At 46.3% G+C, this 57,671-nt stretch carries 52 protein-coding genes and 1 other annotated feature (1 of these 53 only partly in view); of the genes, 8 read left to right on the top strand and 44 right to left on the bottom strand.

Features of this window, described 5'->3' with window-relative positions; genetic code table 11:
• Positions 1-171: 171 nt before the first annotated feature.
• From KSZ58_RS07250 to hemA, 9 genes are all read right to left on the bottom strand, one after another.
• On the bottom strand, positions 172-336 hold the full coding sequence (locus tag KSZ58_RS07250; RefSeq protein WP_009589093.1) for a hypothetical protein: 165 nt from the start codon (positions 334-336) through the stop codon (positions 172-174).
• Between the two features lie 74 nt (positions 337-410).
• Positions 411-1,598 carry a D-alanyl-D-alanine carboxypeptidase family protein gene (locus KSZ58_RS07245; RefSeq protein ID WP_008817387.1) on the bottom strand — a complete coding sequence of 396 codons (1,188 nt, stop codon included), beginning with the start codon at positions 1,596-1,598 and terminating at the stop codon, positions 411-413.
• Positions 1,599-1,812: 214 nt separating this feature from the next.
• A complete protein-coding gene (locus KSZ58_RS07240; protein WP_008817388.1) occupies positions 1,813-3,246 on the bottom strand; it encodes an aspartate ammonia-lyase in 1,434 nt (477 codons plus the stop codon).
• A 301-nt stretch (positions 3,247-3,547) separates the two neighbouring features.
• Positions 3,548-4,792 (bottom strand): bifunctional precorrin-2 dehydrogenase/sirohydrochlorin ferrochelatase, encoded by a 1,245-nt coding sequence (locus KSZ58_RS07235; protein WP_008817389.1) that lies wholly within the window; start codon positions 4,790-4,792, stop codon positions 3,548-3,550.
• Complete coding sequence (gene hemL, locus KSZ58_RS07230) at positions 4,789-6,078, bottom strand: glutamate-1-semialdehyde 2,1-aminomutase (RefSeq protein WP_009269185.1); 1,290 nt, start codon at positions 6,076-6,078, stop codon at positions 4,789-4,791. Before hemL ends, KSZ58_RS07235 begins: the two co-directional genes overlap by 4 nt.
• Position 6,079: 1 nt before the next feature.
• On the bottom strand, positions 6,080-7,051 hold the full coding sequence (gene hemB / locus KSZ58_RS07225) for a porphobilinogen synthase (RefSeq protein WP_008817391.1): 972 nt from the start codon (positions 7,049-7,051) through the stop codon (positions 6,080-6,082).
• Positions 7,044-8,504: a uroporphyrinogen-III C-methyltransferase gene (gene cobA / locus KSZ58_RS07220; protein ID WP_008817392.1), complete on the bottom strand. Its 1,461-nt coding sequence runs from the start codon at positions 8,502-8,504 to the stop codon at positions 7,044-7,046. Before cobA ends, hemB begins: the two co-directional genes overlap by 8 nt.
• Positions 8,501-9,400 (bottom strand): hydroxymethylbilane synthase, encoded by a 900-nt coding sequence (hemC, locus tag KSZ58_RS07215; protein ID WP_008817393.1) that lies wholly within the window; start codon positions 9,398-9,400, stop codon positions 8,501-8,503. Before hemC ends, cobA begins: the two co-directional genes overlap by 4 nt.
• A 2-nt stretch (positions 9,401-9,402) precedes the next feature.
• Positions 9,403-10,614 carry a glutamyl-tRNA reductase gene (gene hemA / locus KSZ58_RS07210; RefSeq protein WP_009269186.1) on the bottom strand — a complete coding sequence of 404 codons (1,212 nt, stop codon included), beginning with the start codon at positions 10,612-10,614 and terminating at the stop codon, positions 9,403-9,405.
• A 182-nt stretch (positions 10,615-10,796) separates the two neighbouring features.
• Between hemA and KSZ58_RS07205 the strand changes: the two genes are divergently transcribed.
• Positions 10,797-12,338, top strand: a complete 1,542-nt coding sequence (locus KSZ58_RS07205; protein ID WP_008817395.1) for a nitrite/sulfite reductase — start codon at positions 10,797-10,799, stop codon at positions 12,336-12,338.
• A gap of 135 nt (positions 12,339-12,473) precedes the next feature.
• Here KSZ58_RS07205 and KSZ58_RS07200 read toward each other — a convergent pair whose 3' ends face one another.
• From KSZ58_RS07200 to sufC, 12 genes are all read right to left on the bottom strand, one after another.
• A complete protein-coding gene (locus tag KSZ58_RS07200; protein WP_008817396.1) occupies positions 12,474-13,100 on the bottom strand; it encodes a GDSL-type esterase/lipase family protein in 627 nt (208 codons plus the stop codon).
• 556 nt (positions 13,101-13,656) lie between these two features.
• Positions 13,657-15,060, bottom strand: coding sequence for a GntR family transcriptional regulator (locus KSZ58_RS07195; protein ID WP_008817397.1), 1,404 nt, complete (start codon positions 15,058-15,060; stop codon positions 13,657-13,659).
• A gap of 58 nt (positions 15,061-15,118) precedes the next feature.
• Entirely contained in the window at positions 15,119-16,261 is a 1,143-nt protein-coding gene (locus KSZ58_RS07190; RefSeq protein WP_009589094.1) for a DHHW family protein, read from the bottom strand.
• Positions 16,262-16,273: 12 nt separating this feature from the next.
• Positions 16,274-17,656 (bottom strand): MBOAT family protein, encoded by a 1,383-nt coding sequence (locus KSZ58_RS07185; protein WP_008817399.1) that lies wholly within the window; start codon positions 17,654-17,656, stop codon positions 16,274-16,276.
• A gap of 7 nt (positions 17,657-17,663) precedes the next feature.
• Positions 17,664-18,122, bottom strand: a complete 459-nt coding sequence (locus tag KSZ58_RS07180) for a DUF4358 domain-containing protein (RefSeq protein WP_009269188.1) — start codon at positions 18,120-18,122, stop codon at positions 17,664-17,666.
• On the bottom strand, positions 18,119-18,862 hold the full coding sequence (locus KSZ58_RS07175; RefSeq protein WP_009269189.1) for a GDSL-type esterase/lipase family protein: 744 nt from the start codon (positions 18,860-18,862) through the stop codon (positions 18,119-18,121). Before KSZ58_RS07175 ends, KSZ58_RS07180 begins: the two co-directional genes overlap by 4 nt.
• 228 nt (positions 18,863-19,090) lie before the next feature.
• On the bottom strand, positions 19,091-19,618 hold the full coding sequence (locus KSZ58_RS07170; protein WP_008817402.1) for a 5-formyltetrahydrofolate cyclo-ligase: 528 nt from the start codon (positions 19,616-19,618) through the stop codon (positions 19,091-19,093).
• The gene (gene sufB, locus KSZ58_RS07165; protein WP_002608832.1) at positions 19,602-21,002 is read right to left on the bottom strand and encodes a Fe-S cluster assembly protein SufB; all 1,401 of its coding nucleotides are present in this window, start codon (positions 21,000-21,002) and stop codon (positions 19,602-19,604) included. The genes KSZ58_RS07170 and sufB overlap by 17 nt, the downstream gene beginning before the upstream one ends.
• Positions 20,995-21,444 (bottom strand): Fe-S cluster assembly sulfur transfer protein SufU, encoded by a 450-nt coding sequence (sufU, locus tag KSZ58_RS07160; protein WP_002608831.1) that lies wholly within the window; start codon positions 21,442-21,444, stop codon positions 20,995-20,997. The genes sufB and sufU overlap by 8 nt, the downstream gene beginning before the upstream one ends.
• 12 nt (positions 21,445-21,456) lie before the next feature.
• Positions 21,457-22,689, bottom strand: a complete 1,233-nt coding sequence (locus KSZ58_RS07155) for an aminotransferase class V-fold PLP-dependent enzyme (protein ID WP_002608830.1) — start codon at positions 22,687-22,689, stop codon at positions 21,457-21,459.
• Positions 22,682-23,470, bottom strand: coding sequence for a SufD family Fe-S cluster assembly protein (locus KSZ58_RS07150; protein ID WP_008817403.1), 789 nt, complete (start codon positions 23,468-23,470; stop codon positions 22,682-22,684). The genes KSZ58_RS07155 and KSZ58_RS07150 overlap by 8 nt, the downstream gene beginning before the upstream one ends.
• Position 23,471: 1 nt before the next feature.
• Complete coding sequence (gene sufC / locus KSZ58_RS07145; protein ID WP_009589108.1) at positions 23,472-24,287, bottom strand: Fe-S cluster assembly ATPase SufC; 816 nt, start codon at positions 24,285-24,287, stop codon at positions 23,472-23,474.
• A 280-nt stretch (positions 24,288-24,567) separates the two neighbouring features.
• Between sufC and KSZ58_RS07140 the strand changes: the two genes are divergently transcribed.
• The 3 genes from KSZ58_RS07140 (at position 24,568) to KSZ58_RS07130 (ending at position 26,919) form a co-directional block, all read left to right on the top strand.
• The gene (locus KSZ58_RS07140; RefSeq protein ID WP_008817404.1) at positions 24,568-25,566 is read left to right on the top strand and encodes a peptidylprolyl isomerase; all 999 of its coding nucleotides are present in this window, start codon (positions 24,568-24,570) and stop codon (positions 25,564-25,566) included.
• 13 nt (positions 25,567-25,579) lie between these two features.
• Complete coding sequence (locus tag KSZ58_RS07135; protein WP_008817405.1) at positions 25,580-26,458, top strand: peptidyl-prolyl cis-trans isomerase; 879 nt, start codon at positions 25,580-25,582, stop codon at positions 26,456-26,458.
• Between the two features lie 68 nt (positions 26,459-26,526).
• Positions 26,527-26,919: an HIT family protein gene (locus KSZ58_RS07130; RefSeq protein WP_002608825.1), complete on the top strand. Its 393-nt coding sequence runs from the start codon at positions 26,527-26,529 to the stop codon at positions 26,917-26,919.
• Between the two features lie 102 nt (positions 26,920-27,021).
• Here KSZ58_RS07130 and KSZ58_RS07125 read toward each other — a convergent pair whose 3' ends face one another.
• Positions 27,022-27,897 (bottom strand): hypothetical protein, encoded by an 876-nt coding sequence (locus tag KSZ58_RS07125; RefSeq protein WP_008817406.1) that lies wholly within the window; start codon positions 27,895-27,897, stop codon positions 27,022-27,024.
• 324 nt (positions 27,898-28,221) lie between these two features.
• Between KSZ58_RS07125 and KSZ58_RS07120 the strand changes: the two genes are divergently transcribed.
• The gene (locus KSZ58_RS07120) at positions 28,222-29,880 is read left to right on the top strand and encodes a hypothetical protein (protein ID WP_217752645.1); all 1,659 of its coding nucleotides are present in this window, start codon (positions 28,222-28,224) and stop codon (positions 29,878-29,880) included.
• A gap of 401 nt (positions 29,881-30,281) precedes the next feature.
• On the opposite strand, the gene coaD is transcribed toward KSZ58_RS07120, so the two are convergent.
• The 3 genes from coaD to KSZ58_RS07105 form a co-directional block, all read right to left on the bottom strand.
• A complete protein-coding gene (gene coaD, locus KSZ58_RS07115; RefSeq protein WP_008817408.1) occupies positions 30,282-30,752 on the bottom strand; it encodes a pantetheine-phosphate adenylyltransferase in 471 nt (156 codons plus the stop codon).
• Entirely contained in the window at positions 30,749-31,318 is a 570-nt protein-coding gene (gene rsmD / locus KSZ58_RS07110) for a 16S rRNA (guanine(966)-N(2))-methyltransferase RsmD (protein ID WP_227761503.1), read from the bottom strand. The genes coaD and rsmD overlap by 4 nt, the downstream gene beginning before the upstream one ends.
• 128 nt (positions 31,319-31,446) lie before the next feature.
• Positions 31,447-32,679, bottom strand: coding sequence for an FtsW/RodA/SpoVE family cell cycle protein (locus KSZ58_RS07105; RefSeq protein ID WP_008817410.1), 1,233 nt, complete (start codon positions 32,677-32,679; stop codon positions 31,447-31,449).
• Between the two features lie 140 nt (positions 32,680-32,819).
• On the opposite strand from KSZ58_RS07105, the gene def reads away from it, so the two are divergent.
• The 3 genes from def (at position 32,820) to KSZ58_RS07090 (ending at position 36,336) form a co-directional block, all read left to right on the top strand.
• Positions 32,820-33,374 (top strand): peptide deformylase, encoded by a 555-nt coding sequence (gene def, locus KSZ58_RS07100; protein ID WP_008817411.1) that lies wholly within the window; start codon positions 32,820-32,822, stop codon positions 33,372-33,374.
• Between the two features lie 169 nt (positions 33,375-33,543).
• The gene (gene rnjA, locus KSZ58_RS07095; RefSeq protein ID WP_002608816.1) at positions 33,544-35,382 is read left to right on the top strand and encodes a ribonuclease J1; all 1,839 of its coding nucleotides are present in this window, start codon (positions 33,544-33,546) and stop codon (positions 35,380-35,382) included.
• A 78-nt stretch (positions 35,383-35,460) separates the two neighbouring features.
• Positions 35,461-36,336 carry a metallophosphoesterase gene (locus KSZ58_RS07090; protein ID WP_009269191.1) on the top strand — a complete coding sequence of 292 codons (876 nt, stop codon included), beginning with the start codon at positions 35,461-35,463 and terminating at the stop codon, positions 36,334-36,336.
• A gap of 365 nt (positions 36,337-36,701) precedes the next feature.
• On the opposite strand, the gene pheT is transcribed toward KSZ58_RS07090, so the two are convergent.
• The 19 genes from pheT to KSZ58_RS06995 form a co-directional block, all read right to left on the bottom strand.
• On the bottom strand, positions 36,702-39,104 hold the full coding sequence (gene pheT, locus KSZ58_RS07085) for a phenylalanine--tRNA ligase subunit beta (RefSeq protein WP_009269192.1): 2,403 nt from the start codon (positions 39,102-39,104) through the stop codon (positions 36,702-36,704).
• Positions 39,105-39,116: 12 nt separating this feature from the next.
• On the bottom strand, positions 39,117-40,157 hold the full coding sequence (pheS, locus tag KSZ58_RS07080; protein WP_008817413.1) for a phenylalanine--tRNA ligase subunit alpha: 1,041 nt from the start codon (positions 40,155-40,157) through the stop codon (positions 39,117-39,119).
• 314 nt (positions 40,158-40,471) lie between these two features.
• Entirely contained in the window at positions 40,472-41,527 is a 1,056-nt protein-coding gene (locus KSZ58_RS07075) for a type IV pilus twitching motility protein PilT (RefSeq protein WP_009269193.1), read from the bottom strand.
• Between the two features lie 11 nt (positions 41,528-41,538).
• Positions 41,539-43,212 (bottom strand): GspE/PulE family protein, encoded by a 1,674-nt coding sequence (locus KSZ58_RS07070; RefSeq protein ID WP_009269194.1) that lies wholly within the window; start codon positions 43,210-43,212, stop codon positions 41,539-41,541.
• Positions 43,213-43,235: 23 nt separating this feature from the next.
• Positions 43,236-44,726 (bottom strand): type II secretion system protein, encoded by a 1,491-nt coding sequence (locus KSZ58_RS07065; protein WP_009269195.1) that lies wholly within the window; start codon positions 44,724-44,726, stop codon positions 43,236-43,238.
• 21 nt (positions 44,727-44,747) lie between these two features.
• The gene (locus KSZ58_RS07060; protein WP_008817417.1) at positions 44,748-45,677 is read right to left on the bottom strand and encodes a type II secretion system protein; all 930 of its coding nucleotides are present in this window, start codon (positions 45,675-45,677) and stop codon (positions 44,748-44,750) included.
• A gap of 17 nt (positions 45,678-45,694) precedes the next feature.
• Positions 45,695-46,738 carry a hypothetical protein gene (locus KSZ58_RS07055; RefSeq protein ID WP_009269196.1) on the bottom strand — a complete coding sequence of 348 codons (1,044 nt, stop codon included), beginning with the start codon at positions 46,736-46,738 and terminating at the stop codon, positions 45,695-45,697.
• Positions 46,739-46,756: 18 nt separating this feature from the next.
• Positions 46,757-47,263 carry a hypothetical protein gene (locus KSZ58_RS07050; RefSeq protein WP_009269197.1) on the bottom strand — a complete coding sequence of 169 codons (507 nt, stop codon included), beginning with the start codon at positions 47,261-47,263 and terminating at the stop codon, positions 46,757-46,759.
• 88 nt (positions 47,264-47,351) lie between these two features.
• Positions 47,352-48,074: a hypothetical protein gene (locus KSZ58_RS07045; protein ID WP_224727207.1), complete on the bottom strand. Its 723-nt coding sequence runs from the start codon at positions 48,072-48,074 to the stop codon at positions 47,352-47,354.
• A 25-nt stretch (positions 48,075-48,099) separates the two neighbouring features.
• Positions 48,100-49,011 (bottom strand): type IV pilus biogenesis protein PilM, encoded by a 912-nt coding sequence (pilM, locus tag KSZ58_RS07040; RefSeq protein ID WP_009269198.1) that lies wholly within the window; start codon positions 49,009-49,011, stop codon positions 48,100-48,102.
• 12 nt (positions 49,012-49,023) lie between these two features.
• The gene (locus tag KSZ58_RS07035; protein ID WP_002608803.1) at positions 49,024-50,220 is read right to left on the bottom strand and encodes a type II secretion system F family protein; all 1,197 of its coding nucleotides are present in this window, start codon (positions 50,218-50,220) and stop codon (positions 49,024-49,026) included.
• A gap of 24 nt (positions 50,221-50,244) precedes the next feature.
• Positions 50,245-51,012 carry an A24 family peptidase gene (locus KSZ58_RS07030; RefSeq protein ID WP_008817422.1) on the bottom strand — a complete coding sequence of 256 codons (768 nt, stop codon included), beginning with the start codon at positions 51,010-51,012 and terminating at the stop codon, positions 50,245-50,247.
• A gap of 72 nt (positions 51,013-51,084) precedes the next feature.
• The gene (locus tag KSZ58_RS07025) at positions 51,085-51,531 is read right to left on the bottom strand and encodes a prepilin-type N-terminal cleavage/methylation domain-containing protein (protein WP_009269199.1); all 447 of its coding nucleotides are present in this window, start codon (positions 51,529-51,531) and stop codon (positions 51,085-51,087) included.
• A gap of 384 nt (positions 51,532-51,915) precedes the next feature.
• Positions 51,916-52,647 carry an RNA methyltransferase gene (locus KSZ58_RS07020; RefSeq protein ID WP_009269200.1) on the bottom strand — a complete coding sequence of 244 codons (732 nt, stop codon included), beginning with the start codon at positions 52,645-52,647 and terminating at the stop codon, positions 51,916-51,918.
• Positions 52,648-52,844: 197 nt separating this feature from the next.
• The gene (gene ileS / locus KSZ58_RS07015; protein ID WP_009269201.1) at positions 52,845-55,571 is read right to left on the bottom strand and encodes an isoleucine--tRNA ligase; all 2,727 of its coding nucleotides are present in this window, start codon (positions 55,569-55,571) and stop codon (positions 52,845-52,847) included.
• A gap of 37 nt (positions 55,572-55,608) precedes the next feature.
• Positions 55,609-55,817, bottom strand: a binding site (T-box leader).
• The gene (locus KSZ58_RS07010) at positions 55,814-56,278 is read right to left on the bottom strand and encodes a DivIVA domain-containing protein (RefSeq protein ID WP_008817426.1); all 465 of its coding nucleotides are present in this window, start codon (positions 56,276-56,278) and stop codon (positions 55,814-55,816) included. (Overlaps the previous feature by 4 nt.)
• 14 nt (positions 56,279-56,292) lie before the next feature.
• On the bottom strand, positions 56,293-57,045 hold the full coding sequence (locus KSZ58_RS07005) for an RNA-binding protein (protein WP_002608796.1): 753 nt from the start codon (positions 57,043-57,045) through the stop codon (positions 56,293-56,295).
• A 3-nt stretch (positions 57,046-57,048) separates the two neighbouring features.
• Positions 57,049-57,450 (bottom strand): cell division protein SepF, encoded by a 402-nt coding sequence (locus KSZ58_RS07000; RefSeq protein WP_002608795.1) that lies wholly within the window; start codon positions 57,448-57,450, stop codon positions 57,049-57,051.
• Positions 57,451-57,576: 126 nt separating this feature from the next.
• Positions 57,577-57,671: the 3' portion of a PRC-barrel domain-containing protein gene (locus tag KSZ58_RS06995; protein WP_224720950.1), read on the bottom strand. 160 nt of this gene lie beyond the right edge of the window; 95 of the gene's 255 nt are visible here — the last part of the coding sequence; its start codon lies off the right edge, out of view; its stop codon occupies positions 57,577-57,579.

The following is a 57,671-nucleotide window of genomic DNA, read 5'->3' as shown; positions in this document are numbered from 1 at the left end:
GGAGCGCACGATGATTCAAATTTTGTCAATCCTGAGGAAAAAAAGACATTTATACTTTTTGGATTCTTACTTAAGCTTGCAAATTTTCAACTTCTAATTTACGAACAATCAATTAAGAACCACTTTTTGTATAAATGCATCTTTTTTATTCCTTTAACTTAATGACATTGGCTAAAACTCTTCCTCATCAAATCCTTCATCCAGATCACTGCTGTATTCTTCCATATAGCCTGCCTGTTCATCGGCGTCTGCACTGACTCTGCACAAGGCATACAGCAGAACGAACAGGAAGAAGACAGCTGCAATACCTACGATCCATAGTACACTTGTCATCATATCCCTCTTTTCTGCTTCTATTGTATGTGTCTATGCAGAAGTCATGCGTTCGTTTACACGCCAAGTTCTGGCAATCAGGCAAGTGTATCGCTAAACGCCTTCATAAAGATATCCAGATAATTCAGCTGCTCCACGTCCTGATCAACACCGACTGGAGCCTCCATCGTATAGCCGTCACTCATCGTGATTTTCACCGTTCCGATAGCTTCCATAGCCTTATAGGGAGGCGTGTCTTTGGTAATCGTGATCTCCTTCTTTTGCTCTTTTGGTTCGCTTCCCTTTTCAAATACATAGACAAGATCCTTCAGGGTGACCAGATTGACACTGGAGGGCTTGCCGTTTTCCATCGTATAAGTCTTCAGCTTTGTTCCCTTCGGATACAGCAGTCCCTGTGCATACTGAGAAAAGCCATAGTCCAGCATCTGCTTGATTTCCGCATTGCGCTGCTTGCTGCTGGGTTCACCCATGGCTACAGCCACCAGACGCAGGTCCTTTTTCTTTGCCGTTACGGTTATACAGGACATAGCCTCTGTCGTAAAGCCTGTTTTCAGCCCGTCCACACCCTCATACTGCTTCAGCAGCTTATTGGTATTGACCAGCCAGAATTTCTTGTCCGTATTCTCGCGGATGTAGGCATCATAGGTGGAGGTGATACGCAACAGCTCCTCCCCGCCCTCGGCAATCAGAGCACGGGCGATAATCGACATATCCTTTGCACAGGTATAATGCTCGGGATCGTGCAATCCTGTCGCATTCATGAAGTGTGAATTGCTCAGCTTCAGCTCCTTTGCCTTGTCATTCATCATCGCCACGAAATGATCATTGCTGCCGCCTACTTTTTCCGCCATTGCCACCATGGCATCGTTTGCACTGGCGATACAGATGGATTTCACCATATCGCGCACACTCATGGATTCTCCAGGCTCCAGAAACACCTGACTGCCTCCCATACTTGCAGCATACTCGCTTGCCGATACAGATTCATCCCAGCTGATTTTCTTGTCATGGAGTGCTTCAAAGATAAGCAGCAGACCCATCATCTTCGTCATGCTGGCCGGATACAGCTTATCCGTTTCATGCTTGGCATAGATCACTTTGCCGGTTGTGTTCTCGACCAGATATGCCGCTTTGGCACTCGGTGCGAGATCCTGCGCATTCTGAGCAGGCTCCTGTTTTGTTTTGTCATCCTGTGCGTGAATCTGCTGGGGAAGCAGACCCATGCAAAGACATATACTCAGACACAGTACAATAAGTTTTTTCATTTGCATCTACCTCACTAAAGTATATGGGGAAAGTGATGGCTTATGTCAAAAGAACAGGAAAAAAGGAAGGATCTGCTTTCTATAACAGTGACAGCACGCATATTTCATTTTGATGACAGCACAACCAGACAAAAAAAGACGCATCGCCATCCTTTTCAGAATATACGGATACGATTCACGTCTTTTCTTGTGAATGATGTTTCGCAGCTATATGCTAACGCCCGGTCTGCTTCTTGCTTTTTTTATGCATGCCCGGTATACCGGCACGCGTCATTTCCCGAATATTAAGCACTTCCTCCAGCTTATCCTTACTCATCAGACCATTTTCCAGAATCAGCTCCTTCAGCTTCCGATTTTCCTTCAGGGCCAGCTTTGCCATTCTGCTTGCCTGTGCGTACCCAATATGAGGAGCCAGTGCTGTTGCTGTACCGAGGGAGTTCTCCATGACCTCTTTGCAATGTTCCGTATTGGCCTGTATGCCCATAACGGCATGTATACGCAGAGTATGACAGGCATTGCGCAGCAGGTCTATGGATTGAAACAGATTGAAAAACAGAACCGGTTCGAAAACATTCAGCTCCATCTGTCCGGCCTCCGCAGCCTTCGTAATTGTTACATCGTTACCGAATACCTGAAAGCAGACCTGATTGCATACCTCAGGAATGACGGGATTTACCTTACCCGGCATAATGCTGCTTCCCGGCTGCCTTGCCGGCAGAACGATTTCCGCAAGTCCCGTTTTGGGACCGCTGGCCATCAGACGAAGATCATTGCACATCTTTGATAAGGAAACACAGAGCGTTTTCAGGGAAGCATGCGCAAAAACAAAGGGGTCTACATTTCTGGTGCCATCGATAAGATCACGTGCACTCGTCAGCTCAATCTGCGTAATATCACACAGATGCTTTACACAGATGCGTTTGTAGCGTTCATCCGTATTGATGCCTGTACCGACAGCAGTTGCTCCCATATTTACGGATTTCAAATTGGAAAAAGCCACTTTGATCCTTCGGATGTCACGCACAATTGCCGTCGCAAAGGCATGAAACTCCTGTCCCATGCGTATCGGTACCGCATCCTGCAGATGTGTACGTCCCAGCTTGATGACATCATTAAATTCAATACTTTTGTCCAGCAGTGCCTCCTGCAGCAGCATCAGCTCCTCCAACAGGTCTTCAACCAGAAATAAGGCTGTCAGCTTTCCGGCAGTCGGAAATACATCATTGGTAGACTGACCGAAATTCACATGATCATTGGGATGTATGTAATCATAGACACCCAGCGCCTTCCCTGCCAGCTGAGCGGCACGGTTTGCCACAACCTCGTTGGCATTCATGTTGGTGCTTGTTCCTGCACCACCCTGTATGACATCCGTGATAAACCAGCAATCGAGCTTTCCCTGAATGATTTCATCACAGGCCGCTATGATATACCCTGTCCTCTCATCATCCAGATGCCCGCATTCGTGATTGGCCATGGCACAGGCCTTTTTGATCATGCCCAGCGAACGAATCATCGCCGGATGTGTCCGCAGGTGTGTGATGGGGAAATTCTGTGTTGCACGCACCGTCTGTACTCCATATAATGCATCACAGGGTACCTGCACCTCCCCCAAGGAATCTTTTTCAATCCGAAATTGTGTCGTCATATTCTCCATCTCCATTGTATTTTCTTTATCTTTATTATACTACGAAAGCGCTTTATTTTCCTGTGCTACCCGTATAAAATTTTCTAATTTCTAAAATAAGCCGCTTTATACATGCTTCAAAGTTCCAAATTTCTGATTCACTGCTTATACACAGATTCGAATCCCCCTATAATCATTAAAATAGGCCGGTACCTCCTGCATGCTTCGGTATATGCCGTTTCTTTAATGAACGCCCTGCTCCTGTTTTCTATGCTTTTCCTTTCTATGTTATCAAAAGATACAAAAAAATGAAATGCCTGTATCATTCCATTTTTTGTATGATAAACTCCTGAAAAGCTCTCAGCTCAATGCAGGATGCCTGCAACACATGCACACTGCAATTTTGTTTCTGAAGGCTCTGTACCAAAGCAGAGCCGCCATCACTATCCTTACGGTAATGACTTCCCCGCAGCATGTACATGGGAAGAATTGCCACGCTTTCCTCTCTCCAAGGCAGTATGCAATCCATTGTCTGCTTTTCATGAACGGCATGGAAATGGACATCCTCTTTCATAAGTCCCTGCAGCAGTTCACTGAATGCTCCGTCTACACACGAATGATAGATAACAAGCAGATTGGCACAGCCGCTTTCCCTGCGTACCTCCTGCAGACATTGCCAAACCTCTGAGCGCTCTTGAAACATAAGCGGCTTTACCCGTACATTCTCACTCTTTATGGAAAGAAGACGGCTGTAATAGCGGCCGTTTTGAAACAGCATCGGCACCAGGGTGACCGGAATATGCAGGGACTTAACGATTTGCAGCCATTGCGCAACCGGCTGTGCCGATGTATCACTGACACCTTCGAAGAGAAATGCCGCTGCAGCTACAAGATTTGTTTTCCTGTGCTCTATGGCGGCACAAAAGTTCTCCAGTTCCTGAGACACATCCTCCTTCACTCCATGAAAGCATACCAGCTGCAGGCCTTTCCCCTGCAGGGCCTGCTCTATACAATACAGATCACGCTGAGACAGTCTTACCAGACGGGAAAGCAGCTGCGGGCGTTCCTCCTTCTGGATATGCTGCAGGATATATTGACGCAGCTTGCGCAGCATGGCGATACGGGAAGCATAGTTCTTTTTCACAACAGCATTCATTTCCTTCAGCATCTGACGGGCAAGCAGCGGACTTGCCCCTTTTGTCCCTGCCGCAAGCACATACTCCGCTGTTTCCTCCACAGCCAGGGCATGCATGCTGGCACCGCAATTCTGCCGGACACTCATTGCAAAGATACCTGCCTGCTTGGCATCCTCGCATATCTGCCTATTGCTGATCAAATCATCACAGCAGGCAAGGACCAGCATCTTCCCCTGCAGCTGCTGCGGGCGATAGGAATCGGTTATGCACGGATAAGCAGCCCCTTGAAAGCATGCATCAAACTGCTTTGCGATAACGACAAGCTCTGCCCCCTCCTGCTCCAGCTGACAGCACTTGCGATAGGCGATGCGACCTCCTCCGATGACCAGAACCGCTACACCCTGCAGCGACAGCTGTACACACAGACTCATATAAGCTGTTTTAATGCTTCTCGCATAATCTGCAGGGTATGATCCAGTTCTTCATACGTATGGGCAGTAGAAAGAAACATTGCTTCATATGGCGATGGTGCAATCAAAATGCCATGATCATAGAGATAGCGGAAATAGCGCTCGAACAATGTCACATCGCAGGTCTGCACATCCGTAAAGCTGTGAATGCTCTGTCGGGTAAAAAACAGGGTCAGCAAACTTCCCGCCTGATGAAGCTGATACGGCAGCTTCATCTCCTGTAGAATTGTCTGCATACCTTCCTTCAAATACGCCCCCTTCTCCTCAAGCTCAGTATAAGTTTCGGGATGCTCCTTCAGATATCGCAAAAGACGGCAGCCCAGGTGCATCGCCAGCGGATTACCGGATAGCGTACCTGCCTGATACACCGGTCCGCTGGGACTTACCGATTGCATAATGTCCGCTCTGCCGCCATACGCACCAACCGGAAGTCCGGCTCCGATGATTTTTCCGAAGCAGGCCATATCCGGTACGATTCCATACAGCTCTGCAGCTCCGCCATACCGTACACGAAAGCCGCTGATCACCTCATCAAAAATCAATACGATGCCATGTACGTCACATAGTCTGCGCAATCCCTGAAGAAATTGAGGTTCTGCTTTCACCACACCCATATTTCCTGCAATCGGCTCCAGTATAACTGCGGCAATCTGCTGTTCATTCGCTTTGATTACTGCCTCCACATTCTCCAGATCATTGTAGCTGCATACAAGGGTATGCTTTACAACATCCGCCGGAACACCGGGGCTGGTAGGCGTTGCGAATGTCAATGCTCCGGAACCGCTTTTCACCAGCAGGCCATCACTGTGTCCGTGATAACAGCCTTCAAATTTGATTATTTTATCTCTTCCTGTAAAGCCGCGGGCAGTCCGTATGGCAGACATGGTTGCTTCTGTGCCGGAATTCACCATACGTACCATGGCAAGACCGGGATAGGCATCCGTGATCAGCCGGGCAAGCTCCACCTCCTGCGCTGTGCAAAGGCCGAAGCTGATGCCCTTTTGAATAACCTCCTCCAGATGCCCGCTAAGCAGCGGATGGGCATGTCCCAGAATCATCGGTCCCCAGGAACCGATATAATCCAGATAGGTGTTGCCATCCACATCCACGATATGGGATCCATAGGCATGATCCGCAAACAGACAATCCGCATGGGCGCTGGAAAAGGAGCGTACCGGTGAATTCACACCCCCGGGCATCAGCGCACAGGCCTCATGAAACAGGGCAAGACTCGATGTATGCTTCATATCACTGCACCCCCTCATCAATTTTACGGGCGAGATACAAAGCAAAATAGGTGATGATCAAATCGGCACCTGCGCGCTTCATTGCCAGAATGCTTTCAAAGATTGCTTCCTCGCGAACCAGGCCCTGATCCACCGCCATTTTCAGCATGGCATATTCTCCGCTGACATTATAAACTGCCAGCGGCAGGGAGAACTGCTCCTTCGCTTCTCTGACAATATCCAGATAGGCAAGCGCCGGCTTCACCATCAAAACATCAGCGCCCTCATCCACATCCGCCTGCAGCTCCCGCAATGCCTCTTCCCTGTTTGCATAATCCATCTGATAGCCCTTTCGATCCCCAAAGCTCGGTGCAGAATTGGCAGCAGCTCGAAACGGTCCGTAGAAGCTGGAGGCATACTTTGCGCTATAGCCCATAATGGCAACATTCTGAAAGCCTGCACTGTCCAGTGTCTGTCGAATGGATGCTATATGACCATCCATCATATCACTTGGCGCAACCATATCGATGCCTGCCTGTGCATAGCTGAGTGCAATGCGGTTCAGATAGGACAGCGTTTCATCATTCATCACATCTCCCTCGGCATTGAGAATGCCGCAATGACCGTGGTCGGTATATTCACACATGCACACATCCCCAATCACATAGATTTCCGGTGCATACGACTTGATAAAGCGAATCGCCCTCTGTACGATACCATCCTGTGCATACGCCTGAGTGCCACAGGCATCCTTATGATTCGGAATACCGAACAGGATACAGGACAGAACCTGCGCTCCTCTCATTTCATCCAGAGCCTCACACAGACGATCAATGGAATAATGATAAACCCCGGGCAGTGTTTCAATTTCCCGGCATATATTTTCGCCTTCCACAACAAACAGTGGATATATCAAATCTCTTTTCGTCAGTACCGTTTCCTTCATCATGGAACGGATAACCTGGTTTTTTCGCAGTCTTCTTCCTCTATACATGTGCTTCCTCCTCTATGATACAGGTGCCGAACAGCCCTTTATCCGCTTTCGGCAGCTCGATAATATGTTGACAGCCATAGCTGCGTAATGCTCTTGTAGTATGTGCTCCCATGGAATAGACCTTCAGCTCAGTAACATCCTGACACTCCATGAGCCTTCCAAGACAGGCATGCACATGGAAGCTGCATGTGAACAGCGCTCCGTCATAAACGTGCTGCGGCAGGTCAAAGGGCAGCTCTTGCACCGTATAGGCCTTGCAAAGTGATACATGTGCATGCTCCTGCAGCTGCTCAAACAGCACACGATTATCATTGTCCGCCTTCACAAGCACGAGACGGTCATTTTTTGAAATATGCTTTTGCAGCTCCAGTGCCAGATGCTCGCTGTCCTCCTGCTGCGGCTGTATGTCCGCCTGTATGCCATAGCGGGCCAGCACCTGCCTGCTTTTCTCACCCACCACGGCGATTTTAACAGTAGAAAGCTGACGTACATCCTGTCTGCGCTGCACCAGCTGTGTAAAGAAAATCTCAATGGCATTGCGGCTTGAAAATACAAGAATATCTGTTTCCTGCAGATTGACATCATCCAAAAGAGCTGGGTTTGCACAAATCCTTCCTGTTGTTATGCAATCAACGGCAGCACCCAAATCCTGCAGCTCAAGCTGCAGCTCTCGCTTCGCATCGGCAAACTGAGGAAGCAGGTAGCGTTTTTGAAACAAGGGACGCCGTTTCATGAAATTCAATTCCTCCTGCAAATTGATTACCCCGCCTATAACAATCAGTGCGGGAGAAACAATTGCGGAAAGATCTCTGTCTTCGATATCCTTTAGCGTTGCCGTCACCATCGTCTGTGTCGCACGGCCGGCATTGCTGACAAGTGCAATCGGTGTATTTGGATTACGCCCTGCCTGCATAAGTCCGGATACGATTGCGGACAGCTGTTGCAGCCCCATATAGAAAATCAGCGTATCCCGGGTATGTGCCATGCCTGCGTAATCAAGGTCGCTCATGGTGCCCGCTTTGCCATGTGCACTCATCAGGCGGGCACCACTGGCATAATCGCGATGCGTAATCGGAATACCGGCAAATGCCAGACCGCCGATTCCGCTGGATATTCCGGGTATGATTTCAAACGGTACATGGGCCTGCGCCAATGCCTGTGCTTCTTCCCCGACACGACCGAACACACAGGGGTCCCCTCCCTTGAGCCGTACAACCGTATCAAACCGGGCCGCCTTCTCAATCATCAGACGCTGAATCTCCTCCTGTGCCATGGCATGCTTCCCTGCCTTTTTGCCAACATAAATGCAGTCACAGTGCTTTGGTGCAAATGTCAGGATTTCAGGATCCAGCAGACGATCATACAAAATGCAGTCCGCTTTTTGAATCATCCGCATCGCACGCAGTGTCAGCAGCTCCCAAGTGCCGCAGCCGGCTCCGGTAAGATAAATCATAGACCTTCCTCCACTTTTTTCCGTAGGCGCTGCGCCGCTTCAATGGCCATCGCCTGTGCCTGTGCTCTTGGTCCGCTCACATGCAGATCAAACAGCCTGGCTCCATCCTCACTGCCATAGACCGCAAACAGCTCTGCATCAGCCTCATGTAGTATGCATCTGGCGCCCAGCGGTGTATGACAGCCACCGTTGAGCTCCTGTAGAAAGGCACGCTCGGCACAGACCTCCTCATCCACACGCTTTGTACACAGTGCATTGACAAGCTCCACAAGGTCATTCCTCTTTTTGTGCACCTCTATGGCAATCGCCCCCTGTGCAACCGCCGGTACCATGATATGCTCTGGCAGGGTTTGAGTTATATACTGTGCAAGCTGCAGCCGCTTTAATCCGGCAGCTGCCAGAACGATACCATCCAGCTGCTGATCCTCCAGCTTTTTCAGCCGTGTTTCGATATTTCCGCGTATGCCGACGATTTCCAAATCCTCACGCTGCCGCAAAAGCTGAAACCTGCGTCGCTTGCTTCCTGTTGCGATGCGGGCATGCAGGGGCAGTGACTCCAGAGATGTTGCATTACGCAGTACGAGGACATCGCGTGCATCCTCTCGTAAAAGCGTTTCGGTAAAGCACAGACGCTCATCCAGCACCGAAGGCATATCCTTCATGCTGTGTACAGCAAGATCAATCGTATGCTCCAGCAGCTGCTGCTCTATTTCCTTTACAAAGATTCCCTTATCCTTCATCTGGTCCAATGCCACATGCTGGATACGGTCCCCCTTTGTGGTAATCACACAGATTTCAAAGCTATGCTGGGGATACGCCTTTTCCAGCAGTGCCTTTACCTCGTTGCATTGAGCCAGCGCCAGCGCACTTCCTCTGGTTCCCATTCGTATATGCATGATCAGTCTCCTTTCAGCATCGTTTCCAGCAGCCGCGCATACAGCTGCTGATCCTGCCCCTTCGCTTTTTTCAAGGCCAGCATCGGCTCCTTGACCATTCGCAGAAAGGAGGTGTGCAAAACCTTTTTCAGCACCTGCTGCTCATGCGGGCTGAGCTGCAGCCTTGTTTGGAGCAGGGCATAGGTATCAGCAGCCATCTGCTCACTACGCTGCTGCAGAGACTGAATCAGATGATCCACCTCCTGTGAATGCAGGCTGGCATACGCTTCCTGTGCCGCAGTCTCCAGCATGGCGTGAGCCTTCTGCAGCAGGGCTCTTCGCTGCTCCAGCTGCTCATCGGCCTCCCGCTGTAAATGATCGATATCAATCACCACACGCCCCCTTTGTGCCAGCTGCGGATCGATATCTCTTGGCATCGCCAAGTCCACATACAGCTGTTTTCGATCAATCGGCGGCATGTCCTCCCTGCGCAGAATCCGATGCGGGGAGGCTGTCATGGAACAGATCACATCACAGTATGGAAGAACCTCATAGCGCTTCGAAAAGGGAATGTATTCCATAGCAGCTGACATCACCTGCCGGGCCTTGTATCGGCTGCGGCTGCACACATACAATGCGGACAGCTCCTCTTCCTGCAGGTACTGCAGCATCAGTGCAGCCATTTCTCCACTCCCGATAACCAGAACACTCGCATTGCGCAAAGACATGGCATTGCGGATATTTTTCACAGCCAGATAGGCAATTGATATCGGATGCTCACTGATTTTATATGCTGTTTTCAGCTGTTTAACCGCCGCAAAGCAGCTTTGAAACATGCGATGCAGCTGTTTTCCACACGCCTGACACTGATTGGCCATTTGATAGCAGCTCTGTACCTGCCCCAGAATCTGATCCTCGCCAAGCACCATGGAATGATATCCGGCAGCAACCTCAAACAGATAACAGGCAGCAGTCACGCCTGTTTTCAAAAACAGCGGAACAGCCTTTCCGGCAGCCGCCAGAAACAGCTTCCTTATCTGATCCAGCTGTTCCTCCTTTTCATATATGAAATACAGCTCGCTGCGGTTGCAGGTGGATAGAATCACAGCCTGTGTGATATCCACATCCAGCAATTGATTATACAGCTCCATTTTCTGTGTATCGGAAAATGCAGTACAATCTCTCACATCCGCATCGGCTTCCTTATAAGACACACCGTATATCCCGAACTCCATGCCTTCACCTCTTCCTAAAAATCCAACCAGATATATTATAAAGGCTGTAGGATGCAGATACAAGCAGGCAGGATAGAAACCGTATAAGAATTCCTTATACCCCTATAACACAGAACAATTTGTCGATGTGCCAAATTCGTGCTACTATGATACATGAGTGCAATTTTAACAAGGAGGAATTTATGAACGACGATCTGAGAGAAGAGCTGCGTTCGGAAATCGAGGATTTCCGTACACAGACCAAACGGTTTCTGGACAAGGAACTGAATGTAAAGGAATTTAAAGGCTATTCCGGAGGCTTTGGAAGCTATGCCCAGCGGGGTGCCACCAGCTTCATGCTGCGGCTTCGTATGAATCAGGGGGTCATGACAAAGGACAAGCTGAAATTCATATGTGATACCTGTAAGGAGCATGGGGTAAGCAGAGCGCATTTTACGACCTGCCAGACGATCCAGCTGCATGATTTAAGCGGTATGGAGATTCCCAGTATCATGTCAAATGCTCTGGATCACGGCATTGTCTGCCGTGGGGGCGGCGGTGATTTCCCGCGTAATGTCATGTGTTCCCCACTGAGCGGTGTGGATCCGCAGGAGGCTTTCGATGTCCTTCCCTATGCGGCGCGTGTCGGCGAATACCTGCTGTCCATCGTAAACAAGTACACCCTGCCACGCAAGCTGAAGGTTGCGTTTACAAACTCTTCGCGCAACGAGGCACATGCGACCTTCCGTGATCTGGGCTTTGTTGCCAATCCGGATCATACCTTTGATGTATATTGTGCAGGAGGACTTGGTAACAATCCGCGCATGGGTGTACGTGTGGGTGAGCATGTCGCACCGGAAACAATTCTATATTATGTATCCACGATGGTATTGATGTTCATGGAATTTGGGAATTATGAAAACCGCGCCAAGGCAAGAACCCGTTATATGCAGGAAACGCTTGGCAGTGAGGGCTTTGTGGATGCTTATCGTGAGCGTCTAAAACGCGCTTTGCAGGGACAAAGCCTTACCATAGCTGTCCGTGAGGAGGCAATCACGAAAACAGGTGATGCACAAGTGCTGAGCGATCGCAGAGTCTTTGCCCAGAAGCAGCATGGGCTGTATGCTGTCTATTATCACCCGATCGGCGGCAGTCTGACACCGCAGAAGCTGCAGGAAATCTATGACTGCATTCGGGATATGGAAGCTGTAGAGCTGCGTCTGACTCCCCAGCAGGGTGTTTACATCATCAACTGTACCGCTGCCGAGGCCAAATGTGTACTGGCTGTCACAGGGGATGGTGCCCGCAATACCTTTGAAGAAAGTACGGCGTGTATCGGAGCCTCCACATGTCAGGTGGGGCTGCGCGATTCCCAGGGTGTGCTGAAGGATGTCATCCTCTATCTCAGAGAAAAAAATTATGCAGATCATGTATTGCCGAAAATATTTATTTCCGGATGTCCAAGCTCCTGCGGAACCAATCAGATTGGACAGCTGGGCTTTCAGGGAACGGTAAAGGTCATTGACCGCAAGCCGTATCCGGCCTTCACCCTCAGTGTATCCGGCAGTGATTCTTTGTATCACGAACGCTTTGGAAATGTTGCCGGTGTTGTTCTGGAAGAGGACATGTGTCTGTTTTTAGCGGCCATTGCCGATGCCGTAACCGCAGCCGGTATGGATTTCAACACCTGGCTGGAAAAAGAAAAAGAACAGCTGGATGCCATTCTGAATACATATTTAAAATAAGAATCCGACAGTATGGAAATGCTTAGCTTCATCCTGAGTATTTCTGTCACCACTGTCTGTAGGGTGCAGGTTCATCTGCACCTTTTCTTTTTCGCTTCCGCACTCTCTTTGATATATGATGCATAGAAGCCCCTGTCAATCCGATTCTTTCGGTAACAGACCCGCACAGGCAGCCATATACCGGAGCCATTTCGGATAATAGGGATACTTCGGGTGTATGCCATCATACTCATAGACCTCATCCTCCCATTCCATCAGCGAGCTGTTATCGATAAAGGTGAGCTGAAGCGCATCGCACATGTCCTTAAGCGCCCGGTTATAGCTATGATACCTGTGCTCCCCGCCATTGCGCTGCATGACATCTCTTCTCAACGGAAGAATGGAATTTATATAAACTGCCGTCTGTGGCAAAGCACTCTGCAGCATCTGTATCTGTCTTCGGTAGCAGGCAATAAAGGCATTGAGATCTTTCCCGGAACGGAGCATATCATTTTTTCCATATTCCATGAAAATCACCGAGGGCTGCATGGAAATAGCAAACAGCAAATCGCCCTGAATACTGTCGATGCAGCGGTTCCGCTTTGCCACAACATTATGTTTTCGAAGCAGGCGGAAATCCAGTATGGATTCTGCCAGTGAATCCCCCAGAATCACTGCTTCCTCATAGCAGGGCACCATCTCGTAAATCGGCTGTGTCTGCTTCTTTTTTGAAATCCGGTAGCGGCTTGTGTTTTGTCCATCTGCATCTGATTTTGTCATCATTCTATCCACCTCGGATTTCCATAATCCTTTATACACGATCCTTGCCCGTAGTAGTACCACTTATCATTATATGATGCATGTGTGATAATTTCAACAGTAAGAGCAACGAATTTCATCAGATGTATATGCGATGCGAACTCAGCCGGTGCTATATTTTTTCTATGTCTGTCATTATGAAAGCAAGGGCTGCCACAGCTAACCCGCAAAGCCTTTTCGCCTGCATATCAGGATGATATTTGTCCTATCGGCTGCTTTTCTGCTTGTTATATCGCACATGCTTTAACTGCAAAAATACCGCATTCATATCTTCTGCTTTTGCTTACTTCCGCTATCTGCAAAAAGGCAATGAGAAAAGGCAGTTACACGAAGCTCTGCTTCGATTGCCCCAGATTTCCTACAGATAAAAGAGGTATGCTTATGAGCTTTCTTTTATTTTTATCCGGTATACAGGCCTGCCCAAATAAAAAAACTTACCAGGCAATATCTTTCCTGATAAGTAGTAGTATGCTGCATTTCTCATGTATGCAAAGACCGTGACCGCAATATGACAGCGCCTTTAGCACCTCTTCATTTTCCAGCTGCCCGTTTCATTATGCAGCAGGGACTGCATAAGCTGTATCGCCCTGCGTCGTTCTCTGTTGCGCAGTGTTTGGCACAGACTTTTCATATCCTGCTGTGTCTGTTCATCGGCTTCATGTCCAAACAGCGTTCGGATCAGCATACTGCCGCTTACCGCTTCCTCGAGCTGCTCTGCGATATTGCAGATACACGGATTCTCATGATGCTTTATAATGAACAGAACCGATTCCGGTGACAACCTCTTTTTCTCCTGTATCTCCTTTGCAAGACCTTCCAGCTCCTTCCATGTACAGCGCTCCATACATACGGAAAGGGTTGCCTTGGCGAGGAGCTCTGTCAGCTCCAGCATACAGATGTAATAATCCAGCAGGGGATGCAGCTGTTCCTGCTGCTGAGAGGATATCTTCTGCTGTGAAGAATATACAATGCGGCTGCCCAGTCCGTTGCGTGTTTCCACAAGCTGCAGATCATTCAGAAACTTTATTGTCCTGCGTATCGTGCGCAGGGATACCGCATAACGCTCGCTTAGCTGCTCCAGGTTCAGCAGATGACCATCCGGATAGCGGTTTTCCGCAATATCCTTTACGATGCTTCCCGCCGTCTTCATATACAGAAAGGACACCTCACGCCCCGTATACCATTCAAATTCAATTCCCTCTTGCGGATGGATTCCCTTACAGATCCGCTCCAGATAACGCATGCTGTCCTTTTTTGTAGTCTCGCAGAAATAGCGTATCGTCTTTTTCATCATGAATGGATTATTCTGCATGACAACGAGCAGAATCTTGGCAAGTGTTTCACTGAGCTTCACCTTATTATCCGCAAGCGCTTCCTCGGAATTCTCCTTCTTCGCATAGGGCAGATACAGAAAATCAAGAAGCTGCTTTGTCAAATCCAGAAGATAGGCGTTTCCAAGAAAGCCTAAAACCTTCAGATACAGCTGCTGCAGAGCCTCGTTCAGCTCATACAGGGTATGCTCCTTCTGCGTCAGCTGACGAATCCCGAACTGCAGCTCCTCCAAATGCTGTGCATCGGCGTGCTGTAAGGCTGCATGGATTGCTGTCGGCATTAACATCCCCAGAGCATCATACACATGAGCAACTCCATCCCGTGAACAGGCCATGCGATACAGAAAATACCGATTCTTCTCGAGATGATGTATATCCAGACTTACCCGGGCACAGCTCCCCTTTTCCCGCTGCAGTGCCCCATCCTTCTCCAGCAGTGCTAGAGCTGCGCGAATCGTATTTCTTCCGACTCCGAACTGCTCACACAGTGCCTGCAAAGAAGGCAGCTTTGTACCATAGGGGTAGGTTCCTTTATAAATATCCTGCAGAAGCTGACGACTGATCTGCCGATATAATGTTGCTTCCTGTTCCATGCGATCACCCTCCAACAGCTACAGTATACCGCACCTGCCGCTGTTTGGGTACTCTTTTTTACTTCACTTCTTTTTTCAGTATCTCATTGAGGGAATCATCACTGAAAAAGGTATTTGCATTATATAGAAACAGAATTTCCTGTATTCCCTGCTCTTCGATCAGCTTGTCCAGATCATCATAGTAATAACGCGGATCAACAACGGTGATGCTTTTGTAATACGGTATCAGAAACGGCAGAAAGCAGTTGGCGTAGGAATCCTTGATAACGAGCAGCCGTTTGCCACTCTGCGCTGTATCCAGCTGCATCAGACCATGATTGCCGCCAAAGAATACATCATACGGATTTGCGGATGCCGCCTTGTCCCGTTCAAATACAGTCGCAGTCCTTCGCTGCTCCTGTACATAGGTGACCACAAGCTCCTGTGATTTCTCTGGCACATAAATATCCACATGATCTTTTTTACCGCGATAATAGCCGCTGGCATTTGCCAGTGTACCGTAAAACTGATCGTTTACCGTATATACCTCATAGTCTGTTTTTCTCTTCTTCTTTTCCGCTGCACACCATGCATCAAAGGCAACGGCTGCCCCCCGCGTCGTCCAGTGATGATCACTGGCATAATACAGCACCTCACCCCGGTGCTGCCAAAGCGGTGCTGCTGCATCGATCCAGGTAATGGCAGCCGGCAGCTTTTTATGAAAATCCTTTAACGTTTCCAGCTGGTCCTCCCCCTGCTCGTACATTGGCAGCTTCTCTTTCCAGATTGCCGACTTATTGGGGATAAGCAGCATGGACAGCTTCTTATCCCCATGCCGCTTTGCGAATGACCGCAGCTGCCCTGCTTTGGTCTGAAGCCGTTCTTGATTTGGTTTTTCCTGCTTTTGAAACAGAATACCGTCCTGGCCGATAATAACATCCTGCAGCTCTCGCTTCCCAAGTATATAATTCAGGTTGGCGTGAAGCTGTACAAGTGCAAAGCGCTGATCAAACTGATCCCGGAGCCATGCTTCACTCTCCTTCTGAAAGCTGCCATGGAATACGGCTGCCATATCCGCAGCGGGGCGCTGCTGTAAAACACGGTTTTCCTTTTCTGAAAAGGCAAGGTCCCGATGTCCAAGATGCAGCAGGATAAAGCCGATCATACAAAGCAGCATCGTCGAGATGACACCATAGCTGCGAAGAGCATTCCTGATTTTCATAGCGATACCTCCTTAAAACTGCACATACAGAAATGACTGGTATCCTGCAGACATCAGACAGGACAGCAGAATGACAAGCACGACAATGGTCAGCACCGGCTTCAAAAACCACTGCTGCTCACGCAGGGCATACATGAGATTACTGCTTACTACAAGCGGAGCACGGGTGGAGAACACCGCTGCCGCACACAGCCAGAAGCCGTAATTCACAAGCAGGGAAAGTGTCTGCCTATCGACGACTCCATGGGTTGTCGTAAACAGCTGTCTGTAGTACACGACCGCCTGGGACAGTCCGTCACTGGCAAAGAGCACCCAGCCCAGCATCACCATAGCGAAGGTAAGCATCATGCGAGCAGCCGACGGCAGCCGCTTCAGGTAGGGATGAAGCACGAATTTTTCCAGTATGAGCAATATGCCGTAATACAGTCCCCAGAGCAGAAAGGTCCAGCTTGCACCGTGCCAGAATCCGGTAAGCCCCCATACAAGCATCAGATTTCGCAGGGTCCGCCACAAGCCCTTTCGATTGCCTCCCAGTGGAATGTACACATAATCGCGAAACCAGCTTCCCAGAGTCCTATGCCAGCGGCGCCAGAAGTCCGTGATGCTGGTCGATGTATAGGGATGATCAAAGTTTTCCTGCAGACGAATACCGAACATCCTTCCCAGTCCGATTGCCATATTCATATAGCCCTGAAAATCAAAATAGATCTGAAAGGTGTATGCAAGCAGGCCCAGCCAGGCGCTGGCCATGGATACGCTGTGCGTGCTTGTATAGGACCAAAGCGGTGCCAGTGCATCTGCCAGCAGCAGCTTTTGAGAAAGCCCCATCAGAAAGCGGATGGCCCCTTCCTCCAGCATGGCAGGCTGCCAGGTGTTTTTCAGCTGCCCTGCCCATACATCATAGCGTTCAATCGGTCCCATGATCAGCTTTGGAAAAAATGTCAGATAGACCGCAACCTGTAAAAAGGAGGCAGGCCGTATGACTTCGCGACGGATATCGATGAGATATGCCATTGCTGTAAAGGTGATAAAGGATATCCCGGGCGGCATAGGCAGCACCTCATAGGATATGGGTACGGATAAGACCGCAAACAGAGTATCCAGAAAAAAGCCGTAATATTTATAATAAAACAGAAGCACTACCAGCAGCAGTATGCTTTCTGTTAACCGTCGTGCACGCCGCTTTTTCTCAACCGCTCCGATATAGCGGCCAAGAGCGTAAACCATGCAAACAAACAGCAGTAATAAGCAGGCATTGCCAATCCCGCCCCATGCATAAAAAAACAGGCTGAACAGCAGTAGCAATACCTTCCTGACCTTCGGCTTCACCACGATGTACAGTCCCAGTGCACAGGGTAGAAACAGAAACAGGAATATCAGGGATGGAAATGTCATAGCACGGTTACCAGGCCTTCTTCAACAGCTGCCGCAGCCGGGACTGCTGCGGATGAATCAGGACAACGACATAACGCCCATCCTCGTAAACGGCGGCTTTTTCCAATAGTGCACTCTGTCTGGGCGCATAACCCTGAAAGCTTTTCAGCTGCCGGTTTGTACGCTCCTGACAAAGCTTTTGAAGCGCTTCCCGCTTCGTCTTGTCCGCTTGCTTAAATACTGCGATTTCATTGACCTCCATCGCAGAGGCTGCACCGTAAACCAGCGCCTGCTCATATGCGGCACTATCCAGATGGTACTGCTTGCGTAACCATGCGGCATCCTTCTTCTCCATATCTGTCACATAGGGGGCAAGCGGCTTCTTCAATGTATCCAGATCGATTTCCCTGCTGCCTCTGGCAAAGGGCAGTGCAAATGCGAAAGCAGCCAGCAGCATGCAGAGTACGTATATCATATTGCGTTTCATATTCCGGCCTCATTTGCCATATGTGCCAGCCAGATCGGATAGTAGGAATATTTGGGATGCACACCGTCGATTTCATACACGGCAGGTGACCAGTCCATCAAAGCCGTGTTATCGATATAGGTGATCTGTTCTTCCTCACACATCTGTTTTAAGGCCTCGTTAAACTCCTTATACCTGGCATATACGGGTACTTGGGCAATTGCTGCCGCATCCATCGGTATGAGTGAATTGATAAAAATTTTCGTATCTGGCAAGGCCTCTTTCAGCTTATGGATCTGTTTCTTATATTGTCGGATAAACCGCTGTGCATTTCCCCGGCAGTATTCCAGATCGTTCATGCCGTAGGACAGAAAGATCGTACGCGGTGCCAGTGATATCGCAGTTGCTATTTCCTGATCGATATTATCCGTACGCCGCCCCCGTGTGGCAAGAAGATTACTGCTGCTAACAAGCTGATAATCACCAAATGCCTCAGCCAGAGAATCTCCCATGATCAATGCATTTTGAAACCGGAGCGACAGCGGCTGCGAGGAAAGCTTCTGCAGACGCTCCTTCTGCTCCTGGGCAGCTATCTTCTTATCCACAGAAGCCACGCTCTGCTTGGCGAGCTTTTCCATGACCGCATGTCCCTTCTTGACCTGTGTGCTTTGTCCATCAGCTGCCACCGAGGGCAGCACAGCGCCCAGCATAAGCAAGGCCGAGGCCGCAAGCACAAGGGAAACTGGTGTTTTGTACTTCATATAATCTCTCCCATCTTCAACAAGCTTTTGTGTATTCCGTTAGAATTATACAGGATATCAAAAGGCTTCCGCCAAAAAAGCAGCGTGTTTGAAGAAATCCTGAATTCTTACATTCTTTAGACGAAGGTCAGTCTAAAAAAGTTTATCATATGCCCAAACTTATTTTCTTATAATGTTACCATTTGTATAATCGAAAGAAAAACCGAATGTGCAGGACACACATTCGGTTCACGTTCTACGATACATCTGCTGTTCACTCACAATCATATCCAGAGGCACGTCATGCGCATGAAGCTGCAGGATGTCCTTCTGACATTCAAAGGCGATACCGATTGTTGTTGCTCTGCACACCGGCAGATAGCGGTCATAATAGCCACAGCCATGTCCCATGCGGTTACAGGCTTCATCAAAGGCTACCAGCGGCACCAGAACAATGTCCAGTTGCGATGCTTCGGCAGGCAGTGCATGGACCGGCTCCCAGATACCAAACCTGCTCTTCCGATATTCAGTTGATTCATCAATGTGATAAAAGCGCATATCCGCATTGCTGCATGCCGGAAGACAAAGATGCAGACCGCTTTTATTCAGATAGGAAAGATCAACCTCACTGCCCACAGCACGATACAGTGCAACGATACCGTGCAGCAATGGCTGTACACGTTCACAGATTCTGCGGCTGTATTGTATGCGTTCTTCCCTGCTCAGTGCATTCCTGCGCTTCAGCGCACGCGCTCTGACATCATCCAATGGAGTCACTCATATCCAGCTTCAGAAGCTGGTTCAGCTCCACCGCATATTCCATCGGCAGTTCTCTGGTAAAGGGCTCCAGAAAGCCCATTACAATCATCTCGGTCGCAGCACTGCGGCTTAATCCCCTGCTCATCAGATAAAACAGCTGTTCCTCACTGATATTGGAAACGGTTGCCTCATGTTCGATCTGCGATGTCATATTTTTGGAAATATTGGTCGGTATGGTGTCGCTGCGGGACTGCTTGTCCAAAATCAGCGTATCACACTCCACCTTGCTTTTCGCGAAGGCGGCATTGGGACCATGCAGCACCAGACCGCGGTAATTGACCTCGCCTCCGTTTCGGGAAACGGATTTGGATACGATATTGCTGTAGGTATGGTCTGCCAGATGAATCATCTTGGCTCCGGCATCCTGTATCTGATGCTTCCCTGCAACGGCAATGGAAATGCACGTTCCCTTTGCATACGGCTCTGCCAGAATACAGGCCGGATATTTCATATTCGTCTGAGAACCGATGTTTCCATCGATCCACTCCATACTTCCGTTTTCAAACACCTTGGCGCGCTTGGTCACCAGATTGATGATGTTATCGCTCCAGTTCTGTACGGTGGAATAGCGGCAGCGTGCATTTTTATGCACGAAGATTTCCACGACAGCCGCATGCAGCGAATCCTTGGAATAGGTCGGTGCCGTACAGCCCTCGACATAATGCACATCCGCGCCTTCATCCACGATAATCAGCGTACGCTCAAACTGCCCCATCCGCTCCGTGTTGATACGGAAATAGGATTGCAGCGGTTTTTCCAGCTTTACCCCTTTTGGTACATAGATAAAGCTTCCCCCGCTCCACACACAGCTGTTTAAGGCTGCGAATTTATTGTCAGTATACGGTACCAGCCTGCCGAAATATTTCTGAAACAGATCCGGATGCTGCTTTAAGGCTGTATCAGTATCCAGAAAAATGACGCCCTTGGATTCCACCTCCTCCAGCATATTGTGATACACCGCCTCGGAATCATACTGCGTGGTTACGCCGGCCAGAAACTCCTTTTCCGCTTCGGGTATCCCCAGCTTGTCAAAGGTATCCTTGATCGTATCCGGAACATCCTCCCAGCTTTTCTCCGTTTTATCACTTGGCTTGATGTAGTATGTATAATCATCAAAATCCAGATTGGTCACATCCGGACCCCAGGTCTGGATATCCATGCTTTCAAACTGTTCAAAGGCACGCAGACGGAAATCCAGCATCCACTGCGGCTCCTTTTTTTTATGAGAGATTGCCAGAATCGTATCTCTGGTCAGTCCCTTTCCCGTATTGTAAATACTGACATCCTCGTCATGGAAGCCGTATTTATATTCTTCATTTACCGGAATTCTGGTTTCACTCATGACGCTCCTCGCTTTCCTCGATCATTTCCTCCATCGCCTTCCAGCCGATGGTGGCGCATTTGATCCGGTTGGCCTGACTTCCCACATTGTGGAATGCCACCGCCTCCTCCAGCTTCTCCTCATCATAGTCCCGCTGATCGATCATGTGAAAATAATTGGCGATGATGTCCTTTGCCTCTTCCACGCGTTTTCCCTTCAGCAGCTCACTCATGATGGAGGTGGAGGCAGTGGAGATCGTGCATGCCACACCGTCAAAGCGCACGTCCTCCACAACACCGTCCCGTATTCTGCTTTGTACATAAATATCATCAATGCAGGATTCACTGGCCATATGCTTCTGCACATAGCCGTCCTCCTTTGTCAGCTCATGATTTCTTGGGTATTCATAATGATCCATGATGATGGAACGCAAAATCATCGGATCCTTCATTAAGTCACTCATTTTTACTACCTCCTAAAAAAAGACATCCAGACAGGCTTCCATGGTTGCTCTGCGGCATACATCCAGAAACCGATCGACATCCGCATAGGATGTATACAGATAAAAGCTTGCCCGGATGGTTGCGGACGTATCCAGCATGTTGTTTAACAGCTTGGCACAGTGCTGTCCGCTGCGCACGGCAATCCCGTTCGCATTGAAGAAGGTCGCCGCATCCTGTGCAAATACATTTTTTACATTAAAGGTAATGATGCCCGTGTCTGCATCCGGATTGTATACCTCAATATTATCCAGCCTGCGCAGCTCACGGATCGCATAGTCATGCAGCTCCATTTCCCATGCGTGGATATTCTTTCGTCCGATGCTTTGGATATACTGTAAGGCTGCATGCAGACCGAAGATGCCTTCAATCGGCTGTGTGCCGCTCTCAAATTTATAGGGTGCGTTTTTCAGCTGAATATTTCCGCACATGTCAAAGCGTGCATTGCTGTCCCCGCCCAGATACAGCGGATCCATGGCATCTAACAGCTCCAGCTTGCCATAGAGTATTCCGATTCCGGTCGGTCCGCACATCTTGTGCGCAGAGAACGCCAGAAAATCACAGTCCATAGCGACAACATCCAGCGGGATATGCGGCACACTCTGCGCACCGTCCACGACAACCACGGCTCCATAGCGGTGTGCAAGCTCGCATATTTCACGCATCGGTGCCAGATAGCCAAGCACATTGCTGATGTGTGCAAGTGCAACCACACGCACACGCTCATTCATCATGGAAGCAACTGCCTCCAGGGTGATGCGTCCCTGCGCATCCAGCGGCACATACTGAACAACAGCTCCGCATTCCTGTGCAACACGCATCCACGGCAGCACGCACGAAGCATGCTCCGCCACACTGGTCAAAATGATATCGCCCCGTTGCAGAAACTTGCGGCCATAGCCGTATGCCACCAGATTCAAAGCAGAGCTGGCTCCGCTTGTATAAACGATTTCCCGTGCATCCGCCGCATGCAGAAAGGCTGCGACATCCTTGCGGGTCTGTTCATATTCCTGATCCACAAAATAGCTCAGATCATAATCTCCGCGGTGCGCATTGGCACCGTAATTCTCATAATAGTTGACGACCGCATCGATTACCTGCCGGGGCTTTAAGGTCGTTGCCCCGCTATCCAGATAAACGAGCGGATGTGACTGCATGGTTTTCTGCAGCATAGGAAAATCTTTTCTGATATTTGCATTGTCAAGCATGTAGACCCACCTTCATTTCGATTTCGTCCTTCAATGCAGTACGTACTTCTTCCTGATCAAACAGCTCCGTGATCGGCATGATATAGCCGACGGTCAGCAGACCGAGAGCCTGCCGGCGGGAAAGCCCGCGTGTCTGCAGGTAATACAGCTGATTTTCATCCGGCTGTCCAAGCGTTGTCGCATGGCTTGCCTTCACATCATTTTCATCAATCAGCAGCACAGGCACCACTTCACTGCTGTGCCGCTCACTCATCGTCAGCACTCTTGTCTTCTGATGGGAATTGCTTTCCCTGGCACCCTTGATGATTTTTCCGGTGGCCTCCATGCGATACTGTCCGCCTTCTTCCACGACGGCATAGTTTTCCATGAGACCCTCCGTATGTGCCTGCAAATGATTGCACTGCATGTGAAACTGCTTGCGGCTTGCGGCAATGCATGCGCTGCGCAGCATGGCAAAAGCCCCCTCTTCACATAAATCAAGGGTAACCCTGGCCTGGGTATTGCCTGCATTCAGCTCACACAGAGCCAGTGTCAGGGAGGCGTCACGGTGGACACTGCCGCTTACCTGCAGCACCACATCCTCACTGCCATCGTTTTTCAGCATGAGCGTTAATGAGCTGTATGGAGAAGCGATAACCTCCACCTGTAAAGACTCCCACGTTCCACTGTATGTCACAAGCAGAGAAGCGTTTATGCGTTCGTCCACCACAAGCTTCAGCTTTTCCGTATTCCGGGGTGAAAGAGCCAGCGTTTCAAAGCCGCTGTGTACGCTATATTCCATATTATGCACCCCTGCTTGCGCCGCAGGAGCCAAGCAGCTCGACTTTCTTTTCTTCCTCTCTGACAACCTGCACATCGTATTCCTGTTCAATCCAGTCATAGCCCTGCTGATCAATTTTCTCCACCAGCTCGCTTCCGCCGCTGACAACGATGCGTCCATCCACGAGAACATGCGCATGGGTCGGCTTCAGCAATTCATAAAAGCGGGCATAATGGGATACGATCACAAGCCCCATATTCTGTTCCCTCTGCATAGCCGCAACAGCCTCGGCTACGATTTTCAAAGCATCCACGTCCAGTCCGGAATCAATTTCATCCAGCATGGCGATTGACGGCTTCAACAGCTTCATCTGGACGATTTCATTGCGCTTCTTTTCTCCACCGGAGAAGCCCTCATTGAGGAAGCGGTGCGCAAGATCCTCCTTCATCTGTAAATCCCTGATCGTCTTTTCCATTTCACGAATGAAGGAAAACAGTGGAATCGGCCGCTCCCTGCGGGCATTGATGGCAGCGCGCAGGAAATCAGAATTGGTAACACCGCTGACCTCGCTTGGGTATTGCATTCCCAGAAACAGACCGGCCTTGCTGCGCTCATCTACCTCCATGGCTAAAACATCCTGATCATCCAGTGTAATGCTTCCACCGGTCACCTGAAACTTGGGATTGCCCATAATGGCCGCAAGCAGGGTGGATTTTCCATTTCCGTTGGGTCCCATCAGTGCATGGGTTTCTCCGCTATGTATATCAAGGGACAGCCCCTTTAAAATTTCTTTTCCATCTACACTGACGTGCAGATCCTTAATACGTAAACAACTCATCATTATCATCCTTTCGTCCGGTTATTATCATACCAAATTTTCCTGCAATTCACAATTCAAACGATTGATTTCGCTGTATTTCATACAAAAGAAATAGGAATTGTATAAAAAACAGCCGCAAAACCCCGATTTTACAAAACTCAACCTTTCTGTGACATATACCGAATGCCATGTGATTTCTTTCTGAACTTTTGTGTGAAATTACAGGAAAGACTTCCAAAAAATTGCATTTGAAAGGCAAATACACTATAATATTACGGTATTCATTTAGGAGGACATTATGATCAAGATACTGAAAAAGCAATGGTTTGTCGTACTGATTGCGCTGATTTTTATCGGCTTTGCGATATTCAGCGTCTATGACACCAACAAGGGAAAGCTTCCCGGAAAAAGTGTCGATGGCAAAGATGTGGTTGCAGGACTGAAGGGTGATGTCAATATCACTGCCGATGAACTGTATAAAAATCTGAGTAAAACGTATGGAAAAAGTATGCTGTTCATGAAATTTCAGGCAGAGGTTATCAACAGCAGCATCAAGACTACGGATGAGTTGAAAAAGACGGCGGAGGAGTATGAATCCAATATCAAGCAGAGTGCGGAAAGTCAGGCAGCCAGCAGCGGTACCGATGCAGAGGCTCTGATTTCGCAGAACATCGCACAATACGGATTTACCTCCGACCAGCTGTATGACTACTGCATGACCGTGGCAAAAATGGAAAAAATGCAGAATGACTACATTTCCAAGCATCTGGATGAGCTGTTTACACCAATCTACAAGGAAAAGAAATCCCGTACGGTTTCCCATATCCTGATTAAGATGGAGGATGCAAACAAGCCGACCAAGAAGGAACTGGAAAAGGTGCAGAAGGTTGAGGACGCATTAAAGAAGGGTGACAGCTTTGCGGATGTCGCTAAAAAATACAGTGATGACGGAAGTGCGAGTGATGGCGGATATCTGGGCTATATGGATTCCGACACCTCTTATGTGGACAGCTTCAAGAATGCCGCCTTTAAGCTGAAGGCCAAAGAAACCAGTGACTGGGTCAAGGAAAGCAATGACAGCTACAACGGCTGGCACTTGATCAAGGTGGAAGAAACGGATAAAGCGAAATTGGAAAAAGACAAGAAGGCAAAGGATTCCCTGTACAAGGCGATTGCCAACGGTACGGAAAACCTGTCCAACACGTATTTGTGGGAAGCTGCAAAGAAGCTGGATATCAAATATGCGAATGATGATGTCAAAAAACAGATCATGGACATCCTGGACGTAAAGGAATAGGAGGACGAGAGATATGAAAAAGCTTTGTACACTGCTCGCCGCTATGATGCTGTTCACTCTGGCAGGCTGTAAGGATGCCACGGCAGGAATTTCAAATGGAAGCGAAGCACTGATCACCATCGAAGGCAACAAAATAACCAACGAGGATATTTACGGTCTGATCAAAACCAGCGCAGGAGCAAACGAAACGCTGAGCCTGATCAAGACACAGATCTACAAGAAGGAAAATATCAAAGTCTCAGACGCCATGAAAAAGGAAGCAGAGGAGTCTGTAAAATCCTTGAAGAGCATGTATGGTGACAGTTTGCAGGACACACTAAAGCAGTACGGCTTTGATAATCTGGAGCAGTATAAGGAAAAAAGCATCTATCCTGGACTGCAGCAGAAGGAATTAAACAAGAAGTATGTAAAAGCTAAGGAAAAAGCCATGTTTGACAGCTATTATCCTGTTAAGGCACAGATTCTGGAGGCTGATTCCAAAAAGAAAGCGGAAAATGCATTGAAGGCGCTCAAGGACGGCAAGGATTTCAAGGCTGTTGTGAAGGAATACGGATCAACAACCACCTACAAGGGAACAGAGGAAATCTATAACTCCAAAAGCGGATTGCCGACAACGGTGTTTGACAAGATCAAATCCACTAATAAAAAGGGTCTGATTGAAAGTGTGATGGAGGATACATCCAGCAAGAAATACTATGTTGTGAAGGTCACAAACGCAACACCGAAGGATTTTGAAGAGGATGCCATCAACAGCATCGTTGAGAAAGCATCTACCGATATCGAGCCGGCCGCAACCGCTTATTATCTGAAAAAATATGATTTCACAGTTTACGATAAGGATATATATGACGGTATCAAATCCACCAATGAATCCTATATCGTTCAGGATTAAGAGCTTCGTGCTCTTTTTCTTTTTGCCTGTTTCTGCTATAATACGTAAAAAGGAAAGGAAGGATTTTTATGTGTATATTCTGCAGTATCGTAAAAGGTGAAATTCCCGCAACCCGCATCTATGAGGATGATACCGTGCTTGCCATTCTTGATATTTCACAGGTGACAAAGGGACATACGCTCGTAATCCCCAAGCAGCATACAGAGAATTTCATGAGCTGTGAGCCGGAGCTGATGAAGCATGTCATGGAGGTTGCACAGATGCTCGCAAAACGCATTATGGAGCGTACCCATGCCGAGGGAATGAATGTATTAAGCAATATCCATGAGGTGGCAGGACAAAGCGTCATGCATTTTCATGTACACCTGATTCCCCGCTACAGCGAGCAGGATGCCTGCGTGATCCGCTTTGACAAGAGTGACCCGCAGGATCTGGATGCGATTGGCACCTTGCTGAAATAGCCCCGCTTTTCACACAATGAAAGGCTGTCTAACAGTGCAGACAGCCTTTCGTTGTGTGTGTTTAAAGAACTATACTTCCTTATGTAATCCATATCCGGTATATCAGCTGTTTGCTTCGGATTTCATGATCTGAACCTCATATGCGCTCTTGTACTTGCTCTTCATAAAGCTGGTAAACTGCGTTTCCTTCGTCAAATCGTTAGATTCGGAGATAATCAGCTTTTCTCCATACACGTTCTCATCCAGTATACGTAAGGATGTATTGATTTCATTATATGTAATCATATAATAAATGGTATCCTCCTTCATCTCCAGTGTCTCCTTCTTGCTGGAGGTGTTGACCTCACCCTTTGCCGTTATTGCATAAATATCGATGATTTTATCCTTTGCACTGGATTTCTTTCCATCCAGAAAGACACGGTACATCTGCTTCTGATTGACCAGCTCCGGCTGGGAACGGATGAAGAATGAGGTGAAATCCTCATTTAATATCTGTTCCATATTTTTATTGAGATAGCTCCTGGTTCGATCATCCAGCGTAGAAAGAAACGAAGCAGGGATTTCATTTACATCCGCAAACCGCTCCGGAAGATCTTTCACCTTCACTCTGCGAACAGTCTGAATCGGATTTACATGGTAACGGCTGGCAAGCGTTTCATCATATCGGGCGGTTATGGTCAGCTCATCACCGTTTTTCAGCTTTTTCGCCGGCTTCACCTCATAGGTGATGGAATCCATAAACTCCTGTATACGCTGATTGTAATTCTGGTTTCGATTGATTACCCGCACACTGGCGGAACCATCCTCTCCCCTGTATTCGATACCTGCATCCTTTGTCACATCCACCTCTACGGTGCGAAAGAACAGCATATAGCAGGTAACATAAAGACTAACAACAATGAGCAGCATGCTCATGGACGTAATAAATTTATTTTTAACCGCATCCTGACTCGGCGGCTGAAAATGCATCGAACTCATACGGTTCATCCTTTCTGCAATATCCTTGTAATTATACCATGCTTTGACCTGAAATGCTATGTGCCCAATCTGAATATTTACTTACAAAATAAAGAAGGCCCTGCGGATCTTGAAAGAGCGATAACAAAAGCTGTACAGCATCGCATATTTCGGGGTATGTAAAATATCATCCTATAAGGTGCATGTATGTCCAGGAATCATGCTTCTCTTCCTGAATACCGTATAGCTTCTTTTTCAGTTTATCGAATTTTCCACATAACCATCAGGCATCGTTGGCTCTTTCTCAAATGTATGATAAACTTTAAAAGAAATGGAGTGTTTCACATGTACGATCCTATTACTTCCTATGTAAAACAGCATATCACCGTTACCAAAAGCAGCCAGGCTGCAAATGCGATTCTGCTGCTGGCAGCCGTATGCACCGCAATGTCCACTTTTTTTGTTGTTACAAACCTTTCATGGTTTCTTGCCACACTGCAATATATTGCAGCTGAGCAAAGAACCTCCTATCTGTCCACCCTGTTCATGTATGGCTGCTGCACACTGGCCGCTTTGATATCCATTGTAGTCATGATACAGTATTACCTTCTGCAATGGCATACGCATACAGCGCTCATACAAAGGAGTTTATATTGGGGCATCCTTTTTCTGACGATGATACCCGGGTATATGATATTGATGTATGTGGCATCGTCCGCAGACCTCATGGATATCTGTATGCTCGTGCTGCTTGCCTGTATTCCCTGCTATGCATGCATGCGATGCTTTCTTATGAATCGAATAAAAAAGGAAAGCTATCACCCGGCGAACCTTCTGCAGAAAACATTCTTACGCGCTCTGGGCATCTTTGTTCTGTGCATGCTCCTCCTCCAGCTGCTGTTACCCGAGCGACTGCAGCCATTGCTGTATATGGTGCTGCTTGCTGTTCCGGCATTCACCCTTACCGGTTTGGGATGTCGCTTTCTAACCGCTTACCGACTGTTTTATCGCAGAAGGGAAGAATTTGTAGAATTCGAGCAAATGGTCTATGACGAGGATGCCTTTACGGATGATGCGGATATCAAAGAGCGGCTTACCATACGGAATACAGCAGCCACGATGACTGCCGCAGACATCCTGGAGGAATTCGGCTTTGATCGAAAAGAGGTACTCGATGCAATTCTGGCGAACAGAAGCATCGCCACCTTCTCTGCGGGACGTCATCAAGACCCTACGCTGCTGCATATTCTTCTGCAGCGCCTGAAGTTTGAAGCTGTTCCCTTTCAGGTAGAACGGTTTCGCCGAGGCAGCTGGGAGCCGTATTCGCAGGAAGACTATGCAGGCATTCCACCGGCAGATATCCATAGACGCGCAATCGTGTATGAAAGTGCAGCGCAGCGTAGACGTCTGTCGGATTTCTCCATTTTAGGTCTTATCCTTTGTATGCTGTTTCCGGCTAATCTGTATCGGCCAATCAACTGGATGTCCAAAAACAGCATGGTGATTACCTATCATGCCTTCACCTTTTTGAATATACAAACACTTCTGCACATGCTTTTCATTACCGCCTCTTCGATTTTCGTGTTATGCTCTTCCAGTCTGCAGACAGCTGTCGCACAGCTCATGCAGCAAAGCATCTCCACTCTGTGGCTGATCAGCGCCTTGTTTTTCTTTATTGAGCTGTTTCACTTCCCTGTCTATATGCGAAAGCTGGAAGCTGCAATTCAAGAAGCCGAGCATAAAACACACAATTATTTTGTTGCTGCATTTCTGCTTTACCTGATTTCAACACTGATAAAAATGATAAGAAGAGGCTTTCTGACTGCCCTGTGTCAGCTGTTGATCCTGATCTTATCAGTGGAAGCCGCAAGAGTGATTCTTCTATGCTATCGTTTTATAAAATATCGAAGGCTAACGCAATCACAGATACTGGAACAATATGAATACTATCTGCCGGACACTGTTGAAGAGGATGCACAGGCGGTACCGGGCACAAGCCAATGATGTCTCAAAGCTCATATAGAAGCCCTGCAGCTATCAAAGAACTACGTGACATGGGTGTGGCAGCGTTACGAGACAGGGATTTCTTTCTCTTACGGCAGAGATCATTCGATTATGCAGACGCTGTTAAGCTCCAGCAGATACTGAGATTCATGTTGCCATAAAAAAAGAGCCACACGCAGGTTGCGGAGCTGATTGAGAAGCATGAAAAGGAAGATGATCAGGCATTTAGGCCGCGTCATCTTCCTTTTCTTCATTCATTTTCAATATTTCCCGTTACTGTTAAACGTCTCTCTCTGATATCGGTATATTAGGAATTTCATTCTTTAATTTAAAACAGCTTATACCGGTATTCAAGCGTTAGGAATGATACACTTATCCGCTGCTTTTCCCTTCCCTGCTTTTTATCTATTCACAAAGGCCTCCATTACATCCTTCGGTACATAAGCAGAAATATCCTGTCCGTATTTCACCAGCTCCCGTATGATAGAGCTGGACACATAGGAAAATTCCGGGGATGCGTACAACAGTACAGTTTCCACCTCAGGCGCAATATGCTGATTCACACTGGCGATATCCAGCTCATATTCATAATCCTTCACACTCCGCACACCGCGCACGATAGCAACCGCCTCCTGCTTTCTGGCAAAATCAACCGTCAGGCCGTGATCAGCGGCTACCTCGACATTGGAAAGATGCGCTGTGTTGCTGCGCAGGAATGTCAAACGCTCCTCCATGGAAAAGGTGGCATGTTTTTCTGAATTTTCCAGAATAACGACAATCAGGCGATCAAACAATCTGCTGGCGCGCTCAATGATATCCAGATGCCCCAGTGTAACAGGATCGAAGCTTCCGGGAAAGATTGCTGCTTTCATTCCATGCACTCCTTTCGATAATACGTTATGCGGGTAATTCCATAGGTGACATCCTTTACCTTATGCAAAGCACCTACCTGATCAGGAAATTCATCCTCCTTCAGACTCTCACAGACGATATCTCCCAGCTCATTCACCAGATCATGCGTATCGAGATACTGCAAAATATGCAAAATCTGCTGCTTCTTGTACGGGGGATCCAGATAGACCAGATCAAAGGTTCTTTGTTCCTGTGAAGCCTTGGCAAGCACCTGACGATAATCCATTTTCCAGATGGTCACCCGTGAGGCAACATCCAGCGTCTTCACGTTTTTATGAATAGTTGATACAGCTGCATGACTGACATCACAAACAAGCGCATGCTCCATACCGCGGGAAATCGCCTCCAAAGACATATTCCCGCTGCCGCCAAATAGATCGAGCATGTTTCCTCCGTCAAAATAGGGCCCGATACGGGAGAAAACAGCTTCCTTGATTTTATCCGTTGTAGGCCGTGTCGTATTGCCTTCGACCGCTGAAATCACACGGGATCGAAATTCACCTGCAACAATTCTCATTTTTTTCAACTCCTCATGTATAAAGCAAATGCATAGGGGAAGTATAATAGTGCAGCCGGTAAAACGGCTGTTACCCCCCAATCTTTGTTTCTCCTCTTCCCTTTCTTAAAGAGCCCTTTACCCCTTAGGGCTCTTTTTTATGTATGCGGCAGCTGCTTGGCTGCCGCACTGACTGCCACACTGCCCTGTCTTCGTATTCTGGAAATGACAGACTGGGAAATACCGATTGCCGTCATGATGGACATCAGGGAGGACCCTCCGCTGGAAATAAACAGCAGCGGTACCCCGGTCAGCGGAATCAGGCCGCTCACTCCGCCGACATTCAGTGCAAAGTGAATGAAAATATACATGGCGGTTCCTACCAGTATGACCTTATAGCCCTCACTCTTCGTGTGAAAGGCATAATAGAACAGCCGCTGCAAAATGACCACATAGCCAAGCACAACGACCATAAGTCCGAAAATCCCCAGCTCCTCAACGATGATCGACAGGATAAAGTCATTGTCCGACTGTGTCAGATAACCGTATTTCTGAATGGAATTTCCCAGTCCGACTCCCGTAAAGCCGCTGCGGGCAAAGCCATACAGACCGTTGATTAGCTGATACCCGTTGTTATGCGGGTCCGTAAACGGATTCAGCGCATTTTCGATACGGACGGCAACATGCTGCAAAGGTCCGATGCCGTTCAGGAAATCAATAACAGGCTCACTCATGATAAATACAATGCTGATACATCCGATGATCAATCCAAGACGCACCCATCGCTGCTGCTTGCGCAAGCTGATATGCGAGGGTATCAGAAAACAGATGGCACACAGCAGAACCAGAACAAAAAGAGTTCCCAAATCCTTCTGCAGCAGGATAGCGGCTACGATTACCATGAAAAAATATACCGGAATACGGACAATCGTCCAAAACTTAAACTTGCGCCTTCGGGCCGTCAGCTCTACAAATACCGCCATCACGACAACCATATAAACCTTTGCGAACTCTGACGGCTGAATCGTCATTTCGCCAAGACCGGGTATCGGAATACGAATCCATGCCTTACTTCCCAGCACACCTTCAAACAGCTGTGTGGAAAACAGTGCGATGATAATACCGATACCAAAGACAGGAAACAGCTTCTGTGCACGCTTCATTGTGAAGTTGTTCGCAAAAAAGGTCATCAGCACATAGGATACAATGATAAAAAACAGCTGCTTTGCCAGAACCTTTGGTATGATATAGGGATCCTTCGTCGTATTGCCGACATTGGTGGATACGATCATCAGGGTACCGAACAGGATCAGAATCAGCACGGCAAACTGCATTAGAAAATCAAATTTTTTCGGCATCTTCAACGTTAAGACTACATTTTTTATTCGCATGCGTATTCCTCTCCTTTTTCATTTCTCATGTATCTTTTATAATATCATAGATTCCATGTTTTTTCACAATAATTTCGCAAAACACTTCCATTCTCAGAGAAAAGCGTTTAAAATAGTATCGTAAGAAAAGGAGTTTGCATATGAGTTTGAACTATGATGATATTGTAAAAGATACAGATGCAATCGTTCGTACGAAAAGTGAGCCTGTTACGCTTCCCCTCGGTGCTGAGGACGAAGCACTGCTGCAGGACATGCTGACCTATGTCCGCAGCTCACAGGATGCAGAAATCGCTGAGAAAGAGAATCTTCGTCCTGCGGTGGGTATCGCTGCCATACAGCTTGGTGTTCCAAAAAGAATGCTGGCTGTGGTTGTGCCCAATGAGGAAGGAATTGACGAATATGCGCTTGTCAACCCGCGGATCGTATCCGAGTCCGTACAGCGCGCTTATCTGAAAAACGGAGAGGGCTGTCTGTCTGTTGAAAATGAGCATGAGGGTATCGTACCCAGAGCAGCGCGTATCACCGTAAGGGGATATGACCTTCTGCAAAAGCAGGAAATAACGATAAAGGCTAAGAATTATCTGGCCATTGTCCTTCAGCATGAAATCGATCATTTTTCAGGAACGTTGTTTTATGACCGCATAAACAAACAGGATCCATGGCGGGAGGATCCAACAGCAATCGTCATTGAATAATGCTCAGAAATGAGCATTTTCTTATGACTGAAAAGGTGCTATATGAAAAAGACATGCGCTTACATGGGAAAATTAGCAGCAAAACACGTTTATTTTTTTCAAAGTATGCTATAATAGTAAAAGATATCAGGTGCAGATTCAAATTTGGTATGTAAGAAAGGAGTTATTTATGAATAACAATCATCGAAATAATCGAAACACTGCACCGAGAAACAATCAGGAGAATACAAAGAACAGTTATAATAAAATCAATACGGAACGCGGAGATACTCTCATCTATGCTATGGGAGGACTGGGCGAAGTCGGTAAAAATATGTACTGCTTTGAACACGAGAATGAGATACTGATTATCGATTCTGGTGTTCGTTTTCCTGAGGAAAACCTTCTCGGTGTTGACTATGTCATTCCGGATTACAACTATCTGGTAAAAAATAACCGCAAGCGAAAGGTTCTGATCATCACCCATGGTCACGAGGATCACATCGGCGGGATCCCGTTTTTGTTAAAAAGCGTGGATATTGAGGCAATTTATGCCCCTGCCTTTGCAGTGGCACTGATCAACAAAAAGCTGGAGGAGCGCAGAATGCTGCGCAGTGTGAAAATCATTGAAATCAATGATCGCAGCTCGGTTAAGATGCAGCATTTCACATGCGGCTTCTTCAATACGACACACTCCATTCCCGATTCTCTGGGAATTTTGATCAACACGCCGAACGGACGCATCGTTCATACCGGCGATTTCAAATTTGACCTGACCCCGGTCGGCACCAATTCCGATTATCAGGTCATGGCGTATATGGGACAGATCGGTGTTGATCTGCTGCTGAGCGATTCCACCAATTCCGGTGTGGAGGATTTCTCCATTTCCGAGAAAAAGGTGGCAGCGGAAATTCTCGATACGATGAAAAAAACAAGCGGACGGCTCATCGTCGCAACCTTCGCTTCCAATGTATACCGTGTATCCCAGATTCTGGAGGCTGCAGTTGCCTGCGGAAGAAAGGTGATCATCTTTGGACGAAGCATGGAAAATGTCGTGACGATTGGACGCAAAATGGGCAAAATCAAGGTTGGCGAGCAGCATTTCCTTAGTCCGGATCAGCTGGGACGCACACCGGCAAACAAAACCTGTATCGTATGTACCGGAAGTCAGGGAGAGCCTTTGGCCGCCCTGTCACGGATTGCGAATGGAACCCACCGCTACATCAAGCTGATTCCAGGCGATACGGTTGTCTTTTCCTCCAGTCCGATTCCGGGCAACGGTGCAAGCGTCAATCAGGTGGTCAACAAGCTGTTTCGCGCCGGTGCCAATGTACTGACAAAATCCATCCTGAGCAATCTGCATACAACTGGACATGCCTCTCAGGAGGAACAGAAGCTGATGCTGCAGCTGATCAAGCCGAAATACTTTATGCCGATTCACGGCGAATACAAAATGCTGGTGCAGCATAAGGAAACCGGAAAGGAAACCGGACTGGCGGATGATCACATCTTCACCTGTGCAAACGGTGATGTTCTGATACTGCGCAATCATCAGGTGTTTGAAAGCAGCTGGCGAATTCAGGCGGATGATATATATGTTGACGGCAATGACATCAGCGGTGTATCCACAGCCGTCCTAAAGGACCGAACCATTCTGGCTGACAACGGTCTGGTTGCTGCTATCATTGCGATAGATTCCAAGGAAAACAAGGTGCTGTGCAAGCCGGTCATCGTTTCCCGGGGCTTTGTCTTCATCAAGGATTCACAGGGTCTGCTGCGCGAAGCTGAGCAGATCGTGTATGCGGCTTTAAATGAGAAAATGAAGGAACGCACCACCTTCTCCGAGCTGAAGAACTGTGTGCGCTCGACACTGGAGCCGTTCCTGTATAACAAGACGCATCGTAATCCAATCGTCATCCCTGTCATTATCAATTCCAAGACGGCAATGGCTGCCATGGCACAGGCCAGAGCTGCCAGAGCAACCAAGCGTCCGGCAAAAAAGAAGGAACCGCAGAACGCACAATCCTAGACAGTTAAACGACTGTCTTTTCTTATGGCAATGCACCGCAATTTATGATAGAATAGTAAGGAATATGAGGTGTCGGCAATGGTAAAAAAACTACTTAAAATCGTTTCTGTCCTGATACTTCTTGCTCTGATCGTCGCCGGAGTCTTCTTCTACTCCATCTATATTTCCGTAGACCGTGTGAACCTCTCCTATCAGACGATTTCCTCCAGCAAGATACCGGAAGATATGAACGATTTGAAAATCGCATTCATCAGCGATATCAAATACAATGAATACATGAACAAAGAACGTCTTACAAGTATGATCAGCAAGCTGAATACAACCGGTGCCGATGTTGTGATTTTCGGTGGTGACATGTTCTCCAACCCGCAGACAAAGGCTCCGGATTCTCAGATGAGCAAGGATTTGACAACCATCCTGAAAAGCATCGATGCACCCCTTGGCAAGTTCGCCGTTCTCGGTGATGAGGATCTGGCGAATGACAAGACAAAGAAGATCGTTTCTCAGATTTTATATGACGGCGATTTTGAAATTCTGAGTGATACCAGTATACGGCTCAGAAACAAGGGCGATTCCAGCATATCACTGATCGGCTTAAACAATATGCTGAACGGCGATCCGCAGCCGGACAGGGCTATGAAAAAGGTCAGTGAGGACGAATTTAATATTCTGGTGACGCACTGTCCCGATATTGTAAAAACAAGCGGAATCAATACAAAATATCTCAATCTGATCATCGCAGGGCATTCTTTGGGCGGACAGATCTATCTGCCGCTATTAGGACCGCTGCATACCATGGAAGGAGCTGCAACCTATAATCACGGCTCCTATGATATCAATGGTACCAGTCTGTATGTATCCAATGGTCTTGGAACCAAGGATATCGACATGCGCCTGCTGGCTCCTCCGCAAATTCTTGTATTCCGTCTCCAGCATGAGTCCGGAAAGAAGTAAAGAGGATGGGAAACAGCCGTCTCAGCATAAACACGCATTTTCTCTATATAATGTAGAGTAAAGGCGTTTTTTTATTTCCTTTACAGGCATATAGAATTGCGGCATGATAGGGATTATATGCGCAATCAAACCGGTACAGCCCTTTTGCATATCAGCTTCGTTTATTGCCTTCCTTATAACAGGGAAATCAAAAGAATAAGGCTGTTTCTGTTGTTTCTTTCGCAACCGTTCCATGTTTTTTATGTACGCTGCCATTGGATTCTACATGGCATCCTGATTCTGAAAGCAGATATAAAAAAAGGATGACATGTGCGAAATGCCTGTCATCTCTTTCTATAAATTATCGGTATTCCTGAAACAGGTGGTTATGCTCGCAGCTGTGCGTGCAGATCCTTCTCCAGTGTTTCCAGAATCCTGTTGTGGATTTCATTGATATCCGCATCCTTCAGCGTACGCTGTGCAGATTGGAAAACAATGCTCAACGCGATAGACTTGCTTCCCTTCTCCACATGTTCTCCGGTGTAAACATCAAACACCTCCACATTCTGGATAATATTCTCTTTCTCCAGCTTGCCGTTTTTCTTAATGCTGCTAATGATATCCGCTACCTTAACATCCTCCTTCACGACAAATGCAAGGTCGCGGCTGATGGATGGATATTTGCTTACCTCAGTGAACTTCACCTTTCCCGGCTTGTTCTTCAAGAGAACCTCCAGATTGATTTCCAGAGCAAGTGTTTCTGTAATATCATAGGCCTGCGCCATTTTCGGATGAATCTGACCAACCAGTCCAAGAAGCTCTCTTCCAAGATACACCTCTGCACTGCGATATGGATGGAAATGTACAATATCGGTATGATTTTCCTTAAACACTACACGGCTTCCCTGATAACCGATACTCTCCAGAAGTGCCTCGACCAGTCCCTTGACGGTATAGAAATCCACCTCCATGCGGAATTTCTGCCAGCGGTTTTCCTGCAGAGCACCGCTTGCTGCCACAGCCAGACGTTCCTCCACGTGTCCCAATCCATAGACATTGCTGATTTCAAACAATGCAATATCCTTGATGGAACGCGCCTGATTATAAGCCACACACTCCAGCAGACTCGGCAGAATGGAATCCCGTACATATTTGTGATCCTCACTCATCGGAGCTGCCAGCTCGACAATGTCCTTGTGCGGCATGACTGCATCCTCGATTTCCTTTTTCCCAACCAGAGAATAGGTAACCGCTTCATTGTAGCCCAGATCAGAAAGCATATTTCTGTATTTTCTGCGCAGCTGCTGGCGGCTGTTCAGCGCTCCGACAGTGGAAGGCATCTTCGGCATTGTACTTGGCAGACGGTCATATCCCAGAATGCGGATGATTTCCTCTGCGATATCGGCCTCGATTGCCAGATCCATTCGATAGCTTGGGATTTTCACATGAATATCCGAATTGTTAACAGACGGCTCCAGATGCAGATCATCCAGTACCTTCATAACCTCTTCCTGCTGGAAATCCGTGCCAAGTAGAACATTGATGCGATCCAGATTCACATCAAATTCCAACGGTGTATAGCCGTTGCTGCCATACTGCTTGGTTTCTTCCAATCCACTTGCATCTGCATATTCAATCAGCAGCTGCACTGCACGATCCACAGCCTTGAAGGTAGCCATCGGCTCGATACCCTTCTGATAGCGGACACTGGCATCCGTGCCAAGATTCAAACGGCGGCTGGTGTTTCGGATGGATACGTGATGGAAGATTGCTGCCTCGATAATGATTCCCTTTGTCGTTTCCTCAATCTTGGAATCATCACCTCCCATGATACCGGCAATACCGATTGGTTTCCCCTCTGTCGTAATGACGATATCATCCTCTTCAATGTGATAGCTTTCTCCATCCAGTGCTGTGTAATCAAACCGCTGCTGATCCTTCACTGTGATTTCCTGTGCCGGAATAGCATCAAGATCATAGAAATGCAGCGGCTGCCCTGTTTCCAGCATAACAATATTACTGATATCAACAACATTGTTGATTGACTTCATTCCTGCTGCCATCAACAGCTCCTGCATCCATTTCGGTGAAGGCTTAATGGTTACGGAATTGATGACCTTTCCCAAAAAGAGCGGACATTTCTCTGTTTCACTGCGAACGATCAGCCTGCTTGCTTCCCCTACATTGGCAGCACCCTCTACATATGGGATATTCACTTCCTTATGCAGAATCGCACCTGTTTCCAGTGCCATGGACCACGCAGCCATACAGTCATTTCGATTCGGTGTTAATCCCACATCCAGAATTTCATCATCCAGAGCGAGGTAGCCCAGCGGATTTTCATTCCCCACCGGTGCATCCTCATCCAGCACCTCAATGCCGTTTTTGCTTTCCTCACTCAGCTGATGCGGATCAACGCCCAGCTCCAGCAGGGAACAGATCATTCCATTGGACTCCTGTCCACGGATAACCCCTGCCTTGATGTCACCACCCAGAAGCTTCGCTCCGACACGAGCCACAATTACCTTTTGTCCAGCTGCCACATTTGGCGCACCGCATACGATTTGTTCAATTTTATCTCCAAGGTCAACCTGGCATACATGCAGATGATCGGAATCCGGATGATCCTCACAGCTTATCACCTTACCGATGACCAGATTGCTTCCCTGACTCATTTTTTCAATGCCCTCTACCTCAAGACCGGCAGACGTTATTTTATCCGCAATTTCCTCTATGCTCATATCGGATAAGTCCATATACTGGCTTAGCCATTTCTTACTTATTTTCATGTCAGCGTCCTCCTACTCAAACCGGTTGAATGTCTTCAAGAAACGAATGTCATTGGTATAGAAATTACGGATATCCGTAATTCCGTATTTCAGCATTGCCACTCGTTCAATTCCGATACCGAAAGCAAAACCGCTCAGCTTTTCCGCATCATATCCTGCCATGGAAAGAACATTCGGATGCACCATGCCGGCACCCAGAATTTCAATCCAGCCGGTTCCCTTGCAGACCGGACAGCCCTTGCCACCACATACATGACAGCTGACATCAACCTCCACACTTGGTTCTGTAAACTGGAAATAGCTTGGACGGAACCGTATCACACGTTCTTCCCCAAACATCTTCTGTGCCAGAAACTGCAGCGTCCCCTTTAAATCGGACAGCGTGATGTGTTCACCGACAACCAGCCCCTCACACTGCATAAACTGATGGGAATGGGTTGCATCGTCATCGTCACGGCGATATACCTTCCCGGGACAGATGACCTTGATCAGCTCCTTGCCCTCCTGAGCAAATTTTTCAAGCTGTCTTGTCTGAATGGCTGTCGTATGTGTACGCAGAAGCTCTTCCGCATTTATGTAAAAGGTATCCTGCATATCCCGGGCCGGGTGATCCTTTGGTATGTTGGCACGCTCAAAGTTATAGAGATCCATCTCTACTTCCGGGCCTTCCTCTACCGTGTAGCCCAGACCGATGAATAAATCCTCCATTTCCTGCTGTACGATCATCAGTGGATGTGCATTGCCCAGATTCGGCTTCTGACCGGACAGGGTGATATCAATTTTTTCTTCCGCAATCCTCTTTTCCATTTCTGCGACTTCCAAAACTGCCCTGCGTTCTTCGATCGCATTCGCAAACAGGGTCTTAACCTCATTTACCAGCTGACCAAATGCCGGGCGCTCCTCCTTCGGCAAATCCTTCATGGATTTCATCACTTCCTGAATCGGCCCTTTTTTACCAAGATACAGCACACGCAGCTGCTGCAGCTGGGCAAGGTCCTCACATGCTTCGATTTGGGAAAGACCTTCTTCTTTGATACTCGTTAGCTTTTCCATATTCAACTTCCTTTCTGCTTATAAAAAAAGCCACAAGACACAGGAACCCTTGCGGGCGGTACCATCCTGTTTCGTCATGCGACACACTTACTTTCTGTCATGGATAACCGTCATGGAACGGGGGTGTATTAAACCCACTCACAGGTGAATTCATAAGGTCCTGCAGTGTGCCGACTCTCAGTGCGTCATCAGCTCTCCCTGTCCTGCGGTGTCCAAACTACTACTCCTGCTCAACGTTTTCTTTTATTATTATACAGAACTTGCACGTTGTTTACAAGTCTGATTTTTATTTTGTGCACTGCTGAAACCGGATTCTATTGCAGATACTGCTTCAGCTCCTGCGGATCATCGCTGTATTTCTCTGCCACTTCCCTTGTCACCATGCCGTTTCGCACCAGACGTGCCAAAGCAAAGTTCAAAGACTGCATTCCCTCACGCATCCCTGTCTGTATTATGGAATTGATCTGATGGACCTTATTCTCTCGAATCATGCTGCTGATCGCATCTGTTCCAATCATAACCTCCAGCGCGGCAATTCGTCCGCTGCCATCACGTTTTGGAAGCAGCTGCTGCGTAATTACAGCTTTCAGTATACCGGAAACCTGCATACGGATCTGCTCCTGACGGTGAGGTGGAAATACGTCGATGATACGGTCAATTGTCTTTGCTGCCCCGATGGTGTGCAGAGTGGAAAACACCAGATGTCCGGTCTCTGCCAGTGTAACGACGGCTGCAATTGTTTCATAGTCACGCATCTCTCCCACCAGAATGACATCCGGATCCTCACGCATGGCACTGCGAAGCGCTGTATCAAAGCTGTCCACATCCCGACCGATTTCCCGTTGATGAATAAGCGCCTGCTTACGCTGATACACGTATTCCACCGGATCCTCAATCGTAAGTATATGACAGTTTCTGCGTTCATTGATATAGTCCATAACAGCTGCCAGCGTCGTGGATTTACCACTGCCGGTAGGTCCGGTCACCAGTACAAGACCGCGCGGCTCCATAGCGAGCTGCTTCAAAATATCCGGCATCAGCAGCTCATCCAGTGTCAGAATCGTATTATTGATGATACGAATCGCTGCACAGAGCTTATCCTGCTGGCGGTATACATTCACTCTCTGCCGGTTCTCTCCCTTGCTGACATAGGTAAAGTCCAGATCCTTCCCCTGTTTAAAATCCTCCATCAACCGCTCATCCACCATAGAAAGGATCATCTCTGTCGTCTGTGTATCCTTGATGAATGCGGGATATTCCCGCAGCACGCCATTTGCCCGAATCATGGCGGGACCACCGACATTCAAATGGATATCACTGCAGTTATGCTCTCTGGCATAGGCAATCATACCTTCCAGTAAATCGTTCATAAACAGACCTCCTAATCGCTGTAAGCCGTAATCTTATACAGTTCATCCATCGTTGTCTGTCCATTGATTACAAGCTCCACAGCCTCATCCTTCAGGGTATGCAGCTGCTGTGATTTCTTCACATAGGCATAGATATCATCAATATCTCTGTGAGAAGAAATCATTCTCCGCATTTCCTTATCTATCAGTATGATTTCATGCACAGCCGTTCTTCCCTTGTAGCCTGTCTGGTTACAATGATGACAGCCTGCACCGCGATATACATATTCTATTTCTTTTCCCAGCACCTGACGTTCCAGCTCTGTCGCCTTCAGCTTTTCTCTGCAATGCGGACAAATCGTACGCACCAGTCGCTGTGAAACACTTCCAACCAGTGAATTCGCAATCAGATATGGTTCAATTCCCATATCCTCCAGACGGACAATCGAGCTGATTGCATCATTGGTATGCAGAGAGCTCAATACCAGATGTCCGGTAATGGCAGCTCGTACAGAAATGGATGCCGTCTCCGCATCACGTGTTTCACCGACCAGAATAATATCCGGATCCTGCCGCAGCAATGCCCGCAGTCCGCGCTCAAAGGTCAGTCCCGCCATGGTATTGATCTGCATCTGATTCACGCGTTCGATATTCTTCTCCACGGGATCCTCAATGGTTGCTATATTCACCTGCCGTTTTGCCAGCGTTTCCAGAATCATATACAGTGTTGTTGTTTTACCGCTTCCGGTAGGTCCTGTAATATAGATGATTCCATGCGGCATCTCCATCATACGACACATTTTCGCATAATTATCCGTATTCATGCCGTACTGCTTTTCATTCAGAATCGGCGTATTGCTGTTCAGAAAACGCAGAACAGCTTTTTCACCATATACAGTTGAAATCACAGAGACACGAAGGTTCATACGAATTCCCTCAATCGTGGTTAGAAAGTGTCCATCCTGAGGAACACGCTTTTCAGCAATATCCATATTGCTTACAATTTTGATTCGGACAATCAGCGACTGGTGCAGATTTTTCGCAAGCTGCACATAATCCACGATCATACCGTCAATACGCATACGAACCATTGTCTTATCCTCAAACGGCTCTATGTGTATATCACTGGCATTGGCATTGTAGCCTCTTGTCAGAAGACTGTTGAACAGCTTAACAACGGGTGTGTCATCCTCCTCCGAGTTATAAAGCTCGGTATCATCGAATTCAAAGGATACAACGTTTTCATTTGCCACATTGGCTGCTTCTCTGGCTTTGATTTCCGCATAGTAGTAATCAATGGCACGGTCGATTGCCGCCTTTTCACACAGACATACGGATATATTCATGCCGGTCACCAGACGTACATCCTCGATTCCGTAGAAATTCAAAGGATCACTTGTTACTACCGTCAGGCGCCCGTTGTTTTCGCTGATGGCAATCAAATTATATTTCTGCGCCAGTGCTTTCGGTATCTTCGCAACAGCATCCACTTCGATTTTTTCTTCGTTCAAATCAACCATCGGCTCATTCAGTTTATCACTCAGTGCCTTCAGCATCTGATTCTCACTGATAAAGCCTAAATCAATCAAATGCTGTCCAAGCCGTTTGGAACGATCCTTTTTCTGTTCTGCAAGTGCCCGCTGCAGCTGTTCTTCATTGATATAACCGTAATCCTTCAGCACTTCACCTATTGGTATATTTTTCATATTTTCTACACATCCTTTTTAAATTAACTATATGTCTGACAAGTCACAGATATATTAGTATTTCCAAGCAACTCTTCAATACTTTCAAAACCTTTGGACCATCCAGCATTTATAGTAGAAGGATTCCAAACACCATCTATTCGTTGAAGAGCTTGATAAAATAACTTTTTTCCATTCACGGTGTATGAAACTATATCTCCTTTAAAATATGTTCCATTCGTATTCCAAGCTTCATCAATTTTCTTCCAATAATTTCTGGCAACGCCTCCTGGAGCCCAAGCGTTATCTTCTTGAGCATTAGGCTGTAAAGGTGATGAATATACATAACGATACCACTGACCTGGATTCATTGGGTCTTCTACATAATCTCCAGGCTCAATTACCTGCCCAACATTCCATTGTTTTTCTGGTGCATCGCATCTTGCTTTCTCTCCCCCGACAGTCCAATCGCCTTCATCTTTATTATCTATATCACAAAAATCTTTACTCTTATGTTCTTCTATAATCTCATTCAATTCCGCCGTATTTAACCTATGCCATTTCTGCTTATCGTTATCCGGTGACTCCACGCTATTATGAATCTGCACTGTTGCTTGATAATATGTGTTTGTGATTTGGTATATAACAACATCCCCTGCTTCATAGCTGGCACCCTTCACCCAATATGGAGGATTTACCGGTTTCCATGCATTTCCATGATTCGTCAAGGGATCATTTCCATTTCTAACATCCTTTACTGCACGATATGTCATACCCAGATAATCAACAAATTCCCCTTTTTTATAATCATGATTTGCAAGCCATGTTCCCTTATTGTTCCCTGCCTCATTCGGCTTGGTAATGGAAGCATCTCTACACATCAGCTCATCGTATACGGTACCTTCAAATACAGGATCATCATAATCGATATCCGGATATTGATAATCCGGATCATCCACGATCTTCAATGCCCCATTTATTTTATAATAGATTTTATAGCCTGCTTCTGCCTGATCGTGATCTGAAATATCCACCTGTTTTCCTTTTATTCCTGCATTAGCAATAGCTTCTCCTTTTTTATCCTTTGCTTTAATATTCACTAGTTCCAGTGTAGAAGCAGTTTTATAAACCTGCTTCTCATTATCAGTAAACGCGAAAGATAAATCCAAACGATAATTATCACTATAACATTTTGCAGTGATTTTCAAATTCCTTCCTCTATAAAAATCAGCATTGTATACTTGCGTATCATCCTTCATCAGGCGATTATCGTCATTTACTGAAATCCAATGCCAGTCATCAGATTTATCCGGTTTCTGCGTGGCAATCTGTACTTCACTGGCATAAACCAATTGCCCCCTTACATAGGATGAAATAGCATCCACAGCCTGCTTCTCATAATTGCTTTGTGCCGTACGATTAAAATACCCCATACTATTCAAAAGCAGACCACCCGCAATTACCATTAAAATGGAGGACAGCAGCAGAACTACAATTACTTCAATCAACGTCATTCCCTTTTTATTCAAGTGCATACCTGCCGCCTCCTTCCATCATCAGCTTACATTCTTCCACATAGAATCTGTATTCGTATTATATTCTGCATCGATATCCAATACTTTCCATCCATTTTTCGGATTCTTAACAATGTCTTTCATATCTGTCCAAGATTTGATATAGCCATTATTTTTCACATCATACAGCACTTTTCCATCTGAAGAGGAAAAAACAACCTTGATTCTATAAGTGTCCTGATCACAATAATACCAGCGTTCATTATCATAATCATAAATCATATAAAGATAATCATCGAAGTCTATATCTGTATCTACTAATTCATTCCTTGGATTTAACATGATTATAAGACCACCATGATCGTGCTGTAAATCGCCTTTTTTTATCTCCCATGGATAATATGGAAAAACGTAAACATCCTGTGCTCCAAGCTTTGAGCGATAACTTACCGGAAGAAGCTCTTTTGGAAACTGTATCCAATTAGATGACATCAGAATATGCACATTTTTCAAAGAAGCGTTATAGGAGTCCCCGTTTTCCATTTCTTCATGTGCTTCTCTTGCTTTCTTAATTGACTTATAAAATTCATCAAGATTTGATTTAAATTCTTTATAAACGGATGTATCCCTTACTTTTTCCTGATTACCCGGTTCTTCCAGTGCCTTTAGATGTACTCTGTCATCGTCCTTTACATTCAGTATTGCTATATTTCTAGCGACAGGTACACTTACACGATCAGATGAAATCGTATAGGTTACTTTATCTGTATCTATTTGAATATTATCTCGCACATCATTGTTCATTGTTTCTTCTGCATAAGAAAGAAGCATATCACTGTTGTTTTTCATTGTGCTTGAATTCCCCATAATTTTTAATACTGCAGAAAATCCTCCAAATAGCGTTAAACTGGCTATGGAAAGAATCGCTAGAGCTGCAATCATTTCAATTAAAGTCATACCCCTTTTATTCATTTCCATCACCTCTATCTTTAATCAACACATCGTTCCGGTATAAAATACTTCTTTTTAAACGCTTCCCATTTAAGCAATTCATTTTCAGGTTCTTTACCATCTACCAGCTCACCTAAAATTTTAAGCGGTATAATTTTATTGCCATTGAGTTCCGTTACATCATACCAATGCCCATCCTCAACATTAAATATCATAGAAGCTTCCCAATCGCCATTATTCATAGTGCTTTTTTCATTCGCATATACAAATGACAATTTCTTGCCATCCGAGCAATAGGTTTTCATATAAAATGTTTTACCCTCAAATTTTTCCGGAAAATTTGATGCTGCACTATTATCGAATTTCGGTATGCTGCTGTTATAAACACCTGTGTAAAGATATTCTCTCATACGATCGTTGCTATAATATCCATTGTTGGCATATTTTTCCCATGATTCTCCATACTCTGCAATCATTCTTTCATATATTTCAGCATCGCTTTTCACATATTCCTGCATGACTTTATTACCTGTGCACGCTGCTTCATATAAAGGTGTTAAATGCGACATCATAATCTTCGCATTCTTGATATTGATATTTTCCTGTACCTCAGCACCCTGTCCTTTATAGTATTTTAACAACTGCCATTTTTTCAAATCTCCGGTTCTTCCCAGCTGCATATCGGCATTCACAGTCTCTGTCTGCTCTGCATAATCCACAGTAACCGATATCGTAATTTTGCCACGAATATCTTTATCCTTATCCACCGCAACACGGGAAATTTTCGCTTCCGTCACCTTTCCGATATTGGACGCTTCCGGAATATCTATATTCAATGGTGTTGACTGGTTTTCCTCTTCCGGTATCATAGCGATATAATCACTGTTGTCCAGCTCGATTTTCTCTACAATATTCTGAATAACACCCTTTGCGGTCAGATAAGCCTGGCGCTTGCTGTTATTGTTTACACTTCTGTTATAGTAAGAATATGAAATACCCAGTGCAGCTGCAACGGTTATCATCAAAATCATGATGACAGTGATGGCCCACAGCAAAGCCGATCCCTTCTGATTTCTTCTCATATTCTCACCTCTCTATCTTTATATCATGAACAGCTTAAATGTAATCGTTGTTGTTTTTTCATCATCCTCTTCCGAATATGTAATACCGGATACTTTTAATGACTTTGTCGTTCTCACATCATCTACAAGTGTCTGAACATCCGTAATTGCACCGGACACACTCAGATTCACATTATAAACCTTCAGTTTTCCATCCTTGTTCTTGGAGGAAGAACCTTTTTTCTGCTGCAGCTGATATTCGGTATAGCTCAGAATGTCTTCCTGATCAGCCTCGGCGATACTCAGGCTGACAGGCGTCAGTCCATGCTCAATCGTCATGGAGGTGATAAGATTATCAACATCTTCCTTATTCATTTCTTCATAAAATTTATTCTTGATATTCTTTAGCTCCTCCGAAGTCTCCTTCAGCTGCTTATCCAAATCACCATAGTCAATCATCGATGCCTTCACTGACTGCAGCTCCAGCTGGGCAGTATCATATTCCGCCTTCAGTGTGTTATGCTTTTCCAATGCCGGCAATAGCATCCAGAACAGCCCTCCGGCAAAAACAACAATACACAATAATACATACAGCAATATTTTTTCTCTCTTCGTTAATGTCGCATACTTTCACCTACTTCAGTTTACAAAGGACCGTAGCCGAATATACTGTCGTTGTCTGCTTATCCGCCTGTGTATTCGTTTCATTTGTCTTATTCAATAAATCCAGCAGCTGCTGTGCTGCGGATTCTGTATCTGTTTTTGTATCCGTATTCTTTTCTGTATTATCTTTTACATTTTCTGCAGCTTTTTCATTTGCTTCCGCAGTCTTTGTTGTCTTCTCTGTTTGCGCATATCCTGCATAATCAACGGTTTCAAAGGTCTTGCTCTTTTTCAGTCTTCTGACAAACTGCTCCGTATCCTCCGCTGTAAGCGACTCCACCTGTAATGTCACCACCTGTGTTTCTCTTTGATAAGATAATGATACAATGGAAGTATTCACATCGGAAGCAATCAATATCTGATCGAATGTATTCTGACTCAGCTGCGGATAAGACTGAATATCCTTATGCAGCGTCTTATACTTTTCTACATCATTCATCGCCTTTTGCAAGGACTGGTATTTCTCTAAATTGGGATCCTCTGCAATCTGCTTCTGCACCTGCTTCAATTCTGCTTTTGCTGCTGCAATATCAGAGTCCAATGCATGGTTCTGATAGGTCACAATACCAAACCAGGATATCAGGATAACAGCTGCACTGATGGGAAACACCAAATATTTCAAGGTGCCGACATATGGAGAGGCTTCTTTTTTCTGTTTATAGACCTTCAGTAAATCAATATCTTTATTTTTCAATCCATTTTGAAACATCTCCTGCACCTCACTTTCTGATCAGACACCCTACGGGGAACACATAATCATGCAAATGGAAATCCTTATAGTGATCCCCGGTTACATAGACAATCTTGGAATCCGGAAATTGTTCCGCCTGCAAATTCAGATTGCTACGTATACTTTCAAAAACCATCAGCTCCTCCGCATCATCCAGACCGCAGAAATATGCTCTCTCAATAGGGTACGGACTCTGCTTGGATTTGCTGAACTGGATCAGCTGGGATATATTACTGTTCATTTCAGAAATAAAAGCCTGCGTTCCCCGCTCTGAGAACAGCCTTGTTCTGTTAGAAAAGGTATAGTGGTTTTTCTCAAACAGATAAGAGGATACATTATTACCGTCCAGAACCGATACAATATAGGTTTTTCCATTCAAATCTGCCAGCTCCTGCGTTAGCGTATGCAAGGCATTAATGGAGATATCAACACTTTTCAGCCTGATACCTGTGGCATCAAACAGTTCAATATAGCTGGTAAGCAATTTTCTTTCAACAGCACAGCATAAAATCTCTCCGCCCTTTTTCTCTTCCTCTTCAAACGATGACTGCAATACACTGTAATCGTAAATCAGATCCTCATAGCTGCCATCAATATCGGCTAATTCATCCTTTGCGACCTTCAGCAGCTCCTTTCTTGAAAGCTGGGGAACCCGTATGTTTTTCACAAGAATCTGCCCGCTGTCGATTACAAACCGGGCTTCCTTTAAGCCGTTTTCCTGCAGCTCCTTCAAAATGTCAAGGATGGAGGAGTCATCGGTAATCACACCATTGATCATTGCGCCTTCTTCCAGAGGATATTCATGAAAGGCTTCTACCTTTACCATATCTTTTTTATCACATGACCCGTAAATCATCTGTACGGCATGTGATGATATAAATAATACATATTCTTTTGCCATAAGCTTCTCCCTTTACTTTAGACTCGTTGGATTTTGATACATCTGATAGATTGGCAGCAATACCGCCAGCATGACACACAATACGATCAATGCCAGAATTATAATCATTACCGGCTCCAATAGTGTGACCATACGCTGAGATGCAGCCTCGGATTCATAATCAAAATCATCTGCCAGAGATGTCAGCATTGTTTCCAGACGTCCGCTTTCTTCTCCAATGTAAATGGAGCTTGCGAGCTTTGGATCAAAGCCGTCAATTTTCTGTATGCTCTGTGACAGTGAGGTTCCGTTTCTCACCATATTCACGACTCCGTCAAACTGAGATTCTATATACTTATTCCCGATCGTATTGCGTATGATCTGCATACCGTTGATGATGGAAATACCACTTGTATAAAGCGAGCACATATTTCTGGCAAAGCGCGCTGTATAAATGATACACAGCAGCTTACCGATTTTCGGAACATTCAGCTTCAGTTTATCAAACCGATACCGAACCTTCTCTATGCGAAGCAGCGTTGTGATGAACGCAAATATACATAAGATGCCAATCAGAAGCCAGTACCAATAATGTATCATAATCTGCGAAAGACCATTTACAATTTTCGTAATCAACGGAAGCTCCATTCCTTCAAACACACTCGAGAAGCTTGGAATAATCCAAGTAAATACAACAATGATAACAAAAACGGTTACACATAACAGAATAATCGGATAAATCATGGCATTGCGTATCTTTCGCTTGATATGATCATCCTTCTCATACTGCAAAGCCATCGTCATAGCAACCTTTTCCATCTGTCCGCTGCTTTCTCCGGTTCGATACATATTGATCATAAGCTCCGGAAACGCCTTTCCTTCAGATTCCATAGCCATTGACAGTGTCTGTCCCTGCTGCAGCTTACGGTACATATCCGTATAAATACTTTTGATTTTCGGTTTGCTTTCTCGTTGTACAAGAATAGACATTGCACGTATCAGACTGACACCGGAGCCAATCATCGCTCCCAGCTGTCGAGAGAAATCAGACAGCTCCTTCAGAGTCAGTTTATATGTATTCTGCTGTGTGTTTGTCACATCCTTACAGTCTATCAGATACTGATCCCTGGAACGCAGAAAAGCAGCAAGCTCACTCCTGCTGTTTACTTCCATTTTTCCGGTTATCCTTTTGGCATTTATATCCTTCGCCGTATATTTATAAACCGCCATATCTGTATTCCCTCCAAGCCTGTTTTATAATCCGAATAACGATAGATACCCCTGTATCAGAGTTTCACCATAAAGTAATGATATCATAATCCCTGCACATAAATACGGTCCAAAGGCGATATGTGCTCCCTTTTGTGTTTTTCTTGACAAAAGCAGATATACCGCATAGCTTCCTCCTATCAGTACGGAGATAAAAAACGCAAGGAGTGTCAGCTTCCATCCCAGCAGAAAACCGGCTACAGCAATCAGCTTGATATCCCCGCCGCCAAAGCAGTCCGGAATCAGAAGCGTCAACAGATACATCGGAAGACTGACAATGAAAAAGCCGATAGCTCTTGTCATTAACGCTGTTTCCGGATGCAATACTGTGAAAATGCCAACAGGAACAATTAAAGATATAATTAAACCATTTGGTATTGTCATAGTATCAAAATCAATCATGGTAATTGTGAAAAGAATCATGAATACTGCAAACACAAGAACAGTATCCCAGGAAAACCCATAGGTATAAAAGCAAAACATCCCGATACAGCCTCCAAGAAACTCCAGTACCGTTTCACGAGCTGAAATCTTATTACCACAGTATCGGCATTTCCCTTTTAGAAACAGATAGCTGAACACCGGGAATAAATCATACCACTGCAGCTTATGATGACATGAAGGGCAATAGGATCTCCCCTTTACAAAGGATAAGCCCTGAGGAAGTCTCCATATTACCACGTTCAAAAAACTGGTGATACAAATTCCAATAAGGAATGCATATAGATATAGCAGTAATAGTAAAGCGTCCATTTATTCACCATCCTTCTTTAATTAAAAGTGTAAATATAAAGCCTCTTGGAAGAGGCTTTATATTCTACTTGATTATTTTGTAGCTTTTTCAATTTTTGTTTGCGTAGCAGTGTACGTATCATTAGACCCTTCAACTTGAATCTCACACTTATCTATCTTCTTTTCTGTCAGCGTACATGTAATCGATTTAACAGCACCTTCCGGATATTTAGCATCGTCGCCTTCACCGGTTTTAGAAAGACCTAATTCACCATTAATGGCATCAGCATTATTAACTTTTGTTGTCAAATCATCATTTGAAATACCTGGATTTTCACCAATCTGGCTTGTCGCATAAGACTGAGCTGCAACATAACCTGCTCTTACCTGAGATTGCACTTTTGTATCTGCTGCCTCATTGATATACTTCATAACAGCCGGTACTGCCAGCGCCATCAGGATACCGATGATTACCAAAACCACGATGATCTCAACCAGCGTAAATCCCTTCTTGTTCTTCTTCAATTTCTTAACATTCATTTTTCTCTTCTCCTTTTTTCAGCAGGCAATGCTTCACAAGTTATACTTTATGAAACAGGTAATTTTCATAATCAGCTGTTTTCTATGCAGGATATGCAGAAAACTCCATTCTCACCTGTGAATTATGCTAATCCCCCATTCCATAATAGTTCAGGTTCATAGACATTTAAGGTATGAAAAGTCAGCCAAATTTCCACAAAAGCCCTTCTGCATTGCCAAAATCTTAACGTTTATATTAATAGAAGAAACAGGGAAAGTTTTTTTTGTCATATTTTTATATTATTTTTCAGCTATAAGCATTCAAACTAAAACTTCGTGTGATACTGATGTGATAATTACCATACACCTCTTCCGATTCCAAAACGATTATTTTAGCTGCGTTCCTCATTTTTTAAACGCATACATGCAGATTCCTGCCGCAACAGCAACATTCAAGGATTCAAAGGTATGCATCTCGATAAACACATGAGTATCCGCCAACCGCAGAACCTCCTCGCTGACACCCTTTCCTTCATTGCCAAACACAAGTGCAAATGCATCAGGCACTGCAATTTCACGAAGTGCCGAGGCATTGTGCAGAGAAGTCGCAAGAATTCTGTTACCCTTCTGCTTCAAACTCATCAGCATAGCCTGCACATCACCTCGAATCACCGGAATGTGAAACAAGGCTCCCTGTGTGGAACGTATCACCTTTTCATTGTATACATCACAGCTGTGTGCAGATAGCAGGACTGCATCATATCCAAAGGATACGGCAGTTCGAATAATGGTTCCGACATTCCCCGGATCCTGCACATCATCCAGTACGATAACCCGTTTACCAAATTCTGCATCATGGTATTGCGGCATACGGCATACAGCCATAATCCAGGTTCCGGATACACTGCTTTCCAGCTTCCGCAGAATGTCCTTTGTGACCTCATACACCGGATATTCCACAAATGTATGTGCTTTTCCAATCCCCACAAGTACAGCCTCGACCAAGCCGGCTCTCGCAGCTTCTTCAATCAGATGTTCCCCTTCTACCAGAAATCGCTGATCCTTTTCCCGATATTTCTTTTCCTTTAATTTTGCCCATTGTTTTACCTTTGCATTGGTCAGTGATGTTATTTCCATAATGCTCTCCTTATATCAGAATCACCGTACGATACATGTATGGCTTCCCTTTGTTTAATCACCCCGTTATTTTACTGTATTTCTTATGTCTTTTCCATAGAAAACAGCAACTTTTTTATAAAAGCATGAAAAATGACAGACAAACTGCTGTTCATCTGTCGTCAACATTCCATAATTATCCAAACTTACGTCGTAAGCTATTTCAGCACCTCTGCACAGCGCTCACAAAGGCCATCCTCCGCATGGGAATCCGTAATATTCCAGCATCTTGGACAAACCTTGCCTTCACACTTCTCAACTTCTACCTGACACACTTCATACTGCTTCAATTCATCCACGGAGAAGCTGACCTTGGAAACGATCAGCCACTGGTTGAAATGATTTCCGCACAGCTTCTCAATCAGTGCACGGTCTTCATCGCTCACATTGATCATCACATGTGCTTCCAGAGACTTACCAATCACCTTTTCCGCACGTGCTTCCTCCAGGGCCTTGAAAATATCCTGGCGAATTGCCATCATGCGTTCCATATCCGCTTTGATTGTATCAGCACCCTGTACATCCAGTGCCTGTGCAAAGCTTCCCAGATGGATACTTTCTGCTTCGGTATGGAAGAAGTCGTTGACCTCCTCACAGGTGTGCACGAGGATGGGTGCCCACAGGCGAACCAGCGTATTGACCGCATGCCACAGCACCGTCTGTACCTGACGACGTCTAGGCGCATCCTTTTTCTCAATATACAGGATATCCTTTGTATAATCCATGTAATAGGCAGACAGCTCGTTCGTCATCAGATTGCTCAGCATATTGGTGATATCCGCAAAACGGTATTCCTTATATGCCTTTATTGCTTTTTCATTCACTTCATTCAACAGGACCAGAATATATTTGTCCAGCTCCGGCAGCTCGTTGATATCCACAAGATCCTCTTTTGTGAAATCCTCTTCCGGATTGACATTGGCAAGCATGAAGCGGAACGTATTGCGCACCTTGCGGTACTGCTCACTGATCTGCTTCAAAATCTCATCCGACATACTGCAGTCCGCCTGATAATCGACACTTGTCGCCCACAGACGCAGGATATCCGCACCGTATTTTTTCGTGATTTCTCCCGGTGCTACCGCATTCCACTGTGATTTGCTCATTTTCACACCCTTGCCATCCATAACGAAGCCGTGGCTCAGTACCTGCTTGTAAGGAGAGTGTCCATGTACAGCTGTACCGATGATCAAGGAGGAATTGAACCATCCGCGATACTGATCGCTGCCCTCGAAATACAGATCGGCAGGATAGCCCAGTCCGCGTTCCATCATGGCACCGGTATGAGAGCTTCCGGAGTCAAACCATACATCCATCGTATCGGTTTCCTTGCGGAATTCTCCATTTGGGGAGCCTGTATGTGTATAGCCCTGCGGCAACAGCTCCTTCGCTTCCTTTTCAAACCAGATATTGCTGCCATGCTCACGGAACAGCTCTGCCACATGGGCAAATACAGCCTCATCCATAATCGGCGTATCATCCTCCGCATAGAAAATCGGAATCGGAACACCCCATGCACGCTGACGGGAAATACACCAGTCACCGCGATCGGCAATCATATTGTGCATGCGCTGCTGTCCCCACTTCGGAATCCAGTCAACATTCGCAATCTCTGTCAGCAGCTTTTCACGAATCTTATCAATGGACGCAAACCACTGCGTTGTTGCACGGAAGATAATCGGCTTCTTTGTTCTCCAGTCATGCGGATAGGAGTGCGTAATGAACTCCAGCTTTAACAATGCGCCCATTGCATCCAGTCTCTGTGTTACCGTCTTGTTCGCATCATCGACATACTGTCCCTTCAGCCAGTCACCGGCATCCTCCATCATGCAGCCGTGCTCATCCACATTGCAATACGCAGGCAGACCGTATTTCTGTCCGATGAAGAAGTCATCGGCACCAAAGCCCGGTGCCGTATGTACACAGCCGGTACCTGCATCTGCCGTTACATGATCCCCCAGAATTACCAGGGATTCGCGATCATACAGCGGGTGCTGACAGGTGATCATTTCCAGCTCGCTTCCCTTATAGGTTGCCAGCTTCTTCTTTGTTTCCAGACCAAACTTCTCCCACAACGCATCCACCAGCTCTTCCAGAACGATCAGCTTGCCCTTTTCGCTTTCCACAAGCGCATAGGTGTAGTCCTTATTCAGACAGATTCCCAGATTGGCAGGAATGGTCCATGGTGTCGTTGTCCAGATGACAAAGGAAGTATCGCTGTCCAGAACGCCCTTGCCATCCTTCACCGCAAATTTCACGAAAATCGTCGGACTTTTGATATTCTTGTATTCAATTTCCGCTTCCGCCAGTGCGGTTTCACTGGAAGGACTCCAGTAAACCGGCTTCAATCCCTTATAAATCAGACCGTCCATCGCCATGGAGGCAAAAATTTCAATCTGATGTGCTTCAAAATCCTTGGTCAGTGTGATATACGGATGATCGTAATCGCCGACAACACCCAGTGATAAAAATCCCTTTTTCTGACGGTCCACCTGTTCCAGAGCATAGTCATAGCACAGCTTGCGGAAATCGGATAATTCCATCTCCTTGCGGTTATGTCCCAGCTTCTGAATTGCAGTTTCAATCGGCAGACCATGCGTATCCCAGCCCGGCACATACGGCACCTTGTAACCGGCCATATAGCGGTTACGGATGATGACATCCTTCAAAATCTTATTCAGGGCATGTCCCAGATGGATATCCCCGTTCGCATACGGTGGCCCGTCATGCAAAACAAACGCTTCACAGCCCTCACGGTTCTCCAGCATTTTTTCATAGATTTCGCTTTCCTTCCAGCGCTTCTGAAAGTTTGGCTCCTTTGTCGGTAATTTTCCACGCATTTCAAACCTTGTCTTCGGCATTAACAGTGTATCCTTGTATTCCATATCATTTCCTCCTTTTATGAAAAAAAGACGCCTTCTATCTAAGGACGTCTTGTAACGCGGTACCACCTTAGTTCACATGAAGCTCATGTGCCCTCAGCTTATAACGACAAGCGTATCGTATTTCCCTACTGCTTTCAGGAAATCTGCTCCAAAGTGATATCTTCTATATCCTTCCTGCCGACTCTCACCAACCGTCAGCTCTCTTCAAGTCCACATATAGAAGCATGTCTTTATCTCAGCATTTATATTTCTTTTTTCAATAAATCAAGATCCGGTATTTCAGGGGTTTCAAAATCATCCAGTGCCTGCGTGATTTTCTGCAGTTCCTTACGCATACTGCCCTTCAGATCGTTCGCCTCATCTCCAAGGCGGGCCACCTCCATCAAAATTCCACGCGCCATCATTAAGGATTCCTTTACAATGGCATCGGCATTGCGGTGTGCCGTATCGACGATCATATTTGCTTCCTTCATCGCCATGCGTGTCATTTCGTCCGCAGCTTTTTCCTTGACCTCGAGATTCTCACTGACATCCCGGTAGCGTGTTTCCAGCTCCTGATATTCTCTGGTTAGTTCTTCTTTCAGTAAGTTGGCTTTTTCCAGTTTTTTCTGAAGGCTTTCCATCTGCAGCTTCTGTGTCTGAATGTAATCCTCCACCTGATAGCGATTATATCCATTTTTCATTGTATCAAATGCGTATCTGTCCATAATCCCTCTCCTATTCACTGATACATGCCAACCTCTATGACAAGATTTCCCTTTTTTGTTTCCTTCACAACCTCTTTCAGCTGGAATCTTCCATGTCCGCGAATGGAAATAACACAAGTATTATCGCACAAATAGGACGTTTGTTCAAGTATTACATGATCAACTTTTACCTGTTTGCTCCGTATGAGATCTGCAGCCTTTGCCCTGCTGAGTCTGGCGAGCGCAGCGACCAGCGTATCCAGTCGAAGAGAGGATACTATCAGTGATTTGTAGGCAATATCCGGTTCATAGCTGACAGACTCCTCACTCGGCTCCAGATGGACGGCACAGCGTTTGATTTGCGTCAGATTGGCAATCAGATAATTGCCGATATCCGGATCCACAAACATATGCACCGCATCCTGTTCAACGATAAGATCCCCGGTTTTATCCCGCTCAATCCCCAGATTCATCAACGCCCCGAGCACATCACGGTGTGCCAGCTTTCCAAAGCTGTAAGAAATCTTCGCCTTTAGATGAAGCACAGGAATCTGTACCTCTTCCTCCCAGGGCAGAAAAGCAAGCCGGCAGCGTTCGGCCTGCGCATAGCCGCCATCTTTGCGATACAAAATCCGATGTCCGCAAAAGCGTTCGGCTATCTGTATCTGATCAGGCGAAAAAAAGGGTGTAACAACAACCCGGTTCCAGCGTTCCATGCGATCAATCTGATCCTGCAGGCGCCGGACGAATTCCTCGTTACCCCGATAATGCTCTATTGCGACAGACAATGGTTAGTCTTCCTCGCTTGCGTCAAGGCTGATTTCCCCATGTACCGCCACGCTGCGCGGCGTACACAGAATCACATTATGCCCGATCTTCTGAATGCTTCCATCCAGAGCGAAGATTACACCGGTTAAAAAATCAATGGTACGCTGTGCATAGTCACGCTGCAGCTTGTGCAGATTGACAACAGCCGCCTTGTTTTCCTTCAGGCGTTTTGCGATTTCTTCGGACTCATCAAAGGAACGAGGCTCAAACAGAACCATTTTCGTATCGGTTGGCAAGTGATTTACTTTTGATTTCGGTCTTTCATATTCAGAAATAGAAGGAGTATCCTCTTCCTGTTCTACTTCTAAAACGTCATCTTCATCCATTGGCGCTATAAATTCTTTGAATTTCTGACTGATGCTCATTTACGCGTCCCTCCTATACATTATGTATATTCTAGCACAAAAATCCCTTTATAAAAAGGGATTTTTCATGAAATTTATACAAGTGCCGCAAACTGTTTCAAAAGCCCTCCTTTTTGTAAAAAAACTTCAGCATCGAAATTTCACAAGAATAACATCACCCGCGATATTTTCGATTTCCTGCGTGGGAATCTCAATTTCATCACACGGGAAGAACCAGGGAA

Source organism: Erysipelatoclostridium sp. DFI.2.3 (assembly GCF_019132535.1).
Lineage (GTDB): Bacteria > Bacillota_I > Bacilli_A > Erysipelotrichales > Erysipelotrichaceae > Clostridium_AQ > Clostridium_AQ innocuum.
The sequence above is the reverse complement of the archived record's forward strand: the minus strand, read 5'-3'. Positions and strand labels throughout refer to the sequence as shown.

Coding starts and splice junctions, on each gene's coding strand:
- KSZ58_RS07240 (WP_008817388.1), bottom strand. CDS start 3,246: ATGACGACACAATTTCGGATTGAAAAAGATTCCTTGGGGGAGGTGCAG.
- KSZ58_RS07030 (WP_008817422.1), bottom strand. CDS start 51,012: ATGGACGCTTTACTATTACTGCTATATCTATATGCATTCCTTATTGGA.
- ileS (WP_009269201.1), bottom strand. CDS start 55,571: ATGGAATACAAGGATACACTGTTAATGCCGAAGACAAGGTTTGAAATG.
- hemA (WP_009269186.1), bottom strand. CDS start 10,614: ATGGAGTTCGGGATATACGGTGTGTCTTATAAGGAAGCCGATGCGGAT.
- KSZ58_RS07130 (WP_002608825.1), top strand. CDS start 26,527: ATGTGTATATTCTGCAGTATCGTAAAAGGTGAAATTCCCGCAACCCGC.
- pheT (WP_009269192.1), bottom strand. CDS start 39,104: ATGAAAATAAGTAAGAAATGGCTAAGCCAGTATATGGACTTATCCGAT.
- KSZ58_RS07175 (WP_009269189.1), bottom strand. CDS start 18,862: ATGAAGTACAAAACACCAGTTTCCCTTGTGCTTGCGGCCTCGGCCTTG.
- KSZ58_RS07060 (WP_008817417.1), bottom strand. CDS start 45,677: ATGAATAAAAGGGGTATGACTTTAATTGAAATGATTGCAGCTCTAGCG.
- KSZ58_RS07135 (WP_008817405.1), top strand. CDS start 25,580: ATGAAAAAGCTTTGTACACTGCTCGCCGCTATGATGCTGTTCACTCTG.
- KSZ58_RS07125 (WP_008817406.1), bottom strand. CDS start 27,897: ATGAGTTCGATGCATTTTCAGCCGCCGAGTCAGGATGCGGTTAAAAAT.
- cobA (WP_008817392.1), bottom strand. CDS start 8,504: ATGATTTATCTTACCGGAGCCGGCTGCGGCACTTGGGAGCTGCTGACA.
- def (WP_008817411.1), top strand. CDS start 32,820: ATGAGTTTGAACTATGATGATATTGTAAAAGATACAGATGCAATCGTT.
- coaD (WP_008817408.1), bottom strand. CDS start 30,752: ATGAAAGCAGCAATCTTTCCCGGAAGCTTCGATCCTGTTACACTGGGG.
- KSZ58_RS07000 (WP_002608795.1), bottom strand. CDS start 57,450: ATGAGCATCAGTCAGAAATTCAAAGAATTTATAGCGCCAATGGATGAA.
- KSZ58_RS07050 (WP_009269197.1), bottom strand. CDS start 47,263: ATGCTATTGCCGGCATTGGAAAAGCATAACACACTGAAGGCGGAATAT.
- KSZ58_RS07245 (WP_008817387.1), bottom strand. CDS start 1,598: ATGAAAAAACTTATTGTACTGTGTCTGAGTATATGTCTTTGCATGGGT.
- KSZ58_RS07205 (WP_008817395.1), top strand. CDS start 10,797: ATGAACGACGATCTGAGAGAAGAGCTGCGTTCGGAAATCGAGGATTTC.
- KSZ58_RS07250 (WP_009589093.1), bottom strand. CDS start 336: ATGATGACAAGTGTACTATGGATCGTAGGTATTGCAGCTGTCTTCTTC.
- KSZ58_RS07010 (WP_008817426.1), bottom strand. CDS start 56,278: ATGGACAGATACGCATTTGATACAATGAAAAATGGATATAATCGCTAT.
- pilM (WP_009269198.1), bottom strand. CDS start 49,011: ATGGCAAAAGAATATGTATTATTTATATCATCACATGCCGTACAGATG.
- sufC (WP_009589108.1), bottom strand. CDS start 24,287: ATGAGTTGTTTACGTATTAAGGATCTGCACGTCAGTGTAGATGGAAAA.
- KSZ58_RS07075 (WP_009269193.1), bottom strand. CDS start 41,527: ATGAACGATTTACTGGAAGGTATGATTGCCTATGCCAGAGAGCATAAC.
- sufU (WP_002608831.1), bottom strand. CDS start 21,444: ATGAGTGACTTAATGAAGGATCCGATGATTTTGCGTTCCATCATCATG.
- hemL (WP_009269185.1), bottom strand. CDS start 6,078: ATGAAGCATACATCGAGTCTTGCCCTGTTTCATGAGGCCTGTGCGCTG.
- KSZ58_RS07195 (WP_008817397.1), bottom strand. CDS start 15,060: ATGGAACAGGAAGCAACATTATATCGGCAGATCAGTCGTCAGCTTCTG.
- KSZ58_RS07200 (WP_008817396.1), bottom strand. CDS start 13,100: ATGATGACAAAATCAGATGCAGATGGACAAAACACAAGCCGCTACCGG.
- KSZ58_RS07140 (WP_008817404.1), top strand. CDS start 24,568: ATGATCAAGATACTGAAAAAGCAATGGTTTGTCGTACTGATTGCGCTG.
- KSZ58_RS07070 (WP_009269194.1), bottom strand. CDS start 43,212: ATGAAAAATATACCAATAGGTGAAGTGCTGAAGGATTACGGTTATATC.
- KSZ58_RS07235 (WP_008817389.1), bottom strand. CDS start 4,792: ATGAGTCTGTGTGTACAGCTGTCGCTGCAGGGTGTAGCGGTTCTGGTC.
- rnjA (WP_002608816.1), top strand. CDS start 33,544: ATGAATAACAATCATCGAAATAATCGAAACACTGCACCGAGAAACAAT.
- KSZ58_RS07090 (WP_009269191.1), top strand. CDS start 35,461: ATGGTAAAAAAACTACTTAAAATCGTTTCTGTCCTGATACTTCTTGCT.
- KSZ58_RS07185 (WP_008817399.1), bottom strand. CDS start 17,656: ATGACATTTCCATCCCTGATATTCCTGTTTCTGTTTCTACCCTGTGCA.
- KSZ58_RS07105 (WP_008817410.1), bottom strand. CDS start 32,679: ATGCGAATAAAAAATGTAGTCTTAACGTTGAAGATGCCGAAAAAATTT.
- KSZ58_RS07150 (WP_008817403.1), bottom strand. CDS start 23,470: ATGGAATATAGCGTACACAGCGGCTTTGAAACGCTGGCTCTTTCACCC.
- KSZ58_RS07055 (WP_009269196.1), bottom strand. CDS start 46,738: ATGAGAAGAAATCAGAAGGGATCGGCTTTGCTGTGGGCCATCACTGTC.
- KSZ58_RS07180 (WP_009269188.1), bottom strand. CDS start 18,122: ATGAAACGCAATATGATATACGTACTCTGCATGCTGCTGGCTGCTTTC.
- KSZ58_RS07025 (WP_009269199.1), bottom strand. CDS start 51,531: ATGAATGTTAAGAAATTGAAGAAGAACAAGAAGGGATTTACGCTGGTT.
- hemB (WP_008817391.1), bottom strand. CDS start 7,051: ATGTATAGAGGAAGAAGACTGCGAAAAAACCAGGTTATCCGTTCCATG.
- pheS (WP_008817413.1), bottom strand. CDS start 40,157: ATGGAAAAGCTAACGAGTATCAAAGAAGAAGGTCTTTCCCAAATCGAA.
- KSZ58_RS07190 (WP_009589094.1), bottom strand. CDS start 16,261: ATGAAAATCAGGAATGCTCTTCGCAGCTATGGTGTCATCTCGACGATG.
- sufB (WP_002608832.1), bottom strand. CDS start 21,002: ATGAGTGAAACCAGAATTCCGGTAAATGAAGAATATAAATACGGCTTC.
- KSZ58_RS07120 (WP_217752645.1), top strand. CDS start 28,222: ATGTACGATCCTATTACTTCCTATGTAAAACAGCATATCACCGTTACC.
- KSZ58_RS07035 (WP_002608803.1), bottom strand. CDS start 50,220: ATGGCGGTTTATAAATATACGGCGAAGGATATAAATGCCAAAAGGATA.
- hemC (WP_008817393.1), bottom strand. CDS start 9,400: ATGCATATACGAATGGGAACCAGAGGAAGTGCGCTGGCGCTGGCTCAA.
- KSZ58_RS07155 (WP_002608830.1), bottom strand. CDS start 22,689: ATGCTTGACAATGCAAATATCAGAAAAGATTTTCCTATGCTGCAGAAA.
- KSZ58_RS07020 (WP_009269200.1), bottom strand. CDS start 52,647: ATGGAAATAACATCACTGACCAATGCAAAGGTAAAACAATGGGCAAAA.
- KSZ58_RS07065 (WP_009269195.1), bottom strand. CDS start 44,726: ATGCACTTGAATAAAAAGGGAATGACGTTGATTGAAGTAATTGTAGTT.